The organism is Novimethylophilus kurashikiensis (assembly GCF_003112435.1).
GTDB classification, from domain to species: Bacteria; Pseudomonadota; Gammaproteobacteria; order Burkholderiales; family Methylophilaceae; genus Novimethylophilus; species Novimethylophilus kurashikiensis.
Genome location: NZ_BDOQ01000009.1, coordinates 1 through 57,671 on the forward strand (window position 1 = coordinate 1; position 57,671 = coordinate 57,671).

The window sequence follows — 57,671 nt, forward strand, 5'->3', positions numbered from 1 at the left end:
AGCTGGCCGCCGTCTGTGCCAGTTTGGGTCGTATTCCCGCACCGGATGAATATTTGGCGATGGTGGGCGACAAATTGAGCAAGGATGCTTCCAGCATCTACCGCTACCTTAGCTTCGACCAGATGCCGGGGTATGCGCCCAAGAAGGTGATTCCTATCGTCGAGGCGGTGTAGCGCGCTGCTGTTTTCTGATTGGACTTTAGTGTCCCCGCGTGAATAGCCACGCCGAGTTCATGCGGCGTGGCTACTTTTTTATGGCATGAGAGTTGGGGGGGGTGTTGCTTTTGGTGCTATTCAGGCGGCCTGAACCGGAATTTGGCGGCGGCGATTCTTGATCCTGTTACCGTCGTCCACATACACCAATTCTGGTGCGTATTGCCCGAGTTCCTTTTCTGCGTACATCGCATAGGTGGCGATGATGAGAATATCGCCCGCCTGTGCCTTGCGCGCGGCGGCACCGTTGACGGAAATCACGCCGGAATTGCGTTCCGCCCGAATGGCGTAGGTGGTGAATCGTTCGCCGTTGTTGACGTTGTAGATATCGATTTGCTGATACTCACAGATATCAGCAGCTTCGAGCAGGGCTTCGTCGATGGCACAGGAGCCCTCATATCCGAGTTCGGAGTGCGTTACATGAACGCGGTGCAGCTTGGACTTTAGCATGGTTCTATGCATGGCAGCTCCTGATATGAAAGCTAATGCGCTCGTTTGAAACCCTTGAAAGATGAGGTTGCGATCGTGTGTCGACATTATCCTAGTATATGTTTCATGTCAATTTAATCATATGTCTTATATAAGATATAAAACCGTAGACTTATCGAAATTGGCATGATATAAATACTCATCCTTGTGAATTTGCATTCAACGATACGGACACTACATATGAACAACGCACCCGCATCCCCCAGCTTTCGACCCCTCTACGAGCAAATCAAGGTGCTCATCACCCAGAGTCTCATCGCAGGTGAATGGCGCCCCGGCGAGGCGATTCCCAGCGAAATGGAGTTGGCGGCGCGCTTTAAGGTGAGCCAAGGCACAGTGCGCAAGGCTGTGGACGAACTCGCTGCCGAAAATATCTTGGTGCGCCGGCAGGGCAAGGGTACTTACGTTGCGACGCATAACGAGGAGCACACCAAGCTGCGTTTTTTGCGCCTCACCGCTGCGGATGGCAAGAAGGAGCTGCTCGAAAATCAATTGCTGGAATGCAACCGGGGCAAGGCCACTGCCGAAATGGCTCGGCAGCTGGGGCTTAAAACCGGTGCATCCATCATCGAGGTCAAGCGTCTGCTGTCGTTTTCGGGAAAGCCAGTGATACTTGATCACATCATTATTCCTGCAGCACCGTTCAAAGGCTTGAACGGCAGCAAGATTCAAGACAACAACGGTTCGATGTACAGCATGTACGAAACCCAATACGGCATTCGCATGGTGCGTGCCGAAGAGCGCCTGAAAGCCATAGCCGCAGATGAAGCATCGGCCCAATTGCTTGGGGTCGCTGTCGGGACGCCGTTGCTGCGCATCGAGCGTGTCTCCTGCACTTATGGCGATAAACCCATGGAGTGGAGACTCGGGCTGTGCGTGACGGAAGAACATCATTACCGCAACGAGCTCGAGTAGCGACGGATTTCAATTGTCCAGGATGGCAGCCATGAACGACCTCAAACAGCAGGCCCTGCATTACCACGAGTTTCCGCGACCCGGAAAAATTTCGGTGGAATCCTCCAAGCCCTGTGAAACGGCAGCGGAGCTCTCCCTGGCCTATACGCCGGGCGTTGCGGCGCCGGTCATGGAAATTCATTCCGATCCTGCAAACGCATATCGCTACACCAACAAGGGCAATCTGGTGGCTGTGATTACCGACGGCACCGCGGTGCTGGGACTGGGAAACGTGGGCGCGCTTGCGGGCAAGCCGGTGATGGAAGGCAAGGGCGTACTGTTCAAGCGCTTCGCTGGCATCGACGTGTTCGATATCGAGATCAATGCACCGTCGATCGAAAGTTTCATCGAAACCGTGGTCAATATTTCGCCCACGTTCGGTGGCATCAACCTTGAGGACATTGCCGCGCCGCATTGCTTCCGCATCGAGAAAGAGCTGCGCGAGCGTCTCGATATTCCCGTGTTTCACGATGATCAGCACGGCACCGCAGTCATCACGACAGCCGCGCTATTAAATGCGCTGGAACTGCAAGGGAAATCACTGGCTACTGCCAAGATCGTGTTTCTAGGCGCAGGTGCGGCGGGGACGGCGACGGCGCGACTGCTCAAGACCATGGGGGCCACGGATATCACCTTGGTGGATAAAAGCGGCGTTCTGCACAGCGGTCGCAAAGATATCTGCGAACACAGTCGCGAACTTGTACGCGATACTGATTTATACACACTGGCCGATATGATGCCGGGTGCAGACGTATTCATCGGTGTGTCCGCCGCCAACGCTCTGCCTCCGGAATTGCTGAAGCTGATGGCGCCTAGGCCCGTGGTGTTCGCATTGGCCAATCCCGACCCCGAAATATTGCCCGCCACGGCCCACAGCATACGAGACGACTTAATTATGGCGACTGGGCGCTCGGATTTCCCCAATCAGGTCAATAACGCCCTGTGCTTTCCTTTCCTGTTCCGTGGTGCATTGGATGCACGTGCCAGGCAGATTACCCAGGGCATGCAGATCGCCGCAGCCAAGGCGCTCGCCGGACTTGCGCGCGAGCCAGTACCGCAGCAGGTGCTCGATGCCTATAACCTGAAAGAACTCAAGTTCGGCAAGGATTACATCATTCCCAAACCTTTCGACCCGCGTCTGATGGAGCGCGTGGCGCCGGCTGTCGCCAAGGCAGTGGAGCAAAACGCATGAATCAGGCAAGAAATTTGAACAGAAAAGATAAACAACGTCCGAAAAATCTCGATCTCAGGACCGTGCGCCTCCCGGTGCCGGCGCTGGTATCGATCCTTCATCGCGCGAGCGGGGCGGTGTTGTTCCTGCTGTTGCCAGTGCTGCTGCTGGGACTGCAATGCTCGCTCAATTCCGCCGAGCATTTCGCGCATATCAAGGAAGTGGCCGCGCAGCCGTTCGTCAAGCTGCTGTTGCTGGGTGTCGTATGGGCATTCTCGCACCACTTTTTTGCAGGCTTGCGCCATATCGCGATGGATTTTCAGTGGGGCATGGAACTCACTACGGCACGCTTGACCGCCAAGCTCGTTTTGGCACTAGGTTTGTTGGTGACACTTTTGATTGGAACCGCATTATGGTGAAAAGCCACGCCTTACGTCTTTGGCTTGCCCAGCGTATCACCGGCGCCCTGATGGCAATTTATGCCTTAATGGTTGGGAGTGTCCTTTATGTGCAGCACCCCACTGAATACGGCACATGGAAAGCCCTGTTCAGCACAGGCTGGATGCGTGCGGCAACACTAGTCTTTGTGCTAAGCCTGGTTTGGCACGCTTGGTTGGGGATGCACGACATTCTCATCGATTACGTCAAACCGGCACTGGCGCACCGAATTCTCAAAAACCTGGTCGTGTTGTCACTCGCAGTCTATGCAGTATGGTCGATGCGGATTTTGTGGAGCATATAGATGGCTATTGCGGTTAAACAATTCGATGCCGTGGTGGTAGGCGGCGGCGGTGCGGGGCTGCGTGCAGCACTGCAGCTTTCTGCAGCCGGACTCAATGTGGCGGTGATCTCCAAGGTGTTCCCCACCCGTTCGCACACGGTAGCGGCGCAGGGTGGTATCGCGGCGGCTCTCGGCAACGTGGGCGAGGATAAGTGGCTGTGGCACATGTACGACACCATCAAGGGCTCGGACTACCTAGGTGACCAGGATGCGATTGAATTCATGTGCCGTACTGCGGCCGAATCGGTGTACGAGCTCGAGCATTTCGGCATGCCGTTCGACCGTATGGATAACGGCCGCATCTATCAGCGCCCATTCGGCGGCATGACCCAGAATTTCGGCGAATCGCCGGTGTCGCGTACCTGTGCTGCGGCGGATAGAACCGGGCATGCGATGCTGCACACGCTTTATCAGCGCAACGTGCAGGCCAATACGCAATTCTTCATCGAATGGCTCGCACTGGATCTGGTGTGCGACGCCGACGGCGATGTGCTCGGCGTGACCGCCATGGATATGGAAACGGGCGAGGTTACGCTTCTGCACTCCAAGACCACGCTGTTCGCCACAGGCGGCGGCGGTCGCATCTTCCAGGCCAGCACGAATGCTTATATCAATACCGGCGACGGCCTCGGTATGGCAGCGCGTGCAGGACTTCCGTTGCAGGACATGGAGTTCTGGCAGTTCCATCCCACCGGCGTGGCCGGGGTAGGCGTGCTGATTTCCGAAGGCGTGCGCGGCGAGGGTGGTTATCTACTCAACTCAGAGGGCGAGCGTTTCATGGAGCGCTATGCGCCTAAGGCGCGCGACCTGGCGAGCCGCGATGTGGTGTCGCGCGCTGTGGCGACTGAGATTAAGGAAGGCCGCGGCGTGGGGCCGGACAAGGATGCGATCCTCCTCAAGCTCGATCATCTCGATCCGGAAACGATCAAGACCAAGCTCCCGGGCATTCGTGAGATTGCGCTCAACTTTGCTAACGTCGACCCCATCCACGAGCCGATCCCCATCGTGCCGACTGCGCACTACATGATGGGCGGTATTCCCACCAACCTGGATGGCCAGGTGTGCCGCAACGCCAATAACGACGTGGTGCAAGGTTTCTATGCCGTGGGCGAATGCGCTTGCGTATCGGTGCACGGCGCCAATCGTTTGGGCTCGAACTCGCTGCTCGACCTCATGGTATTCGGCCGGGCCGCAGGCAACCACATGGTGGATTACGTGCGCAAGAATCCGACGCATAAACCGCTGCCGGCAGATGCAGGTGAACAAACATTGGCACGCCTGGCGCGTCTCGATGCACAGAAGGGCGGCGAGAGCGTGGCCGAGGTCGGCACGGCGATGCGCAAGACCATGTCTGCTCATTGTGGCGTGTTCCGTTTCCCGGATCTGTTGAAAGATGGCGTCACGCGTATCCAGGAAGTGGCTGAGCGTGTGAAGTCCACGGAAATCAAGGATAAGAGCAAGACCTTCAATACGGCACGCGTCGAGGCGCTGGAACTCGATAACCTGATCGAGCTCGCAATGGCCACCATGGTGGCCGCCGAAGCGCGCCAGGAAAGCCGCGGCGCACATTGCCGCGAGGATTTTCCTGCACGCGACGACGCGCAATGGCTCAAGCACTCGCTGTATTTCCGCGAGGGCCAGCAGCTGGATTACAAACCGGTACGCTTGAAGCCGCTGTCGGTCGAACCGTTCCCGCTCAAGCCAAGAATCTACTAGGAGTTTTGCCGTGCGTCTGTCTATTTATCGCTTCAATCCAGAAACCGATGCCGAGCCCTACATGCAGGATTATGACGTGGCGCTCGAACCCGGCGACAAAATGCTGCTCGACGTGCTGTTGCGCATCAAGGATCTCGACGACACCCTGAGTATGCGCAAATCCTGCCGCGAGGGCGTGTGCGGCTCGGATGCCATGAACATTAACGGCAAGAACGGTCTTGCTTGCATTACCAAGCTCACCGACCTCAAGGAGCCCGTCGTGGTGCGGCCGCTGCCGGGACTGCCGGTGGTGCGCGACCTGGTTGTCGATATGACCCAGTTTTTCAAGCAATACCACTCGGTCAAGCCTTATCTCGTCAACGACGAGCCGCCGCCGGCAACCGAACGCCTGCAATCGCCTGAGGACCGGGAAAAGCTCGACGGCTTGTACGAATGCGTGCTGTGCGGCGCCTGTACAACATCGTGCCCTTCGTTCTGGTGGAACCCGGATAAGTTCGTCGGACCGGCGGGGCTGTTGCAGGCTTATCGTTTCATTGCGGATAGTCGCGATCAAGCTACTGACGAGCGCCTGGACAATCTCGAGGATCCGTACAGGCTATATAAGTGCCACAACATCATGAATTGCGTGGACGTGTGCCCCAAGGGCCTGAGCCCATCCAAGGCGATCGGCAAGATCAAGGAGCTCAAGCTGAAGAGGCTGACCAAATGAGCGCCGAATCCAGGCGCATTCTATGGCGCTGCCGGCGAGGCTTGCTGGAGATGGATCTCGTGCTCGAGCTCTTCATCGAAAAGCATTTCGAGGCTTTGACGGCGGCACAGCTCAAAACCCTGGACACCATGCTGGGCTATACCGATAACGAGCTGTGGGATCTGGTGACCTACAGGGCTGAAACCGACGATACCGACATGCAGGCGTTGCTTGGAATGATGCGAGGCGCGGCGAGTTTGAGGATTGATGAAAGGGAGACGGCAGGGCATGAACACTAGCTTATCCACCACCGAAGATTATTCCAACGGAGAATTCTGCCGCGTTTTCAATTCCAGCATGCTGGGCGATCATTGGCCGGGCATTCAGTTGTATTACCCGCCGGTGAAGTATTCGCCGTCTCTGGGAGTATACGAAGACCTGGAAACCGCCTCGCTGCGTATGAAGAAGCATGCGCACGACACTCACGCGCATACGTTGATTTTCGACCTTGAAGACGGTTGCCGGCAGAAAGAGTTGAGCCGCGAGTTACTGCGGAAAGAGCTGCCGCATTTCCAACGTAACAAGAGGAAGGTCACGATCGCCATCCGCGTCAATCCGTTCCGTACCGAGGAGTACGAGAAGGATATGCAGCTCGTGCGTGACTGTGCAGATTACATCGACGCCATCATGCTGGCCAAGGCAGGGGAGGCTTACGGTGCCGCCGAGGTGCGCGACTTGTCCAACCTGCTAGTGGGTCTCAATAGCCGTATCACCATCCAGCCCATTATCGAGCATCCCAAGTCGCTCAAGATCGCGCCGGACCTTATGCAATATTCCACGGTCAAGCACGTGGTATTCGGCATTCATGACTTTTCCAAGGCGATGGGAATTCACATTACACCAGAGCATTGGACTGAAGAGTTAAAGTATTACCTTAATATGCTGATGTTCGAAGCACGTATCGCCGGTAAGGGCGTTATCGGCGGCGTGGAAACGTTGATCGGTTCCAGCAGCATGCCAGAGAAGTTCGTCGAGCCCAACGATGTGAGAAGGTGGCTGGACCTGCACGGCGAGAACGAATCGCGCATCGTCTACAAGCACGCCTGCCAGGAGGCTGCAATGGGCCTCACCGGCAAGCAGGTGATCCATCCCGGGCACATTCACCTGTGCAAGGTGGCCTATACGCCTTCGCCCACCGAAATCGCTCAGAAGATCAAGATCCTCAAGGCGGCGATTGAAGCCGATGCCTTGCTTGGCGGTGCGATCCGCTTCGAGGGCGAAATGCTCGATCCGCCGATGTTCGGCAAAGCGCTGCAAACCTTGCTGCGCGCCAACGCCTTGCGCGCCCTGAGCGTCGACGACGCTCAGTTTGCGATGACCGTGCTGCAGCTTATGCCGGCGCAGGTCATCCGCGAAAATTGGCCTTACGGCGTCATTCTGTAAATATCTGGAGACGAGTCATGCAAATCGCAGCCGAACCCATCAAACTTGGACTGACGCCTTTCGAGCCTTGGGTGTGGCAAGTGCCCGAACATTTCAACATAGGCACTGCCTGTGCCGATGCTCACCTGGGAACTCCGGCCGCAAGCCGAATCGCGATGATCGTCGAAGACGACAAGCTGGGGACGTCAGAGATCACGTTCGCAGAGCTGGCCGCACGTACCAGTCGTTTTGCCCAGTTGTTGCGCGACCTGGGCGTGGCAGTGCAAGACCGCGTATTGATCCGCCTGCCTAATAGCCTCGATTATCCCACGGCGTTCCTCGGAGCGATGAAGCGAGGAGCCATTTCGGTGCCGACCTCCACGTTACTGACTGCGGAAGAGGTGCTTTACCTGGCGCAGGACTCCGGCGCTACCGTTCTGGTGACCGACAAGGCGATGTGGGCGGTGCTAAAGGACCAAATCCATGGCGTACCCAACCTGCGCCACATCCTGCTTTCAGGGCCGGGTGAAGTGCTGTCGGCGGAAGACTTTGACGTACTCGACCTCGATACCGCGCTGGCCGTGATCGAACACTGCGAAGCACCGCATCAGACACGCGCCGACGATCCGGCCTACCTGGTCTATACCTCAGGCACGACCGGTTATCCCAAGGGTGTACTGCACGCTCACCGCGCCCTCATCGGCCGCCGTCCCGCCTCGCGTTACTGGTTCGATTTTGCCCCCGAAGGCGACCGCATCATGCACTCGGGCAAGTTCAACTGGACTTACGTGCTGGGTTCCGGCCTTATGGACCCTCTCTACCTCGGCAAGACCGTGATCGTGCATGAGGGCAAGAACGACGCGACGACTTGGCCCAAGCTGATTGCCAAGCACAACGCTACCATTTTCGTGGGTGTGCCGACGATCTACCGCCAGATCGTGCAGAAGACAGAATTCACCAAGCAGGACGTACCCAGCCTGCGCCACTGCATGAGTGCAGGCGAACATTTGTCCGACGAGGTGCTCCAACAATGGCGGGAACGTTTCGGCATGGATATCTACGAAGCAGTAGGAATGTCGGAGTTTTCGTATTACCTGTGCGAGACCAAGTCGCGGCCGATCCGTCCGGGCTCGGCGGGTTTTCCGCAGCCTGGACACGACATTCGCCTGCTCGATCCTGTCACGCTTGAAACCGTGCCGCCGGGCGAAGAGGGCATGATCTGTGTGCCAGAAAACGATCCCGGCTTGTTCCTCGAATATTGGAACCTACCCGAGGAAACCGCCAAGTTGCGACATGACGGGTGGTTCTTTACGGGCGACTACGCCAAATACGATGAGGACGGCTACATTTGGTTTCTCGGACGCAAGGACGACATCATCAAGAGTTTCGGCTATCGCGTGTCGCCTTACGAGATTGAACGCGTGTTCAAGTCGCATCCGGACGTTGCTGATTGTGCAGCAGTAGGTGAGGAAATCGAACGCGATAAGGTGCTCGTGGTTGCTTATGTCATCGCCAAGCCTGAGAGCAAGATCACACCTGACGAATTGGCCGCCTACGGCAAGCAACACCTTGCAGCTTACAAGTCGCCTAAGGTGGTATATCTGGCGAAGGATTTTCCACGAACAAAAAACGGTAAGATCCTGCGCAGGGACGTGAATCCGTCTATCGCTATTTCCAGGTCTTCATGATGTCAGTGATCAAGCAACAGGATTTTATCGACAGTATCGCCGATTCGTTGCAGTTTATTTCTTACTATCACCCGGGCGATTACATCAAGGCGCTGGGAGATGCTTATGAGCGCGAAGCATCGCCTGCTGCTAAGGATGCGATTGCGCAGATCCTGACCAACTCGCGGATGTGTGCCGAGGGCAAGCGACCGATTTGCCAAGATACTGGCATCGTCGTGGCTTTCCTCAAGATTGGCATGAATGTGCAGTGGGATGCACAGATGAGCGTTGAAGAGATGGTGAACGAGGGCGTACGCCGCGCATACAACCATCCGGACAACAAACTCCGGGCTTCTATCGTCAATGACCCAGCGGGTAGCCGCAAGAATACAGGCGACAATACACCAGCTATCGTGCACATGACGGTTGTGCCTGGAGATACGGTGGAAGTGAGCGTCGCGGCCAAGGGCGGCGGTTCGGAGAACAAGGCCAAGTTCACGATGCTCAACCCTTCGGACAGCATCGTCGACTGGATACTTAAAGTCGTACCCACCATGGGCGCAGGATGGTGTCCGCCGGGTATGCTCGGCATCGGCATCGGCGGCAGCGCGGAGAAGGCAATGCTGATGGCCAAGGAGTCGCTCATGGGGCCGATCGATATCCATGAACTAAAGGCGCGCGGCCCCCGAAATCGTATCGAAGAACTGCGGCTGGAACTTTACGATAAGGTCAACGCGCTCGGCATCGGTGCGCAGGGCCTCGGCGGATTGACGACGGTGCTTGATGTGAAAATCCTCGACTACCCGACACACGCGGCCTCATTACCTGTAGCCGTTATTCCCAATTGCGCTGCGACGCGCCACGTGCATTTCGAACTCGACGGTAGCGGTCCGGCCAAACTGGAACCCCCCAACCTGAAGGATTGGCCCGACGTGATGTGGACGCCAAGCGCAGATGCGCGGCGGGTCGATCTCAATACCGTCACTCGTGAGGACGTGGCCTCATGGAAGCCAGGAGAGACGCTGCTGCTCAACGGGAAACTGCTCACCGGTCGCGACGCAGCACACAAACGTATCGCCGATTTGTTCGCTCGCGGAGACAAGCTGCCAGAAGGCGTCGATTTTACCAATCGGTTCATCTACTACGTCGGCCCAGTTGATCCGGTACGCGACGAAGTCGTCGGCCCCGCAGGTCCGACGACGGCGACGCGTATGGATAAGTACACCGACATGATGCTCGACAAAACGGGCCTGCTCGGCATGATTGGCAAGGCGGAACGCGGCCCGGCGACGGTGGAATCGATCCGTCAGCATCGTTCTGTTTACCTCATGGCCGTGGGCGGCGCTGCCTATCTGGTCGCCAAGGCGATCAAGTCAGCGCGGGTGATTGCGTTTAAAGATCTTGGCATGGAAGCAATCTACGAATTCGAGGTCAAGGATATGCCGGTTACTGTGGCTGTAAATGCCCAGGGCACTTCAGTGCATGAGACGGGTCCGGCAGTATGGAAGGCGCAAATACGTCAAGTCGGAATGGCTGCGATTTCCTAAACATGTCCGCTGTTTTGTGAGTTTAAAAATGTAAGAGGCGGACGTGCAGCGACTCAAAGCTCACATTGAGTCTTTCGTGCAAGCCAAAATTGTTAAATTCCCTGATAAATTCATTAGATTTCGCTGTTTTTAGTTATTGAAAATGTGGGCGATGGTGTTGAAACCATTAGTTTTCATAAGTCTCCGTTAATCTTTTTTTACGACAGCTATAAACGAAGGCGATAAATTCCCTGTAAACCAGCCTGTTGTAAGGAATTGAACCTGAGATAAGTTGGCGAGAGACTCCGTCCACCGCCAGATACAAAAGCCGCATTATTCCTAGCTAAAGTTAAATAGTTAGTGGATGTGCGGCTTTTCTCATGTACCAGGCGCATTAGCTCCTAATTCCAAAACTAAATACCCCTTCTGCTGTGCTCGACCTAGGGTTCGCACGGATATTCCTGTTCTTCTCTGCCCTCTACACTTCAACCTTGGCACTTTTGCGCATGATGTAGCGATGCTTCTGGTGAATAATATTAATGTCCTTCGATGCTAATAAAGTTGTGCCCGGGAATGGAGGCTTACGGTGAACGATAAGGGAAAGATACTAGCGGTAGACGATACGCCGGCCTCGCTCAAGTTGTTGACGGACATCCTCAGGAGCGAGGGGTATGTGGTTCGTTCGGCAATCAATGGGGAGTTGGCTATCAACTCAGCCGTCAATGACCCGCCCGAGCTTGTGCTGCTGGATATACGCATGCCGGAGATGGATGGGTTTGAAGTCTGTCGTCGTTTCAAGTCACATCCGAATACTTGCGGAGTTCCCGTGATTTTCGTCAGTGCAGCTTCTGAGACAGAGGAAAAGGTACGCGGGCTGGAGCTCGGCGCGGTGGACTTTGTGACCAAGCCTTACCAGCGTGAAGAGTTGCTCGCACGCGTCAGGACGCATTTGGAAGTAGATCGTCTCCGCAATCATCTGGAAGAGTTGGTCGACGAGCGTACGCGTGAACTGCGAGAAAGTGAACGTAAATTGCGCGCAAGTTTGCTGGATTCTATCTCTGCCATCGCGGCTACCATTGAAATTCGCGACCCTTATACTGCCGGCCATCAGCGTCGGGTGGCACATCTGGCGGAGGCGATCGCGCAGACCATGCAACTTCCGCAAGATCAGATCGAGGGGCTCAAGCTCGCTAGCGTTGTGCACGACATCGGAAAAATCCGCGTGCCAGCGGAAATCCTGAGCAAGCCCGGCCGTCTCAGCGATACTGAATTCAGCCTAATCAAACTGCATCCTGAAACCGGCTTTGAAATTCTCAAGGCCATCGATTTTCCTTGGCCAATCGCACAGGTCGTGTTGCAGCATCACGAGCGCATCGACGGCAGTGGTTATCCGCATGGGTTGAAAAGCAACCAGATATTGTTGGAAGCAAAAATTCTTTCCGTGGCGGATGTGGTTGAGGCCATGGTTTCGCATCGCCCCTACCGGCCGGGATTGGGTGTGGATGCGGCCCTAGATGAAATCTCTCTTCACCGCGGCACTTTGTACGACGTTTCGGTCGTCGATACTTGTCTCATGTTATTCCGTGAACAGCAGTACGCTTTCCCTGCTAGAGGTGAATAGCTATTTGCCTGGTTGCCACTTCATTTTTTGTGATTATAAAATCAACAAAATCAATTACTTATTATTTATTAATGCGAGGCGTTGGACACTGGGAAATGTGATCTCTCGGCTTGACAGTAGGGTAGGGCGTCCATACAATCTTGCCCCGCGATGTTGGGTATGTTTTTTCGGTTGACGGAATGTGGTTAACCAAAAAAATCAATGAATTAATCCATCAATATTTCCATATCGCCCAGTCGATTGAATTCCTGGTTACTCGTTTCTAAATTTTCTATGGGGTCGGCCGCAGCTGCCCCAGGAGCACTCTCATGATCATTCAAAGCCATATTGCAGATTTGCCGACCCCCACCGGAACCATGCGTACCTATGTGCATCGCCCCGCCGGCGAAGGCCGCTTCCCCGCAATTCTTTTTTATTCCGAGATTTTTCAGCAAACCGGTCCCATTGAACGTGCTGCACGCATCATGGCCGGGCATGGTTATGTCGTCCTGGTGCCAGAAGTTTTCCACGAGCTGAATCCGATCGGCACTGTGCTGGGCTACGACGACGCCGGACGCGACAAGGGCAACGCCGACAAGTCGGCTAAGCCGGTGGAAAGCTACGACAGCGATAACCGTGCGTTGATCGAGTGGGTGAGGCAGCAGCCGTGGAGTACGGGCGACGTTGGCGCGATGGGCTTCTGCATCGGCGGACACTTGGCTTTCCGCGCGGCTTTGCAGCCTGAGATCAAGGCAACGGCATGCTTCTACGCTACCGACCTGCACACCAATACCATCCCCAACAAGCCTGGCCAGCACAGCATGGAGCGCCGCAACGAGATCAAGGGCGAATTGCTGATGATCTGGGGTAAGCAGGACCCGCATATTCCCGGCGAAAAACGTGCTGAAGTCTATGCAGCCCTTAATGCCACGCCCGGCTTGGTGTTCACCTGGCATGAATTCAACGGCCAACACGCATTCATGCGCGACGAGGGAGAGCGTTATGACCCGCAACTCGCCATGACGGGCTACCAATTGGCACTGGCATTGTTCGGCCGCACTCTGCGTTAATTTTCATCTTCCCCGATGTTGCGATGGGGAAGATGGCAGGAGTAAACTGCTACTCATCGTAACATCGCGCTGATAAAGGCAAACCCGGCGAAAGCCGGGGACGCAAAGCCACCGGCCTAAAAGAAATCATGGCAGCGGGGCTCCCGGCAAAGTATTCCGGCGTAAGCGCAGCAAGGATTCATCATGTTTGCCCGGAAACTCATCTATTGTCTCGTTGCATTCCATTCAGCAGCTTTCGCTGCTGAGTCCGACGATCCTCTTGTGCAAACCTTGGCGCTTCCCGCCACCGCAACCGAACTCCATTACTCCACTGGAGCGCTTCAAATAGGCGCAAATTACGCTTGGTCCAAAGGCGCGACGGGGAAGGGCGTTGTCGTGGGTGTGCTCGATACCGGCGTATGGGGAAAGCATCCCGAATTCGGTAGTCGCGTACTGGCGGGCTACGATTTTGTGCATAACCAGGCGCTTTCGGCCATGGCCAACAGTGACGACAATCTGCATGGGACGCACGTGGCTGGTATCATCGCAGCAGGAAGCGGGTCTGGGTACATGACCGGTGTAGCACCGGATGCCTACATCCTGCCGGTAAAAGTGATGGACGCGCAGGGAAGCGGAAATCTCAACGTTTTGGCGAGCGGTCTGGATTATGCGCGTAGCAAGGGCGCCAAAGTGGTCAATCTCAGCCTCGGCTGGAATGCAAGCTCTGGCTATTTGCCTGTCGAGCAGGCCTTGCGTCGCAGTGTTGCCGCAAATCAGGTAGTGGTCGCCGCAGCGGGCAATGACGGCGCCGCCAATCCTTCCTGGCCGGCGCGCTATGCCTCGCAAACCTGGGCTAACGGGCAAATCATCGCCGTGGGGGCGGTGGATGCTAATAACAAGATCGCCAGCTTTTCCAATCGCGCCGGGGATACCAAGAATTACTTTCTCGTTGCACCGGGCGTCAGCATCCTGTCTACCATTCCCCCCAATATCGCAGGCCTGAGCGGAAACCAGCCCTGGTATGCCTACCTCTCGGGCACCTCCATGGCCACACCTTATGTCTCCGGAGCCGTAGCCTTGCTGGAAGGCTATTGGCCGCAGCTCAAGGCTAACCAGGTGACCAACATCCTGTTCACGACGGCAACCGACTTGGGTGATCCAGGGGTGGACGCAGTTTATGGCCGCGGGCTGATCAATCTCAATAAAGCCATGCAACCCATCGGTACCACCAGCGTTCCTACGACAAGCGGTACATCTACAACTACTTCGACCAAGCTTGTCACCAGCAGTACCTTGCAAGGTGCAATTAAGTCCGCTGCTGCTGCCGGGGCCTTCCGCACCATCATGGTAGATAGCTACAACCGTGATTACCGTATTGATCTGGGGGCTGCTATTGCCAGTGCGCCCAGTCTCACGCTCTCGCAATTGTTTTCCGGCATGGATGCGAAATTACGTTACGGCGTAGTGGAAAGTCGCGATGGCACACGCTTTGCCGCTACTTATTCGGACGAGCCGGGTAAGCCCACGGTGAATTCATTCAGCTTCACCCAGCGTTTTGCAGGTGGAGACGAGTTTTCCATGGGCACGGCTAACTTCGCCAGCCAATTCATGGGGCTGGCCGATACGCCTTTTGCCGGTCTTGGCCTCAGTGGTCAAAACCTCCTCGATACACCCTTTATCCATTTATCCCAGGCCCAGACCTTCGCAGGCTACGGAATGGCTTTGCAAGAGGGCTGGAACATGAAGGCAGCATTGTTTTCCGGCAGCGCTCTTGGGTTGAACGAGGTGGCTAGGGATGGCCTAGGCATGCCGTTGGTCGAACAACAGGGCGGTTCAACGGTGGCGATGGCCGAGCTCTCCAGAAAATTCGACGGAGGCAAGATCGCCGTGTCCGTCGGCCAAATGGCTGAGTCCGACCGCATTCTGGGGAGTCTTTCCTCGGGCGCATTTGCAATGAACGGTACCGTTAGCACCAGTTATTTCACCACCAGCGGCGCTTATCGCCTGGGTGGCAATACCTGGGCTGCAGGCAGCATCAGCGTTGGCAATACTTCGGCTTCTGGATTATCGGGCGGCATGATTTCCGGTTTGAGCGGTGCGACAAGCTATGCCTGGACGGCGAGCCTACTGCGCGAGAATGCCTGGCGCAAGGACGATAAGGTTGGCTTCAGCATCAGCCAGCCGCTCGGCGCCGTATCCGGGACGATGTTGGTGACCAAGGCAACAGGCGTAAATGTCGATGGCAGCTACCAATATTCCGCCTCCAGCGTTCGATTGAACGGCGGTACTAAGGAAACTGATTACGAGCTGGATTACACCAGCCCTCTCAATACTTATACGAACATTTCGGCAGCGCTAATGTATCGCGCCAATCCAGGCAACGATGCTACTGCAAGCGATGAAGCCATCTTAGGCTTGCGTTGGCAGCACCTCATGCATTAATCTCAAGTGCTAGTTGAGTCCTAGCGGGGGCTGCTGCCAGTCCCCGTTCCCATTCGCCCCGTGCAGTTAAAAGAATTATAATAATCAAATGGTTCTACTCATTTCCCTTATCGCGGGACATCTCTCTTGAACGATACGTCCATTCAAGCTGTACAGGATGTATGCCTGCTTGCCGTTCGTCCCAGCTCCGCATTGATCGAAGCGCTTGATGAACTTGCCATGCCTGGATTGACGGTACAGATTGAAGGCCGTATCGAAGCAGGATGCGAACGTATTCTTGCCCGCCGACCGCATCTGATCCTTCTGGAATCGCAGGAAGCAAATGATGATCTCGCCGCTGCCTGCCGCATGCTGAAAAATGAGCCGCTAGCGGTTGCTATACCGGTATTGGCGATCGCATCCGTCGATGATATCGACAAGTTGGATGTATGGCTGGCGGCAGGCATCGACGATGTCGTATTCAAGCCGGTGCGGGAGAAGGAGCTTGCGTGGCGCATTCGCCAATATTTACCTCGTGGTCAACAACCCGCTACCAGTTCAGCCGCCCCCTCTGAAACGATCAAGGTAACAGGGGAAGCCGCATATTCCGGCTGCTTTTATACTTTTGTGCAGACCCCGGAGGGGCGGGAGTTTCTAGCCTCGCTGAGCCAGGGCTGGCAGGATTTGACTGGGTTATCACCCGATGTCGTTTGTCGTGACATAGCTGCCTTTCATGCACTGATTGCGACGGAAGATGCAGAAAAAATTAGCGCAGCCAAAATAGAGTCTCAGCAGCGGTTGTCGCCGTACGATACGGAATTTCGCATTCGGCATCCGTTAAAAGGCGAGCGCTGGATGGCCGCATATTCGCTGCCGCAAAAAATGGAGGACGGAAGCACCGAATGGCACGGTTTCATGCATGACGTGACCAAGCGCAAAATCACCGAGGAAAAGCTCTGGTCGAGCGAGCAGAGTTTTCGGGCGATCGTCGATCACTCTCCAGATACCATTGTGCGCTACGACCAAGCATGCCGAAGGCTTTTCGTAAGCGGCTCCTATCTCAAAACACATGGCTTGCTGCCGGAGGATGTCGTCGGCACCAAGCCTTCCGAAACTCCATGGCGTTCCGGCACCATGACTTCCGAGATGTACGAGGCAGCTATTCTCGACGTGTTCCGAACGGGTAAAACTACCGATATCGAATTCGACTGGAACACTCCGAATGGGGAGGTCTCCTACCATTGGGTACGGGCCGTGCCCGAATACGACCGACAAGGAAAGGTTGTCTGCGTCCTGGCGATGGTGCGCGATACGACCGACATGAAACGGACGGAGTCGCTGCTGCGGCGCCGCGAATTCGAATTCCGGACGCTGGCGCACAATTCGCCCGACATGATCATCCGATACGACCGGGAATGTCGTCAGGCCTATCTCAACCCTGCGTTCGAGCGGTTTACCGGCATTTCCCTGGCGAAGGCCTGGAATAAAACGCCTGCTGCCAACTGGAGTGCGCTGACGGCTTGCGATGACTATCTAAGCCGACTAAAACGGGTCATGGATACCGGCAAGCCTGATCGGATTTTGCTCGAATGGCGGATGCCCGACCAAAGTTTGAGCACGCATCTGTTGCATGCCGTCGCCGAGCACGACGAAGAGGGGAATACCACCGGCGCGCTGGTGATCGGGCACAACATTACCGATCTCAAGGCGACTGAGCGTAGTCTTGAAGAGTCGCGCGCCCAGCTCCAGATGTTGACCTACCATCGTGAAGAAGCGCGGGAAGGTGAGCGTAAGCGTATTGCCCGCGAAATCCACGACGAACTTGGGCAACTGCTGAGTGTGCTGCGCTTAGGAATCTCGACGCTGGATTACGGCTACGGTGATACCAACCCGGATTTGCGCAACAAAACCGCCAAGATGGGTGCCGTGGTCGATCAGGCGATCGACATGGTGCACACCCTGGCGACGCGTTTGCGTCCAGCCGTGCTGGAGTCCGGCATCGCCCTGGCGCTGGAGTGGTTAGTGCAGGAGTTCTCCAAGAGCACCGGCATCGATTGCGAGTTATTCGTACCCGAGGAAGAAATTGATTTCGACAAGGACAGGGCATTGCCGGTCTTCCGTATCGTGCAGGAGTCACTGACCAATATCCTTCGGCACTCCGAGGCCGATCATGTCGAGATTACCCTGACGCAGGATCAGGAAAACCTCAAGCTATCCATCCGCGACAACGGCAAGGGATTCGAAGTGCGCAAGGCGACGAAGAAAGGCTCGTTCGGTATCATAGGCATGCATGAGCGTATCCTGATGCTTGGAGGCAGTCTGGATATCAAGAGTGCACCCGGCAGCGGTACTGAAATCAGGCTGGAAGTGCCTCTAAAAACAAAGGAAGAAAATCATGATTAGAGTGTTGCTGGTTGACGATCATGTGCTGATGCGCGAAGGCCTCAAGCAGCTGTTCGAATTCGCGGACGACATCCAGGTAGTAGGGGAGGCCGATAACGGCGAGGATGCCTTGCGCATTTTGGCGAAGGGCGGCATCGACCTCATCGTGCTGGACGTGTCGATGCCTGGCCTGCATGGGGCAGAACTGATCGAGCGCATTAAGCAAGACCCCAAGGCGCCGCCGATCCTCATGTTGAGCATGCATAACGAATTGCAAATCGCCAAGCGCAATCTCAAGGCAGGCGCGTTGGGCTATGTCACCAAAAACACGCCTCCGGCCGAGCTGATGGCTGCCGTGCGCAAGGTCGCGTCGGGTAATCGTTATGTGGTGTCGGCTGTCGCGCAGCAAGCCGTATTCGATCTTTCGGCGGTTTCGGATAATGCCTTGCATGAATTGTTGACGCCTCGCGAACGCGACATCCTGAACCTTCTGGTGAAGGGCAAGAAAGTCACCGAGATCGCACAGGAATACGGTCTGAGCGTGAAAACCGTTAGTACCCATAAGATCAATATCAAGCAAAAAATGCGCATCGGCAGTGATGCTGAATTGATGCGCTACGCAATCGCCCACGGGCTATAGATCGTATTTCAATTTGTGGCCGTAACGGCGTAAATGGCGCGCTCCTCAGCGCCTGGATTTGCGCCGGGACGACCTGCCTCAGTCAATCCCTACATTACGTTAAGCAATTTCCGTCTCTGACATCGGATGTAACCGATTGCGGGATATTTCCTTGCACAGCATAGTGCTAGTTCACTCGAAATCGTCTCGCTGACTCTTCACCGCAGGTCGCTCTGCTGAAAGAGCCTTGTGTAGCCGATTTTTGTTCAGCCTTGATATGTAGAGCGCTTTAAAAGCAGGTGAGGTGGCCTGTTCAAACATGCCTCCTTGATGATCGATCGAGCCAATAACAGGTTGCTAATATGGATGATCTCGATTTCTCCCAAATTTCGGCGAGTCCGGTTTCCGGTGACTTGTCCGAATTGGTTTGCCGCTATCTATTCGAAGACGAAGCCGGCGTGGCGCCTGCGATTTTCTGGGTCGATCCTGATGCTGATTTTCAGCTGATAGTGGCAAGCTCCGCCTGCCGACACTGGGGTGTTTATACAGAAGCCGAATCATCCAAAGCTCTGCACGACTGTATTCCCACGCTAAGCCGAGAAAAATTGCTGCAACTCTGGGAGCAAATCGACACCTACGGCAAAACCTTTCTAGAAACCGAATACTCGCTTTCCTCAGGGCGCCGCATTGCCATCGAAATCCTCTTCAGCCGCGCTCGTCACGAACATCCCCTCATGGCAGGGATCATACGCGACATCACCGAACGCCGAGTGCTTGAGGCCGAGCGTCAGCGACTTGCAATCGAAGTGGCGCAAAAAGAGGCGGAGCTGCGTTTCCGCGAGATTTTCGATAATGTCACTGACGGTGTTTTCCTGCTTGATGTCGTCGGTACAGAGCGATTCCGCTTTAGCGCAATCAATCCCGCCATGGCGCGTATTACCGGCATCGTACCTTCGGATGTTGCTGGCCGTTTTGTTGAAGATGTCCTGCCGCAGCACTCTGCTGCGATCATGATCGAAAATTATCGGCGCTGCGTGGAAAACGAGTCCCCGACGCAGTATGAAGCCGCCCTGGATTTTCCCGCTGGCCGCCGCATTCTCGATTCCATGCTCGTGCCGGTACGCAACGACAAGGGCAACATCTATCGCATCATCGGCCTGACATCCGATATCACCGCTCGCAAGCATGCCGAGCGAGAAATCGGGTTCATGAATTTTTCCCTAGACCAGATGCAGGATGCCGTATTCCTGGTCGATGCCCAACAGCGCTTCCGCTACGTTAACCAGTGCGCCTGCGACACCCTGGGCTATACCAGGCAAGAACTGCTCGGGCTATCGGTGGCCGATGTCGATGCCATGAATGTGGCCGATGACACAGCCATCGATTACAGGAGCAAGCAATCCCACCACCGATTCGAAACGCAGCACCGTACCAAGTTCGGCAAAGTCTTTCCTGTCGAAATCAGCAGCTCGCTGATCGAATACGGCGACGAAGTCATGCATCTTGCCGTGGCCCGTGACATCAGCCGTCGCAAGGCGATGGAAGACGAACTGCGCTGGCAAGCAGAATTTCAAAAATCCTTGCTCGATGCCATTTACGACGTTGGCATGCAGGTGCTGGTGGTCGAGGATGAGCGGGTAGTGCATGTAGGAAACCGGTCTCTGGCAAGGCAGTACGGATTCTCGGATAGCGAGCTCGATGCCCCCATTGAATTGGCTCGATTCATCCACCCCGACGATCTCGCAAAGGTGTACGAATATCAGCGTCGCCGCCGTGTCGGGCTTTTTGCGCCGCCACGTTACGAAGTCGGCATTATCACCAAGAGCGGCCGCAGGCTTGAATACGATGTCGCCGTGGCCGTCGTTCCGGGGACTTCGCCAGTCCGGATGATTACAGTCGGTCAGGATATTAGCCGTCGCAAGCAGGCCGAAGAGCAATTACGTACCAGCGAAGAACAGATGCGGTTGTTTTTCGAGCATCAGGCCATGGGTATGGCGATCACAACGCCGGATAAGCGATGGATCAAGGTCAACGACAAAGTTTGCGAGATGCTGGGGTATCAGCGGGAAGAACTTCTGGGGTTGACCTGGGAAGACATCACGCATCCGGATGACATGGCCACGGATACAGTTCAGTTCAATCGCATGTTGAGCGGCGAAATCGACAGCTATCAGGTCGAAAAACGCCATAGGCGTAAGGATGGACAATACCTTCACGCCAATCTGGCGATCAGTTGCGTCAGACGTGTCGACGGCGCATTGGATTACGTACTCGCCGTCATGGAAGACATGTCGGGATACAAGCTGACGCAACATCGCCTGGAATTATTCCGGACGCGCTTGCTGACCGTACTTAATACCATGCCGGACTATGTCTGGCTGAAGGATGTCGAAGGGACTTATCTCGCTTGCAATCATGCGTTCGAGCGGTTCTTCGGCGCGCCAGAGGCGGAGATCATCGGCAAGACCGATCACGACTTCGTGGATGCCGAATTGGCAGATTTCTTCCGCGATAAAGACCGCGTTGCCATGGATGCCGGCCGTGTGTGCGTCAATGAGGAATGGATCACGCTTGCCGACGACGGGCGTGAGGTTTTGTTGGAAACGCGAAAAGTGCCTGTCTACGACGAGTCTGGGCGTATCAACGGGGTATTGGGGCTTGCCCGCGATATTACCGAACTGAGGCAGCGCGATGAGCAATTGGCACTACTGGATTACGCGCTCGATCATGTCTCGGACGCCTTATATCTGATCGATATACATGCCCGTTTCATACGGGTGAACGACGCCGCTTGCAGAATGCTGGGATATTCGCGAGAAGAGCTTCTTAAGCTTTCTGTCTACGATATCGATCCAGATTTCGGTCCGGAACAATGGGCAGAAACCATACAAATGTTCGATAGCGGTCAACAATATTTTTTCATCAATACCCGCCATCGCCGCCAGAATGGCGCAATCATCGACGTGGAAGTCCATGCCAATTACATCGTCTACCAGGGGAAGCAATACAACCTGGCCCTGGTACGCGACGTCACTGCACGCAAAGAGGCTGAAGCCTTGCTCGTGCGTCGGGAGTCAGAGCTACGCAGGTTGGTAGAAAACGTATCTCAATCCATGGTCAGGCTTGACCGCAACTTCCGACGTACTTTCGTCAACTCTGCTTACATGTCTTTTTCGGGAGTTGAACAATCTCGCATCCTTGGTTCACATGTGAGCGAATTTTGGCGCGCCCACAATATAACTCCAGACCAATATATCGAAGCGTTGAGTCGCGTCATGAATACCGGGCAGGCGGAAGACGTTATCCTCGAGCGAGATCCGTTATCCGAGGGCTTTTACAGCCATCTTGTCCGGTTGGCTCCGGAGTTCACCTCCGAAGGCACCGTGCAGGGCGTCATCGCACTGGGTTTCGATATGACCGAGCGCCGGCGGCAGGAGTTTGTTGAGCGCCAGCGCTTGAATGTCATGGAACTGGTCGCTGAAAACGTCAGCCTGGATACCGTGCTGAAAGCCGTCGAGCAATTCATCGAGACATGTCGCCCCGGCTCCGCCTGCTGTATCCAGCTGCCGGAACGAGTGCCTGCCGACGAGATCGGGGCCATCCGCCATGCTGGACAACAAGAGCACATCAAACCTGTTGTATTGTCTCCTGACAGGTATGCGTCGCCTGCCACGGCTGAGATGCGTTGTTCTGATGACTGTAATAGGGAACCTTGCTCCACAGCCGGGCAATATGCATCTACCGAACTGGTGAAATCTATGTCCGGGGAACTCGTGGCAGCCATCACGCTTTACCACGACAGGCAGGAAGGCTTGAGCGAAATGGATTTCTCCTTGCTGAAGCAGGCTTCCAATCTGGTCGCTATCGCCATAGAGCGCAAACGCCTTGAAGAGCGCATGGAGCAGCAAGCCAGTTTCGATCCCTTGACGGGCTTGCCTAACCGCCGCTTGTTTGGAATTCGCCTGCATGAAGAAGTCCGCAAGGCCGAGCGCAACAATACCAGCGTCGCTTTGCTGTTCATCGATCTCGACCATTTCAAGGAGGTCAACGATACGCTCGGGCACGATATCGGCGACCGCCTGCTCATCGAGGCTGCAGCGCGTATCCGTCAATGTGTGCGTGCCTCTGATGCCGTGGCTCGCCTGGGGGGAGACGAGTTTGTGGTAACGATTGTGGATGCTGCTGAGACGGACCAGATTGCTCGCTTAAGCCAGCAGATTGTCGATGCCGTTTCACGTCCGTTCAGCATCGATAATAATCTGGCTTACGTTTCCGCCAGCGTCGGCATCGCCTGCTATCCAGACGATGGTGAAGACCTCAAAGTGCTGGTCAGCCGAGCCGACCAGGCGATGTATGCAGCCAAGGCTCAGGGGCGCAACGGTTATTGCTTCTTTACCACATCGATGCAGGAACAAGCCCAGTACCGCACGCGTATTGCCAACGACCTTCGCAATGCCCTGCATGAAGGCCAACTCGAGGTTCATTACCAGCCTATCGTCGATGCTGGCACCGGCCGCGTGATCAAGGCAGAAGCCTTGCTGCGCTGGCATCACCCTACGTTGGGATATATCCGACCAGACGTCTTCATTCCGCTCGCCGAGGAGAACGGCAGCATCCACGACATCGGCGACTGGGTGTTCCGCCAAGCGGCTATGCTTGCCCGACGCTGGAGGCAGCAAGTCGATGATGCGGGCAATTCACTGCGTTGCCAGGTGAGTGTTAATATCTCGCCCCGGCAATTTTCCCGCGGCAAGGTCGAATCGGCCTGGATTGCGTATTTGCAATATCTGGAATTGGACCCGGCAAGCATCGCGGTTGAAATTACGGAAGGACTCTTGCTCGATGATCGGGCGGATATCATCCAGCGATTGAAGGAAATTCGCGATACAGGCATGGAAGTCTCGCTGGACGATTTCGGCACGGGCTACTCGGCCATGAGCTACCTGAAGAAGTTCAGCCTGGACTATCTCAAGATCGACCGTTCGTTCGTGCGTGATCTAGTGCAAAACCCCAACGATCGAGCCATTGCGGAAGCTATCATCGTCATGGCGCACAAACTGGGGTTGAAGACCATCGCAGAAGGTGTAGAAACGACCGAACAGCGCGAACTGCTCAAATCAGCCGGGTGCGAATACATCCAAGGCTACTTGTACGCAAAACCGGTTCCCGAGCATGAATTCCTGGGCTTGGTCGAATCGATGAACATGACAGCAATGGCCTAACAGGCAATATCAAGAACAATAAACAGGCTTGTAGCATCGGATTGCCGGTCGCTGCCTGGAGGGGATCGGTTTTCAATGCGGAAGTGGAGGGTCATGGTGACTGCCGACAGCGGGTTCATGCAACAGACCCGGCTTGAGGCGATCTCGTTCCAGCGTCTGGTCTTGACCGGTCACTACACGCTTCCCATTGAGGCGCCATGCCGCCTGGAAATTCTCATCCCTCCGCTCAAAGTAGAACATGGGCTCAGCGTCGGGGAGATGCAAGGTAAGGTCGAATCGGTTATTTTCGCCGGAGAAGTTATTCGCTTGATGTTCAAGCTGGATGAATTGTCGCCGGAAGTCAGGAAACAGATCGACCTTTACCACATGGATGCTGAATTTCGCCGCGATGCCGCGCGGTTCTCGATCGTTTAAGGAGGGGCAAAGCGTCGCCCTCAGTCGCTTAACCGATAGCTTTGCTCGCCATCACCGGCGTAATCGGCCCTACAGGTTCAGGCGTTGTCAGTAATGCTCCCGTTTCATCCACCATCCTTACACGAGAGGTACTGCTGCTCAGCAGCAAGGCCGTGAGCGAATTGGCGTAACTCGGATCGCTGGAGATCGTCGTCAAGGCTTGATTGGTGGCTTGTACCAGCAAGTTCTGCAAGAGATTCTCTGTCGTTACTGATGTCGGGATCGTGGCGAAAGCCTGCTGTGCCGTCGTGGCTGTCGTAGTAGTTGTCGCCTCTACTGCCGCATTCAACGCTAACTGGGCTGCTGTCGCTGTCGTCGGCGCAGGTGTGACGTTTACCGTAGGCGGGGCGGGTATCTGGGTGTTTTCTGCAAGTAATGTCGCTGTATCGGGCAGGGCGATGAAACCTTCATTCAATGGGCTTATGGACTGGCTCAAGGCCTCTGCAAAATCCTGATTGGCGGCTTGCAAGACGGTCAGCGACAAATCATTCACCGTTTCACCCACGACACCGGGAAGCACAAAGGGCGAATTCGTCGTCGTATTAACCACATTGTTGGAAGTCACGGGCGTTTCATTCGCGGCAGTGGCTTGTGTGGTGAGCGTAGCGAGGACGGCGCCGATGTTAGCTGGCGTCAGCGTTGGCGTCTCGGTGGTCGTAGAAACAGGATTAATTGCTGCAGCCTGTGCTGCGAGGTCTTGTCCTGCACTAGCGATAGCCGCAGCCGTGGGCGCAAGGTCGAATAGCACCTGTTGGATGACGCCGTTGGCGTTATAGATCAAGGTGGCGGGTTCGCCTGTACCCAGCGTGACAACAACACTGGTATCGGGCGCTGCTACCAGGTCGGTTTGTGCCAGTTGAGCGATCAGGTCAGGGGCGGGCGTCACCGGCGTGGTTGGAGCCGTCGCGGCCGGGTTTGCGACGGGCTGGATGACGATGGCCATGAGAAATTCCTTGAATCGGATTCAAGGAAACACGATAGGCCTGGAGGCGGCAGGGCACTGTGCGCAAGGTCACATTACAGCCCGATAGAGCGGAGTAATCTTTAATCTGCCGAGCTTAAATCTGGATAGACTTAGACTTGGGACAGACTTAAATTTGATCCAGAATCAGTTGTCCGCGCCAACCACCGGGAACCGCCAGCGATTGAGCGAATGAAACCATGGCGTGCGTCGGCAACTGCCGGATGACTTCGTTGGTTTGCACATCCATGATCTTGAATACCGGAATACCGGTGAGCTTGTCTTTTTCTACTGCCGCGACGAGGTTCTTCTGTCTTTCCAGGAAAGCATCGTTGACCTGCTTGACCGCTTGTTCGCCGGTCAAACTGGAACCGACTACGGCTGGTGCCGCAGCGGCTGTCGCAGGTTTCTCGGGAGGGGAATAGCGTGGTTGAGGGGCGGCAGCTTGCTGGGGCAAGGTCGCATCGAAGGCTGAATATGTCGCAGCGCTGATATTCACGTTAACCTCCTAACAAGCAGTGCGTAGGTGAAAACCTAGATAAGATAAGAATAATCCTATCACTACTTTCAATTTCAATAAAGCGGTTGCGGTTTATCGAGGGCTAATATCAGCTATATTGCTGCGTAAAATACAGTTTCATCTGCAAAATCATCGAGGAGCACGTCATGAACGACAAGGAACTGGTTGCCCATTATGCGGCGCAACAAGTGCTGGATGGCATGCTGGTCGGGCTTGGAACGGGCTCGACGGCCAATTACTTCATCGCCGAGCTTGCCCGGCGTGTCAAGGATGACGCCCTCAACATCCAAGTCGCCTCCAGCTCGGTTATCAGCACTTTAAAGGCGCAGGAACAAGGATTGTCCATCGTCTCCATCGAACATCTCGAACGCCTGGATTTATACGTGGATGGTGCCGATGAAATCACGCCCGACCTTGTTCTGCTCAAGGGACGCGGGTCCGATCTGGTGCGAGAAAAACTTATGGCGCGGGCGGCGGAGCGTTTTCTCGTCATCGCCGACCAGAGCAAGCTGGTGAGCCGTATCGGCGAAAAATTTTCTATTCCCATCGAAGTGCCGCCGTTTGCCTGGCGGCTCGTCAAACGTAGCCTGGAAGCCTTGGGCGGACACGGGGATTTACGTCCCAATGCTAACAAGGATGGTTTCTGGATTACCTCGCACGGCAGCCTCGTGCTGGATATGACGTTCCCCGAGAGCATGGGCAACGAGCGTCTCAACGAGGCGCTCAACAGCACGCCGGGCGTGGTGGAGCACGGCATTTTCCATGGGTTGGCTAGCGTGGTTTATGTGGCCGACAACGGCCAGGTCGTAGAAAAGCGCCGTTAGGCGGCTGAAATATTCGCCAGATCGGCCTTGCGCAGAGCTGGGGCTACCTTCAGTTCCATCACGCATCGGTTGCGGCCGCGGCTCTTGGCTTGGTACAGGGCTTGATCGGCGGCCTCCAGCAAGGTGCGGCTATCGCTTGAGCCGCGTTCGCGTTCCCATACGCTGATCCCGACACTAATTGTAAGAGCAAGGCTGGTTTCCTGGAGATGAACGCGTGTCATGGCGACTTCGACACGCAGTTTTTCTGCGAGTGCCATCGCACCTGCCGCGTCGGTCCCGGGCAGTAGGGCGCAGAATTCCTCGCCGCCGTAGCGCCCCAACGTATCCTGCTTGCGCAAATTGGCCGACAAGACATCCGCAATACCCACCAGCGCCGCGTCGCCCGCTGCATGACCGTATTGGTCGTTCACCTGCTTGAAATGGTCGATGTCGATCATTAAAAAACTAAGCGGCAAGCCGCTGCGTTCGGCCGCCGCAAGTTCTTTCTCGGCCTGGATCATGAAGGCGCGCCGATTGAATATCTTGGTCAGCATATCGGTCATCGCGAGGGTCCTGATTTCACGGTCAGAACGTTCCTTGATCATCAGCACGAACCCCAGCGAACCCATCAAGGCGAAACTCATGATGCAAATAAACACGCCCAGCTGGATAGGATTAGGTGCGATGGAGGTCGGCGTGCTGGCGAATTCGATATGGGTAAATGCCGCAACCGTACCGCGTGCGAGCAGCATGGCCATCATCGCCCAGAACGAATAGAAAATAAGTCCCCAAGCGTGACCGGTATGAGATTCTCGGTCTGAATGCAATACGCGAAGCATGAGGCTCAACTGAAAGCAGTAAAACAGGCTGCCCAGTACTAGGCGCTCTGTGACCGCGTTGTAGGGCAATCCGCCGAACAGGACTACAGCGAGTGTCACCGGCACTAAGTATTGCCAGCGTGGGCAGTGCAGACGACGGTACTCGTAAATCGCCGCCAGTTTGAGACCTTGAGCCGAGGCCATGATGATATTGGCTACGGTAATCGAGAGGACGTCTGTGATCGAGCCGCGTAGCGCGATCAGCAACCATGCCAGCGTTTCGAGCGAGATTGCGGCGGACCACTTGCTTAATCCATCTCGTTCATCCTTGCGCACAACCACCGCCATGCTGAGCGCCATCAGCCCGCTGATCAGCATCAGGGAGAATAGCAGGGTGCGGTTATCAAGCAGCATGGAGAGGGGTTGTAGTCGTTATCTCAACATTGTAAGGAAAAGCCTATGCTAAAACCACTTTTGTTTCTGTACCTTAAAAAATGGAATCAAAAGTGGCCTCTAAGCTGCAAATAACTTCCATCAAAGCCGCGAGTGATACCATCCATGCGCACTTCGCCTAGTTTTAACCCACATGCCGAGTTTTAACCAACATAAAGAGAACGCCATGAAACTTGTCTATCCGGTGCTTGCCGCCCTGGCATTGTTGTTTACCGCACAGGCCTATGCCGACGATGCCGATACCATCCGTACCAACCTCACGCGCAATCATCCCGGCGCCAAGATCAAGAGCATCCAGCCGTCGCCTGTTCCCGGCATCTACGAAGTCTATGCCAACGGCCAACTGCTCTATGTCAGCAAAAACGCCGAGTTTGTGTTTGTCGGGGCCAACTTGTTCAACGACGAGACCAAGCAAAACCTCACGGCCCAACGTATGCAACAACTGACCACCATCGATTTCGACAAACTGCCCTTGAACAACGCCATCGCGGTCAAGAAGGGCGACGGCTCGCATAAGTTCGCCGTATTCACCGACCCGGACTGCCCCTATTGCAAAAGCCTGGAGCAAACGCTAGAAAATCGCGGGCTGACCGATTACACGGCGTATATCTTCCTGCTGCCGCTTGAGCAAATCCATCCCGATGCCCGAGCCAAGGCAGAAGCCATCTGGTGCGCCAAAGATCGCGCCGCCGCCTGGCACGGCTGGATGATCGAGCAAAAGCTGCCGGAAAAAGCGACTTGCGAAACGCCCATCGACGCCAACCGCCAATTGGCCGAAGACCTGAGCGTGAACGGCACCCCGACCATTTATCTCTCCGACGGCACCGTGGCACCGCCCGAAGCCCTGCTGCAAAGCCTCAGCGAAAAATAAGGCCGCTTAACCGTTGTAAGGCAGCTCTGTCTTTTCCGACTAAGCAAGGGAAAGGAGCGCTGCCATGTTTCGATCTTTCATCCCCTTGCTGTTAGCCGCTTATGCGGCTCCCTTGTCCGCCGCATGTACCGTCCAAAGCGGTCCCACGCGAGCGGCCTTGCTCGAACTCTATACCTCGGAAGGATGCAGCAGTTGCCCACCGGCCGATCGCTGGCTCGGCGCATTGCCACACGATTCGCAGCATCTCGTCCCGCTGGCGCTACATGTCGATTACTGGGATTACATCGGCTGGCACGACCAGTTTGCCAATCCCTTGTTCTCCCAACGCCAACGCATGCTGTCGGGGTCGGGTTTCGTCTATACGCCTCAGGTCGTGCTCAACGGGCAGGATTACCGCAACTGGCGCAACGGGCTCGATAAAGCCGTTGCCATCATCAATCGCAGTCCGCCCAAGGCCGATATCAAGCTCACACTCAACGCCGGTGCAACCGGGCTCGATCTTGCCGCGACATCCACGACGGCCGAAGCTGGCGCCTCGCTTTACCTGGCCGTGTATGAAAACGGCCTCGTCAGTAACGTAACGGCCGGCGAGAACGGCGGCGCCACCTTGCATCACGATTACGTCGTACGCCAATGGCTGGGGCCGTATCAGCCGGGGCAACCCGTTCAGGCCAATCTCGTTCTCAAGCCCGAATGGAAAAAGCAAAACCTCGGTGTGGCCGCGTTTGTGCAAGCTCATGGTGGAGACGTGCTTCAAGCAGTAGCGGGGAAAATCTGCGATTGATGGACGAACCGCGGGGCTTGCGGGTGCTTTATCCCGGTGGTTTATGGGAGTGCAGTAGAGCTGCGTGAATAGCTCGGTTGTCGGAGCCGCTGACATGCCGGTAATACCCGATTATCATGCTCAACTTTACAGCACCAACAAAAAAGGGAATCCCATGAACGACCAGCCCAAACTCCGCTGGGGTATCCTCGGCGCGGCGCGCGTCAACGAACGCCTGTTGCCCGCCATCGTCGAAGCCCGCAATTCGCAACTCGTCGCCATTGCCAGCCGCCGCCCCGGCGCCGCTCTGGAAACCCTCAAGAAGCACGCCCCCCAGCTAGAAGGCCAGGTCGCTACCTACGACAACCTGCAAGCCCTGCTGGACGACGACAACGTGCAAGCCGTCTACATCCCTCTTTCCAACCATGAACACGCCGAATGGGCGCCCAAGGCCATGGCCCGCGGCAAGCACGTCCTCATCGAAAAACCCATGGCGATCCGCGTGCAGGATATCGACGCCATCGAAGCCGCCGCCAAGCAATACAACGTGAAGGCGATGGAAGGTTTCATGTACCGCTTTCACCCGCAACATGCTCGCGTCAAGGAACTGCTCGATTCCGGCCTCATCGGCGAAGTACGGGCGGTGAGGGCGAGCTACTCCTTCATGATGCGTCCGGCCCGCATGTACCGGCTGGAAAACGACTGTCAGCACGGCGGGGGCGCCATGTGGGATATCGGGCCCTATGCTGTGCACTCCGCCCGCTGGTGCTTCGACCGCGATCCTATCGCCGTCACCGCCATCAGCAAATACACGGAGAGCGGGGCGGATATCGCCACTAGCGGCGTGATCGACTTCGGCGACGGCAAACACGCCCGTTTCGACGTCAGCTTTGAATGCTCGCGCCAATCCACCTACGAAATGATTGGGACAAAAGGCATCTTGACCTGCCAAGCCGTCTGGCAACTCCCCGGCGATGTCCCCGTCATCTCATGGAGCACCGAAGACGGCCGCAGCAGCATCGAACGCCTGCCGGCGGCGAATCACTTTAATCTGGAAATCGAACACTTCAGCGACTGCGTGCTGAACGACAAGCAGCCGCTGCTGACGTTTGAAGATGCGAGGATGAATTGCCGTGTGATCGAGGCGGTGAATGAGGCGGCGAAGACGGGGAGGGTGGTGAAGTTTTAGTTTTGGCGGTCATTCCGGGGCTGCGTAGGCAGAACCCGGAATCTAACCTGTAGGTTTATAGAGTCGAGTCTGTATTTATGAAGTTAAATCAGACTGATAAATTTTTGTCTATTTTTTCAACAAGCGGGCAAAAAGATCGATAGCGCTTTTTGTTGATGCCCCCTCTATCTTTAGTCGTTCTAATTCTTGAGTTGTTTGGTCATTTTTTAAAATTCCGTTTCTATCAGTCGAGGCTAGTTCAGTTGAAATTGATTCAGTTGAACTGGAGCGCACAGCCAATAACGTTGCGACTTTTTTCATTTCAGTGTTCGTGATTTCATTCTGGTAATACCTAATCTCAGATAGATTTGAGCGATACATTGCGAGGAAAAAATAGGCAAAGACTTCAATAAGAACTACGACTGATAGTCTAGGAAACATGTGTAGCGCTAGGGCACTTAAATCAGAAAACTTACTTTCAGAGAAAAAAAGAACTATAGCGAGAATTGCGGCTCCAAATAATGCAATAAAGCACCCAATAATTAAGTTTGTATTTGCTCGAGCACGAAGCATTTCAACCTCATTGGAAAGGCGGTCTACAGACTCATTGAAGGTGGTATTCACGGATATCCTAAAGCGCCTAGACTGTTCATCCGAATCAATTCTTTGCTTCAGTTCTACTACAAGGTCATTAGCAGCCCCCTCTACTAGTGACGCTCGTAATTGATCAGAGATTTCTTTCAGTTCATTCTTGCCTATACTTGAGATTAACCCTTTTATCTCATCTAATTGACCTTTCAAATCCCCAACTTCGATATTTTCAAAATCAGTCGCTATTGTTTCGTCACGTCGTCTTTGGGCATTGTCATCCCTCTCCTTAATCAATATAGAACGAGACTTGAGATAATCCGCTACGGTTTTTGATCCAAATGCAGCAAATAGCCCTGCAACTGTTGAAAAAGCCAGAGCTCTATTTCCATAATCAAGAGAGGCAGGTTCCATAACTATAAAGGTAATAGCGAAGAGAATCAGAAATGCAAGGATGAGCTGAGCTTTTTCGGAATTTTTTTTATTCATGACAAAACTTTTGAATATCTAGATTAAGCAGCAATATGATTACATATTGGTTTAATGGATAGATTTTCATTTGGGGCCATCAAGTAAGAATTTTTTTGCGGTTTCGAGTGCAAATTGACGTCCTTCAGCACTGCCCATTACCTTCTTTACAGCACTGACCAACTTGCTACCAGCAACTTGATACCAGACACCTTTAGGAAAAATGGCAATATCGTTCTTTATTCTTTCTATTTCCTGTTCGGCCTCCTTGAGCTTCTGCGCAGTTATCTCGCTTTTCTCCCAAATTTGCTTAAGTTTTTCATTAAGCTCGTCAAGACGAGTACGTAATGCTTCAGCTTCATTTTCTGTAAAGTGAGAGTCTTTGTCATGAATATGCTCATTAATTTGTTCACATAGGGCTTTGCGAAATGCCTCGAATTCATCTATGACAGGATTTTTTGAACGGTAATCCTCAAGGATACGCTCTATCCAAGGGCCAATAGCTTTGAGTGCGGCGGAAAGATTTTCATGTTTGTATCTTTCCCCAGTCTCAATGTGCACGCCTGGCGCTTCATCCGATATGTATCCATTTGAGTTATATCCTGCAGGTTCACTAATAGAATAGCTAAATTTCTTTTCTGGAATAAACGCAATGGTCAGAAAAGGGTTGGAATCTTCCACAAACTGAAGAGAAAAGCTACTTGAAGTAAAGTATGACTTTTCAAGCATCTCAAAAATTTTCTTTTTGGTAGATTCGCGCAGCGCAGTCATTGAGGCTCCAATAGTTATAAATATATGAGTTAAGAAAGGCAATTCAATTTTTCATCAAGCAAAAGGTAATGGGGGCTGATGACTAAATTAAGGGGACAGTTCAATACAAGCTGTACCCATTGGTAAAGTCAATGAAAAAGAGTCGTTAAATTTTATAAAGGAAAAGTGCAAGGGAACTGCCCTTTGATTTTGATTTACTGCTGTTTCAGCCGCTCAGTACATTTTAATTCCTTCATGAATTTATTATGCTGTGTCCTATTTTTCAATAGGGGTTTTTATGGAAAATGAAGATTCTCATGCAATACGCATAAAAGCGGCACGAAAAACAGTCTATTAGGCCTATTTTTCATGCAGGGCCGGTGTTACTTAAATTGCGGCACTATTTCACTAACACTTTCACTGATCCTTTTTCGCTATCAATAAGCAGATAAAACGTCACAACCTTGGCAGGTATGCCGTTGTCCTTGTTGAACTTCACTACTCGATCATTGGCGGGCTCGAAGCAATGATGGCTTGTAATAGTTCTTTTCGCATGACAGGTGAATTACGATTTTATTCACCTCTTGACCATTGGAAATGTTGCAACTGCATATAGTTGCGGCAATCAGAAGATTGCCGATTTTGATATTGCGGCGATTGAGCCAGCGAGAGTGGCTGGCGTGGAAGGTTTATGAAATGTTCACTTTAGTTATTGATTTTTTGATGCGCTGCCGATTTTAACTGCTTGCTGCATTATGGGTGCTCCCTGATGTATGTCGGCGCGTGTGAATTATCAGCCTGACTCCAGGTCGAACTGATGATTCCTAGGCGGTCGTTGGGTCAATATGTATTTCTTCAAATAAACAACTTAACAAGAGGAGATTTTTTATGAACGCAGCGAAAGGTGTTGCCCTGGTGTTAATCCTGTGCGGTGTGCTGGGCTTGGTGTACGGAAGCTTTACCTATACCAAGGAAACGCACGACGCGAAGATCGGCCCGATTGAGCTTTCGATCAAGGACAAGGAAACCGTCAACGAGCCGCTGTGGGCTAGCGTGGCGGCGATTGTGGCTGGAGTGGGGTTGTTGGTGGTGCGGAAGTAAAGCCTTTGGGATAAACAAAAAGCGATGCCGTGCGGCATCGCTTTTTTATTGTGAGAGTGGCTTAGCCCCGCTGCGTGATGAGTTCTTGCAGCTCTCTCGGCAAGCATTTCCGCAAACTGGCGCTGATCGCGGCTTCGTGCTTTTGCCAGACGATCCCCAAATAAATCACGCCCAGGCCAATCGCCGTGAGCGCAAAGGGGAAGAGCATGCTGTCCTTGAAAATGGTGTTGGCGAGGTGGCCCAGGTAGCCTGCCGTGCCCAGTCCGCCGCACACCGCGAAGATGCGGCGGCTCAGGATGGCGCCGATGGCGATGAGGCCGAGGTTGATCAAGAGGTAGATGAATTTGTTCAGCTCGCTGTTGGAATCCATCATGCTGAGGCCGCCCCAGAAGGTGAGGCAGCCGAACAGGTAGAGCCAGAAGGCGAAATCGCGGTCGCGGCGGCTGCGGATATCGACCCAGAAGGCGACGAGCAGCATGAGGATACCGAACCAGACGGAAACCAGCTTGCGCAGCTCCCAACTTAGGTAAGTTTCCCCGCCCGCCAGGAAAGGCGTGAGGTCCATGCTCATGTACCACAGGGTGACGGCAACGGGCATGACGCCGAACGGCAGTCTGTAGCGCCAAAGCGCGATGTTGGCTGCGATGAGCGTGCCGAATTCCATCATGATCCAGTTCCACTCGATATAGCGGTGGTAATCGCGGTAGGCGAGGTGGTTGTCGCTCCATAGGCCCATGGCGCGTTGCAAGCCGTAGATGGCGAGCGGCGTCATGGCGATGCCCAGCGCAAGCAGGATACCGGCGGGGATGGCGAGGTGTTTGCGGTACAGCAGCCAGTGGGCGAGGCTGACGGCGATGAGGCCGTAAACCACGGAGACATTGAAAATCCACCAACCGCCGTAGTGCTCCCAGCCCAGGGTCATGAACAGCGTCATGGCGCCGATGGCGATGAGGCCGCCAAGGTAATACAAAATGTGTCCGGCGCTAAAGCTCGGCGTATCGGCGCGGGCTTCGGCCAAAAAGCGCCAAAGGGCGTCGGCTTGCTGGGTGCTGATGATGCCTTGCGTGGCGGCGTTCTGGAGATCGTCCGGTTTGATCTGCATGTTGTTCCCCTGAGGGTTCTAGTCGTTTGCCGGGAACTCTAAGCCGTAAACGTCGATAGGGCAATCCACGTATTGATGAAATCCGGGGGAGCTTCTAGGATGGTCGATAGTTGAGTATCAAGATCAGGTTTATTTGTTCCGCAAGCACTTTTTTGTGAAGGAGAACCATGATGGCTTCGATTCGATTGAAATCTGCAGTGGTAGCGGCCTTGGCGATGCTGGCAATAGCCGGCCCAGCCTTCGCCGATCGCGACAAATGGGATGATGGCCCGGGACACGGCGACAAGCGCGATAGGGGGCATGAAGACCGTCGCGACGATCGGCATGACGACCGCCGTTATGAAGAACGCCGCGAATATCGCGGCGAGCGCCATGAAGACCGGCATTTTCACGACCACGACCGTGTGGTGATCCATGATTATTACGAGCATGAATATAGCCGTGGATTCTGCCCGCCGGGATTGGCGAAGAAGCATAACGGCTGCATGCCGCCGGGGCAGGCTCGACGCTGGGAAATCGGCCGTCCGCTGCCGCGCGATGTCGTTTATTACGATCTACCGCCGTCCGTCGTGATCGAGCTTGGACCGCCACCGCCGCGGCATCGCTATGTGCGCGTGGCGAGCGATATTCTTCTCATCGCAATCGGTACCGGAATGGTGGTCGATGCGATTGACGATTTAGGCCGATAGTTTCAGCCAGCATTCGGCAAAAAAATGCCTCGGCCTGTAAGCAGACCGAGGCGAGGGGATCAGAGTTTTAAAGCTCTGACAGGGGTACTAGTGTTGGCTGGATAGGAAAGCGATGATGTCTTGCCTTGCCCCGTCGTCCGCGAGCCCTTCGTATTTCATCTTGCCGCCCGGCACGGCTTTTTTCGGCGCCTTGATGTAGGCGTCGATGGCCTGCGCCGTCCATGCCTGGTTATAGGCACGCATGGCGTCGCTGTAGTTGAAATCGGCGATGCTGGCCGATTTGCGGCCGAGGATGGCGTTGAGCGACGGGCCTTTCTTGTTCTTGCCTTCTTTCAGGCTGTGGCACTCGGCGCATTCTTCGTCGAAGGCCTTGGCGCCGCGTACCGCATCGCCGGCTGCGTGGGCTGTGGGTAGGGCTGCCAGCATCCAGCCGGCCAGCAGGGCGGATATCTTCAAATTTTTCATTCAAATACTCCCGTTAGATAGCAAACCATGCAAAAGCGAACAGCGTGTTGTTGTCGCTAGCATTGCGGCCGAAGCCGTCATAGTTGTTCTTTGCGCCGTTGAACTTGGTGTAGCCGGTGTACTGCAGCCCCAGGCGTAGATTTGCCCAGCCGTTACCCCAGGAGTCTTCCTTGCCGAAGGGCGTCCAATCGCCTTGCACGGTGTAGCCGCGGGTGTTGGGCGATGCCTTGACGCTGCCCACGTCTTGTTCGCCGCTGTTGTAAAGACCGTTATCGCGGCTGCCGCGGATATCGAACAGGGCCAGGGTTGCGCCGTAGGTCTTGTCAAAGTGGTAAGAACCGCTGACGTCCAAACGGTTAATCGAGCCGTGACGTTTTTCCGCATCGCCCGCGCCAAAGCTGGCGTCCAGGTTGCGTCGTTCGTTGATGTAGCTGCCGTTCAGCGCAAACACGTGCTCGCGCGTGCCGAGGAACTGATACGAACCGTCGATCCCGATATCGCGGTACTTGTCGGTTTGTCCCGGTGTCCAGCCTGGCAGCAAGTGCGCATCCATGCCGAAAATGCCGAAGGAATACGCTTGCTTGCGCTGGTCTTCAAAGTAAGCCAGGCGCCAGTAAGGCGACGTTCCCTTGATCTTGTCACCCGGAGCAATATTGATGTCGTCCAGAATGCGCTTGGAAAGCGAGTTGTAGCCGCCCAGCTCTGCATACCAATGGTTGTCGTAGAAACCATAGGCAGAAACGCCGATGACTTGCTGGGCGAGCGCGCCGTCGATGAGCGGCGAAGCTGCAGAGCCGACAGCCAGTTCCGACGACATATACGGGAAACGCCAAGCCGGGACGGTATTGAAGGCGTCCTGCACGGTCGGGTTGTTGTTGATGGAGATACCCAGCACCGTGTCCTTGTCGGCGATTTGCATGTTCTTCACGATGCGCAGGTCGGCGTTGTCGAGGGTGGTCTTGCGATCCGGTTCGGCATGCGTGACCTGGACGAAAGCGCCGATGTTGTCGCTAAAGCGGCCTGCGACGAACATCGAGATTTCTTGCAGGGACAGATTGTCGTTCTTGCTGAAGCCCTTGGCCGGATCGGCAGATTGGTCCTTGCTGGTCTGCGTGTAGCTTTGCACCAGCATGGCGGACAGGGGGATGTGGCCAGCTTTGCCGTCTGAATCGGTATAGCCGCCCAGCTTGAACTTGATGCCGTAAGGCGTGAGCTGCGGACCGAAGCCGCCGACGTGGCAGGCGACGCAGTCTTGCCCGGTCTGACGGGCGAAGCTGGGTACGGCGTGGGCCGGTAGCGCAGAGGCCAGCAGCCCCAGCGTAACCAGCGCCATGCGAAAACGGTGCATGGCACGAGGTGTCGATGTTCCGAACATGTCGTTTACTTCCTTCTTGTGGTTGATTAAATCAGTGATGTTTAGATCGAATTGCTGCGCAGCCAGCGCTTGAGCGGCAGCATGGAATACAGCACGCCGTCGCGCAGGAAATAGTGATGCCAAAGGGCCGCCACTGCATGCATGCCGACCATGGCGAGCAAGCCCCAGGCCGACCACTCATGCCAGTCGTGCAGGGTATCGGCCAGGTCGCGGTCGCGGCTCAGGATGGCGGGAATCTGGAACATCCAGAAAAAGCTCATCGGCTTGCCGCTGGCGCTGGACATCGCCCAACCCACCAGTGGAATCGCGATCAGCAGCAGGTAGATACCGGCATGGACTAGCTTGGCAACCAGGTTTTGCAAGGCTTGCATTTTGGGTGTGGGGGCAGAGTGGTTGATCGGCTCGCGCACGAAGATGCGGAAAGCGACCATCACCATGACCAGCAATCCCAAGGAGCGGTGGAGTGTGACGAGTGCGTGGGTGATTTCGTCGCTGTCGATGTAATCCTGAACCAGTACCGCACCGACTGCGGTAAGGATGGCGATCAGCGTCAGCCAGTGCAGCGTGATAGTGGCACCGTTGTGACGGTACCTGGGCATGGATGGAGAGAAATTTGTGCTCATTGTTGTGTCTCCTTAAAAAGTGCCGTCTGTAGTGCGGCAAACATGGTTGGGTAATCAGTGAAAACCATAGGCTTCCTAATGTGAATTGCTCGGAGCCGGAATTCGCAATACCTGTGCCAGATCGTTAAAACACGCGGAATATTTGAATAAGCTAATGAAAAGAAAACAGAACTTTTGGCTGGTTATGTGGCTTGACGCGCGAACTGCAGACTTTATAGGTCTGCAAAAAACGTAGGGATGAAAATTAGTGCTGCGAAATTTTGCAGGGTAGGGATGATAAATACGACGCGAAAAATGGCTGGAGGTGTGGGCCGTCAATGGTAGAATTGCGCGCCTTGAGCGAATCCGGCAATTGCCGAAGCGTTCATCTCAAAACAGAATCAAACTAGGAAATAGCATGAGCCAAATCATCATCGAACATAATCCCAGCGAAGAGCGTCTGAAGGAACTGGGTGTTTCCAGCTGGAACATCTGGGAAAAGGAAATCTCCAAGTTCCCGCTTGACTTCGGTATCAAGGAAACCGCCTACGTGCTCGAAGGCGAAATCCTCGTGACCCCCAAGGGTGGCGAACCGGTCCGTATCGTTCCGGGCGACCTGGTTGTTTTCCCCGTCGGCCTCAAGTCCAACTGGGAAGTGGTCAAGCCCCTGCGCAAGCACTACAAGCACGGTTAATTCCGACTTCTGGCAGGCAACAAAAAAGGCATCTTCGGATGCCTTTTTTGTTTTCAGGGTTTGATTCCTGGCAAACCGGCATCGACGCCGGTTTGCACAGTAGCGCTGGATCAATGGCGATCGCTGGACTTTCCTTTGTGCTTGCCCTGATTGCTGTGATCGATAGCCTTGCGCTCCGTTGCGCGGTCCTGGCCCTTTTCCTGACCGACGGCTGGACTGTTAGCGTTAATCGTCGCCTCGTTGCTCATGCGCTCGCTGGCCTGGCCTTTATCGGTGTCGGTCTGCACGCCGCTTTTCACATCGGTTTGTATATCAGCGTCTGCTCCGGCGGCATGCACGGGATTCATCAATGCGATTTGCGCGGCAGCGGCAAGCAGCATCATCGTCAGGGTTGGTTTCATGTTCTTCATGGTTAAGCCTTTCTTGGACTAATAGATCGAAAGCTGTTCGCACTCAAAGTCGTGCTTTGGAGTAGGCGGGACGATATTCTTTCCGACATGCGTGGCATGGCAGTCCCAAACATGCCTGGGAAGAATATTCGTCCCGCCGATTCTCCTGGCTGAACAGCCGTGGACTTGGGTAGTTAAACGTCGTCCGAGTCTGAATAACGCAATGCTTGTGCCAAGATATTAAAAACATTATAAAACATATAGATGTATTGATTAATTAAAGTTAATTAATAATACTGTTCCTGCTTGATGTGTCGCCATATCTAGACGTTTTATAATTTGTGGTTATGTGAATACACTTTATAAGTGTCTGAATTAAAATAATTACTTGATGGAATTGCCTATTGGCGCGATATCGCGACACTTTCTCGACCCTTTCCCCTTTGAATCCTAATCGCGAACCTATCAGTTCTGATAGGTCGGGTATGTAACCTTATCTTTTTCGCTTGATTCATCGTTATCCTGAGTAGGGGTAAACCCTGATAGTCGTGTAGTCATAACCTTAATAAAATTGTGACTAATGCTGGTGAAATGGGAGATCATCATGAGCATTCGTATTAAGTTACAAACACTGACGGCAATCACTGTGCTGGGGTTGGGCGCAGTCTCGGCCATGACGATGTACGGGCTTAACGCCATCCGCGACGCGGAATCCACGGCGCATCGACGCGAGGGCTATGTGATGGATTTGCTGGAGATCAAGGCTAGCGCGATCTCCACCATCATGCTCGACCCGACCCAACAGGAGACGCGTGAAGTGTTTTCCGCCGCGGAGAAAAGCATTCTTCAGCACGGTAAATCAGCGCTCGAGTCGATCAAGCGGCCCGAGATTCGTGAGGATTTGAAACATATCCTGAGCCAGTGGGATGTTTACAACCGCGACTCGCTAAAATTGATCCAGCTGGCTGCTAGCGACGCCAAAGCAGCCAACGACCAATTGATCCCCTTGTACAACCGTGAGTTCAAGCCATTGCAGGGCGACCTGGAGAAGTTCGTCGCCAAGCGGCAAATGGAAGCCCGACAGTCCAGCGAGACGGCTTCTCAAGTAGGTAAACGTACCTATTGGCAAGTCATGCCGTTGCTGGCCTTGGTCATGCTGGTCAATGTTGGCGTGGTGGTATGGATTTCGCGATCGCTTCGGGCGGCGCTCGAACGCATACACAAGAAGCTTGTCCCGCTTAAAGCCGGCGATTTGACGCAGCGCTTCCCGGAAGACACCGAAGCCGAGTTGAATGAGATCGGCGCAGGCGTTAACACCTTCATCCAGGAACTCCAGAAAATCGTGCGCGAAACCCGCAAGGACGCGGAGTTGGTGGCCAATGCCGCGATTCAGCTTGCTGCCGCCTCGGAACAGGTATTGGCGAGTTCTACTCAGCAAAGCCAAGCGACTTCGACGGTGGCTGCCGCGGTTGAACAATTTTCGGTCAGCATCGACCAGGTTTCCGAGAACGCCGCAGAGGCCGAGCGCAAGGCCGCGCTGTCGGGTGAATTGTCGCGTAACGGCGAGGTGGAGGTGCAAGGCGCTGTGGAAGAAATCCAGCGCATCGAACACTCGGTCAACGATGCTGCGTCCAAGATGGACGTGCTGGGGCAGCAGGCGCAGGAAATCGGCACCGTGGTAAACGTGATCAAGGACGTGGCCGAGCAGACCAATCTGCTCGCGCTCAATGCCGCGATTGAAGCGGCTCGTGCAGGCGAATCAGGACGCGGCTTCGCCGTCGTGGCAGACGAGGTACGCAAGCTGGCCGAGCGCACTGGAAAATCGGCGCAAGAAATCACCAATATGATCGTTTCCATACAGGCACACACACAAACGGCAACTACCGTTATGCAAGAGAGCAATGCTCGGGTCAGCCAGGGCGTCAAGCAGGCCGAGCACGCCGGAAACTCGATGCAGCAGATCAATACCAGCTCGGCGGAAGTCGTGCAGGCGGTCAGCGATATTTCGACAGCCCTGAGCGAGCAGCGTGCAGCCAGCAGCGAAATTGCTCGCAACGTAGAACAAATCGCCCAGATGACGGAGGAGAACGGGGCAGCGGTCTTGCAGGTATCCAGCGCGGCGGAAAAGCTCAAGGAGCTCGCTTCCGAATTGCAGGCCGGTGTGGCGAAGTTCAAGGTGGCTTGAAGTCAGTCAGTCGATAGGGAGGCGCATCATGCAAACATCCCGACATAATTTCGATTTCGATGCTTGGCGACAACTGGCGGAGCATTCACCGGAGGATTTCGAACGTCAACGTCGCTCTGCGGTGGAGAAGGTCATCAATGGGCAGGGCTGCAATACGCGGCGACTTTTGGCGTTGCAAACCCGTATCGACCTCGAAATATTGCGCGCTAAGACACCCCTGAACGCCTGCCTGCGGCTTTCCGTCCTGATGTGGGATTATTTCGACCGCCTGCGGGAAACGTTCGATAAAAATCTCATGCGGCAAGAGCCTAGGCAGCTCCCGGCTAGCAAAAAGACAGCGCAAATCATTGCCTTCCCTGCGCGAAAATGAGCCAGGGCTTGGAGTATAATGCGCGCCTTTTACCCATAACTAGAATCATGTCTAATATCCCAGCCTGCCCGCAATGCACCCTCGAAAACACTTATCCCGACGGCGATAACTACGTCTGCGCCGACTGCGGCTACGAATGGCCCATGGCTGGTGCAGCCGCCACCGCGGATGAGTCCGATGCGGTCGTCAAGGACGCCAACGGCAACGTCCTGAGCGATGGTGATGCTGTCGTTCTGATCAAGGATCTCAAGGTCAAAGGCTCGTCGATTACGCTCAAGCAAGGCACCAAGGTCAAAAGCATTCGGTTGGTGGGCGGCGACCATGAAGTGGACTGCAAGATGGATGCAGGTAACTTCATGCTCAAGGCCTGCTTCCTCAAGAAGGTATAAGCATCCTACTGCGGCAGTATGCCGCACCTTTCATGCGACCCCAGGCTCGCCATTTGCATAGCATGCCTTTAGAATGCCAATAATACAGAAGGGGATAATGAGCGCCGTGCGATTCGACAAGGGGGTTGGAATCCTGGTCCTGGTTGCAGGTTTGACGCCTGCGGCTTGGGCCGACGATTATCATTTGGGGCAGGGCTACAACGTCGGCAATTTCAATATTGCCGGCTACGCCAGTGTGGTGGCCGATGCGCCGACCCACGGTACGTCCAAGCTCATGATCGACGATCTGAGCCTCTTCATCACCGGGCGATTCAATCGCTATTTCAATCCATTTTTTGAAGGCGAGCTTACCGAGGATGCGCTGTGGCAGGAGGGCGGTTCGCTGTTCTCAGATTCCAAGCCAAGGCTGGTCCTGGAACGGCTCTATAACGACAGCTATCTGACGGATTACCTATCGGTGCGGCTCGGCAAGATGCTGACGCCCATCGGCGAGTGGAATACCATCCATGCTGCACCGCTGGTCTGGACGACGACCCGTCCCATGACGACTTACCGCGGCTTCAATGAATATACCTCCGGTATTGCCGTCAATTACGACGCACAGGACGCCAAGTTGCCTGAAGTGCAACTCTACTGGCAACCCGACGGCGAGATGATCCCCAAGCCGCAGCGATTGATCGTGCGTGAATACGTTCATGCCTATGGCGTTCATGCAAACTGGAGTCTCGGCCTGACGGACAAGATAGGCTTGTCGATCGAGCATGCTGACGTGAACGCCAGCGACGAATCGCAGACGCTCTACGGTTTAAACGCCCGCAAGACCTGGGGCAAGTTCCAGCTGGAAACCGAGGCGCATTACACCGACTTGAGCGGTGGCAATCCCAGCCGAGCTCGCAGCAACGAACGAGGCGCTTATGTGCTGGCTGCCTATTCGCCCACCGCGCAATGGAGCGTGATGGGGCGCTACGAATATTTTGCCGACCGCGAGGCTGCATCAAGCTCGCGCAATGCGCTCGTTGGCGTGGCGTACCGACCTGACCCTGCCATGGTGTGGAAGCTTGAGTGCGTCAAGAACTACGGCGCCGTGCTGGATATCGAGACCGGCGTGTTTGCTTCTTTCTCGGTGCTCTTCTGATGCGTGCGTTCCTGACATTCCTGACGCTCGCCATCCTCTCGGGTATGCCGCTTGCCCAAGCAGACGAGCTTTTGGTCATTGCCAATCCCAATGTGCCGGTAGCTGCGCTTTCCCCCGACGAACTTGCAAGCATTTATCTGCTCAAGACGACCAGTTGGCCGAGTGGGCCGGGCATCGTTCCCGTAAATCGCGAGGCCTCCAGCCACGTACGCAATACCTTTACCGAACTGGTCTTGCGACAGCCGCTCAACGCGCTTAACGCCTATTGGAACCAGATGCACTTCAAGGGCAAGGTGCCGCCGCTGATCCAGGAGTCGGACCAGGCCGTGCTGGCGTTTGTGCAAAAAGTCCCCGGCGCCATCGGCTACATCAGTGCCGGTACGACACCGCAGAACGTGAAGATCCTCGCACGCGTGCCATGATCGCCTGGGCGTCAAAATCGATCGGCCGCAAGCTGATCGTTTCTTTCATCGCGATTTTCGTGCTGACTTATGCGCTGACCGCATCCTTCGTCTATACCAGCGTGCGTGCCTCCATGGCGCATTCCGAAACGCAATCGCTGGTTCATCTCGCCAATCAGAAACTCGAACTCGTCTCAAGCCATCTTTCCGCACTAGGGACAAATTTGCGCGCCTGGTCGCAGCTTGAGGTGATGAACGACCTCATTAACGGCGACGTGGACAAGCGTATCGCGCGTACGCTCGCTAGCCTCAAGGAACAGTATTCGCTGCCCGGCGACATTTATGCCTTCGATACCATGGGTAAGCTCGTCGCAGCGTCCAATCCAGGGCAAATGGCGATTGGCGGCGCGCTGCCACCGCTGTGGAAAAACGACCAGCAGCAGCTACGCCTCATTGATAAACATCAAGACCCTTACCTGCCGCACGACATCATCGCGTTGAGCCTGCCCTTGCACGCCAGTTTTTCTGCGGATTTCAGGATGGGGACCCTCGTGGTGACGGTGCCCTGGAGCACAATCGTTGAACAGTTTCATGAAAAAAATCACCGCATCGTGCTCTATGCGGACGAGCGCCGCAGCATCCTCTTCAACGGCGGGGAAGCAGGCAATGTAACCGCGGATGAGATGGTCGAGCTCACCCGACGCAAGGACGACTTGATGCTGGGCGGTAAGCGCTATATCGCGGGCTATTCCGAGAGCTATCACACCTTGCTCAACGACTGGCATATCGCTGCCTTGCAAGATGAAGACGTGGCTTACCGACCGATTCGGCTGGTCGCATTTAAGCTGATCGGCTTGGGATTGCTGCTCGCAATCCCGTTCGCCATGGCTATCCGCTGGCTGTCCCAACGTCTTACCGCGCCAGTGACCTCGCTGACCAGGGTGGTATCCAGGATTACGACATCGAGCGATTTGTCGATCCGCGCGGAAATCGTTTCCCAGGACGAGTTGGGGACGCTGGCGGAGACATTCAACAACATGGCGGAAAACCTCCAGCATTCATTGCACGAGCGCGAGTTGTTCGTCGGAGAGCTGGAGCGACTCAACAAAACCCTGGAGCAGCGCGTCCAGGAACGCACGCAAGCGCTGGAGCAGGCGAATACCGAGTTAACAGGCGCCATCGACAACCTTAAATCGGCGCAGAGCCAGTTGGTGCACTCGGAAAAAATGGCTTCGCTCGGTCAACTGGTGGCAGGTGTCGCGCACGAGCTCAACAACCCCATCGGTTTCATCTACGCCAATTTTCCTCACCTTGAGGAATACACCAACGACCTGATCCAACTGGTGGAGGAAATCCGCCAACTGCCTCTGGAAGAGGCGCAGAAGGACGAGATTGAAAAACGCCTCAAGGCCATCGATATCGACTTCATCAAGGAAGATATCCTCAAGATCATCCGCAGCGGCAAATCCGGTGCGTCGCGCATCAAGGAAATTGTTTCCTCGTTGCGGAGTTTTTCTCGTCTCGACGAAGCCGAGCTCAAGAGCGTGTTGCTGGAAGACGGCATCAACGACACCCTCGCAATCCTGCATCACTACCTCAAGAACCGCATCGAGGTGACCAAGGATTACCGCCTTAATCAGCCTGTGCTGTGCCGCGCAGGGCAGATCAACCAAGTGTTCATGAATATCATCTACAACGCCATCCAGGCCATGGATGGGCCGGGGCGCTTGCGCATTGCCACCTGGCAGGACGGCGAGTTTGCAGCGGTGAGCGTCGTGGATACCGGCGGGGGTATTCCACCCGATATCATGGGCAAGATTTTCGACCCTTTCTTCACTACCAAGAAAATCGGCGAGGGCACGGGGCTGGGCCTTTCCATTTCCTACGGCATCGTGGAAAAACACGGCGGCCGCATCGACGTCAAAAGCGAAATCGGCAAGGGGACGGAATTCATCATCCGGATTCGCATGAAGCCGGAAACGTTGATTGAGGAGGCCGGGCAATAGCCATGTCGACCGACCAGTTCCGCCTGCTGATTGTCGACGATGAAGTCGATGTGCTTGAGAGCTTGCAGCGAACTTTTCGCGGTAAATACGAGATCGTGACGGCGCGGGGCGGCGATGCAGCCATTCGAGTGCTCGGTACCAAACACATCGACCTGATCCTGTGCGACCAGCGCATGCCCGATGTTCCCGGACATGAAGTACTGAAATTTGCGATGCAGCATCAACCTGAGGCGATCCGTATTTTGCTGACCGGCTATGCCGATCTCGAATCCCTGGTGAAATGCGTCAATGAGGGCGGGCTCTACAAGTACATGACCAAGCCATGGGAGCCGGAGAACTTGCAACTTACGGTTGAGTTCGCGCTGGAAGGACTGTCGTTACAGCGGCACTTGGACGTCGCCACAGGCATTATTCGCAAAAACCATTACTTCCCGAAAGAGATGCTGGATCGTCTGAAACAAGCGGCCGTGACGCGAGGCGAGCCGATGATCAATATCATTCATCGGGCGATCAACAAAGAACTGGCTGTGGTGCCGAAATGACGGTCAAGGGGATTTCACAGGAGCACTGTATGTCGACAGAAGAAGAAAAATTCCGGCTACTGTTCGTGGACGACGAGGCCGACATTCTCGATAGCTTGCGGCGCTCTTTCCGCCGAGATTACGAGGTCTTCACCGCCAACTCAGGTACTCAAGGTATTGAACTGTTGAAGTCGGAGCAGTTCGATCTCATCATTTCCGACCAGCGCATGCCCGATGTCATGGGTGATGCCGTACTGAAATTTGCCATGGAGCATCAGCCCAAGGCGATCCGTATCCTGCTGACCGGTTATTCGGACATGGAGTCGTTGGTGCGCTGCGTCAACGAGGCAGGGTTGTACAAATACATCACCAAGCCGTGGGAGCCGGAAAACCTGCGTTTGACGGTGATGCGCGCGCTGGAAAGTCTAAGCCTTGAACGCAAGCTGGACACGGCTTCACGTCAGCTCAAGCAAGCTTATCTGGATGCTGTGACCATGCTGTCGGTGGCGTGCGAGGGGAAAGACGAAGATACCGGTTTTCATGTCCGTCGCGTTCAGCACTATACCGAAGCGCTGGCGCTGGAATTGGGGGTGCCGGCTCAAGAAGCCGAGCACATGGGGGTGATGAGCATCCTGCACGATATCGGCAAGCTCTACATCCCGGACAGTATCCTCAAAAAGCCCGCCAAGCTGGACGACGAAGAATTCAAGATCATGCGTCGCCATCCCGAGTTCGGCGTGCGTATTCTCGGCGACAATCCCTTCTATGAAATGGCGCGTGAAATCGCTGCCTGCCACCACGAAAACGTCGATGGCAGCGGGTATCCCAAGGGCCTCGCCGGAGAACAAATCCCTCTTTCAGCCCGCATTGCCAAGGCGGCTGACGTGTTCGATGCCTTGACGTCAAAGCGGCCCTACAAGGAACCCTGGAGCATCGAACAAGCGCTCGCCATGATGGACGAGCAAAGCGGGCGTCAGTTCGACGGGGTGGTAGTGCAGGGGCTACATCGCCTGCATGCAAATGGCACCATCCTCCGCATCATGCAGGAATATCATGCCCATGAGGTTCCCCAAGCCGGAGTTCCCGTTTTTGCCGCCTGAGGCAGTACTGCTTTAATCGTTACCAGCCGATTTCGGTGCCGTCATAGCTGATAAACCGTCCTGAATCGTTCGGGGTCACGCGCGACAGCACCTTGCGCATCCCTGAAATACTGGTGGTCGTGTCGATCATGGCATTCGGCCCGCCCATGTCGGTGAGCACCCAACCCGGATGGAGCACGATCGCCTTGATGCCGCGAGGTGCGAGGTCGATCGCCAGGCTTTTCACCACCATGTTGACCGCAGACTTGCTCGAACGGTAGAGGTAATGCCCGCCGCTCGTGTTGTCTTCCAGGCTGCCCATCTTGCTGCTCACTGCGGCAAATACCTTGCCTTCTCCGCGCTCCAGATGGCCGATAAACGCCTCAGCTAGTTTGAGCGTGGCCATGGTGTTGACGCGGAAGGCGAGGTCCCACGCTGCATAGTCTGTATGACCGAAGCCACCGCTACGGTCCGGATAAATGCCGGCGTTGCTGATGATCAAGTCCAACGGTTGGCTGATTTCGCCAGCCAGGCGATCTATTGCCGTCAAGTCGCTGACATCGAGCGCGTGCAGAGAGACTAGTCCTGCAGATGAGGTGGCAATCGCGTTCAACTCCACTGCGTCGACCGGAGCACGGCAGCAAGCCAGTACATTCCAGCCGTCGGCGGCATATTGTTTGACGAACTCGAGGCCCAGGCCACGGTTGGCGCCGGTAATCAGTAGGGTAGGCATGTTGTTCTCCTGTTGCTGTTATAGGTTGGGGATCAGCGTGATCAGGTCCGTCACGCCGACGTCCTGGCCCGCCTGAGCCAGCAGGGTGGTTGCCTGTCCCCGGTGGTGCGTCTGATGGTTGAAAAAGTGCATCAGCACGCCGTTCAAGGGTTTATGCGCGGCAATACCCTGCATGTTGGTGTAATGCAGGCTATGACTCAAATCGGTATCCGTCAGTTCGGCAGCCCATTGTTGGATGATCTGGTCCAACGACTGGCGATAACGTCTTAGGTTGGGGAAGTCGTGAAACAGCCAGTTATCTAGGGCTTGCGGCATGGGTAGCGTTTGAGCGGATGCAAGAGTTGAATGGGGCAGGGCATCGGCAAAGCGCTTGAGCCAAACCGTATCGGCGACGGCGATGTGGTTGAGCGTGCCGAACAGCGAGCCGAAAAACGCCTGCCGGTCGAGCATGAGCGCTTCTTCAGTCAATTGGGATGCCGCCTCAAACAGTTTGTAGTTCATCCAAGCGTTATACCTCGCCATCTGCACGACGTAACCGTGGTCGATCATGGCAGTACCTTGGCAAAGTGGTGGGAGGTGATGTTGAGCTTTTTATTCAGATAAAGGCGATGCGCGTCATGGCGTTGCATGCCTGAATCCAGATGGAATTGCCGGCAACCGAGTTCACCAGCCTTTTCCAGGAGCCAATCCAGCAAGCGGCCGCCGTATCCGTGCTGGCGCGTTGTGCTCGCTGTGATGAGGTCGTCGAGATAGAACGTCTTACCCCAAGCCAGATACTCCCCGACGCGAAAACCTGCTGCGGCCACCACTTGTCCTTGTTCGACAACATAAACCAACTGGTAGCCATGGTTGTGATGCTGGCGTTGCACTTGGGCCACGAATGACGCTTCCTCAAGATGAGGACGCAATTCGTGCATGACTGGAAAACAGGCGTGAATTTCAGCTTCTGTTTGAGCAATGCGTATATCCAAAGATGGCTCCTTGCTGTGGTTTTTGTTCGTTTATTCCAAGTGGTCAGTTTATCAGGGGCCAGAAGACAGGTATGGCTTCCATCGGGATTGCAAAGTGCCTTGGCCTTGGACTCGTTATATACTTACATATATTTCGATATTGGATGGCTTAAAGAATGAGCGAGAGCGAATTAAAAGTGATGGGCAGCCTGGCCCTTGGCAAGGATGAACAGCACGTGCTGAGCGATAAGCGTATCGCCTTGCTGGAGCACATCGCCCAGTGTGGCTCAATCACGCAGGCAGCCAAGGCGGCGGGCTTGAGCTACAAAGGCGCGTGGGATGCCGTGGACGCCATGAACAGCATGTTCGACGAACCACTTGTTGCCACTGCGACCGGCGGTAAAGGCGGTGGCGGCACGCAATTGACCGGCTTGGGCGTTCGGATGGTGGATGCCTATCGAGCCCTGCGCCGCGAGCAGAAAAGATTTCTCGAAGCGGCAAGCAGCGGAATTGCGGACTTCGACAATGTGTACCAGTTGATCAGGAGGCTCTCGGTGAAGACCAGTGCGCGCAATCAGTTTTTCGGCAAGGTGACCGCCATCAAGAAAGGGCCGGTCAATATCGAGGTGGAGCTGACCTTGACGGGTGGGGATCGGATTTATTCAGTAATCACTCATGATGGCTTGGAAACATTAAATGGTGAGGTAGGCAGCGACGCATGGGCTCTGGTCAATGCCGCCTGGATCATCCTGACTTTGCCGGACGTTATGGGAAAAACGAGTGCGCGGAATAGCTTGCTAGGGCGAGTTGTAAGGATTAATACGGGCATCGTGAATTCTGAAGTGGTTTTGCAATTGGATGGAGGGAATACGGTCAGTGCTGTTGTCACTAACGAAAGTGTCGAAGCCCTTGGACTAGAGCCTGATGTAAAAATCTGTGCGGTTTTTAAGGCAAGCAGTGTAATCCTCGGCGTCACCGACTAATCGTTTTTTTAACTACCGTTATATATCTTCGTATATATCGTTAATAGGGGGAAAAGGAAATGAAGAAGGGATTGTTCTCCAAGGTGGATTCGAAAGCAGCAAACACCAGCCCTAAGGGGATCGCGAGCGCATCGCTCGCACTCGTGGCCGGATTGTGTATTGGACAGGCACATGCGGAAGAATCTTTTTTTGATAATTGGCTGGAAAATGTAAGCAAGACTCAAGAGAACCAGCCGCATTGGATGACGCCATTGGTCACAGTGACGCCAAGGCTTGAGCAGGAGTACAGATTCGATTACAACCACTTGGATAAACCACATGGTGTGATGGTCGATAACTATGGTGCGGGCAAGGGGCTAGAGATCATTCCCAGCGAAAATACGGAAATTATTTTCGGAGTTCCAGCCTATATCGACCAGAGCACGTCTAAAGCCGCGACAACAGGAACTGGCTGGGGCGACGCAAGTTTGTTGTTCAAGTACAGGCTTGCAGCTGCAAACGAAGAAAATGGAAACTATATTGTGAGCGCATTCTTGGGAGCCAGTTTACCTACTGGGAGCGACAAATATACAAATCACCATACGATAATTACGCCGACTATTGCCGCTGGAAAAGGCTGGGGAGACCGTAATTCAGGCGTAGATGTGCAGAGCACTCTGGGTATCGCGCTGCCAACGGGTAATGTGGCCGAACTCGGACGCCTAGTGGTGTGGAATACTGCCTTGCAGGGGCATGTAGGTAAGTTCTGGCCGGAAGTCGAGGCTAGCTATACCCATTGGTATGACGGTCCGCATGCCGGAAAAAATCAACTGGTGGTCACCTATGGAGCGACGGTCGGGCGATTTGAAATTGAAAAGCGTATGAAAGCGATCGTCGGTATTGGTTATCAAACGGTTCAAGGCACGGAAGATGTGACTTTGAACCATGGCGTCGTAGCGACGGTGCGCGTTACTTTCTAGGCGAGGTCGCAGCAGGTTTTCAACATGAAAGATGCGTGAATCTAAAATATTTGAGGCCTTGCTGCGGTAACTGCTGGCAGAGTACGTGTAACAACGACCGCAGGATGAAGTAAAACGCCAAATATGAAAAATTGTTGGGTAAGTATCTTGTCTGCGCTGATACTACAGCTGGTTTGTATCCAAGCGCATGCAGAAATATTGACGGTGGCTATTGCCGCCAATCTCAAATACGTGTTCGACGATCTTGCGGCCGAGTTCAAGAAAGAAACCGGCATTGAGGCACAGAGCGTGCTGGGCGCTTCGGGCAAGATTGCGACGCAAGTGAGAAACGGCGCGCCGTTCGACGTCTTTCTCTCTGCCGACATGGAGTTCCCCAAGGCGCTGTACGAGGACGGATATGCCGTCACGCCGCCCCGGCCTTACGCCTACGGCGTGCTGGTGCTATGGACACAGAAGGATATCGATCTTGCACAAGGCGTCGCGGGTTTGGTTGCGCCCAGTGTAGGCAAGGTGGCGATTGCCAATCCCAAGGTGGCTCCATTCGGTCGGCAGGCGCTGAAGGCGCTGGGGTATTACCAGGTGCGCGCTGCGGTCGAGCCCAAGCTGGTCTACGGCGAAAGCATTACCCAGGTGAGCCAGTACGTGGACAGCAAGGCCGCCGATGTCGGCTTTAGCGCAAAATCCATCGTCATCGCGCCGGAAACGGCAGGCAAGGGCAAGTGGATTGAAGTGCCGACGGAGAGCTACGAGCCGATTGCGCAAGGCATGGTGCTGCTCAAGCATGGCGTACAAAGCAATCCGGAAGCCGCGCGCAAGTTCTACGGCTTCGTGCTGTCGCCCAAGGCGCGGGAAATTTTCGCCAGGTACGGCTACAAGCTGCCTTGATGTGAGGAAAAGGCCCGGTGCAAGCCGGGCCGCATAACTGCATGAACAAATTGCCAGGAAAAATCGTCGCCCTCGAATGCAACAGTCACATGTCGCTGGTCGATGTGGCGGTGGAGGGCGATACCTTTACCGCCACGCTGCTGGAAACGCCGGAACAGTCGCCGTACTTGAAGATAGATCAGCCCGTGACGCTGATGTTCAAGGAGACGGAAGTGTCGCTCGCCAAGAACCTCTCCGGGCTCATCAGCCTGCGCAACCGCTTCCCCGTGGTGGTCCAGGGTATCGAGCGCGGCGCCATCATGAGCGCTATCGGGCTTGATTACCGCGGGCACTCGCTGGCTTGCGTGATTACGACACGTGCGGTGGACCGTCTGCAACTAGCGATCGGCGACCAGGTGGAAGCACTGGTCAAAGCCAACGAAATGGTACTGTCTTATGAGCATTGATCTCGCGCCACTGGTGCTGACCTTCAAGCTTGCCGCGGTCACCACGGCGATCCTGTTTTGCATCGGTGTGCCGTTCGCCTGGTGGCTTGCCAACACGCGTTTTCGGCTCAAGCCCATCGTCGAGGCGCTGGTGGCCATGCCGCTGGTGCTGCCGCCTTCGGTCCTTGGTTTTTACTTGCTGCTGGCGTTCAGCCCGGAGCATTGGTTCGGGCACTGGCTGGATCAGGCCATCGGCCTAAGGTTGGCATTCAGCTTCGAAGGGCTGGTGCTGGCTTCGGTGATTTTCAGTTTTCCGTTCCTGGTGCATCCCATTCAGGCGGCGTTCCAGAACCTGCCGCCATCATTGGCCGAGGCCGCAGCTGTGCTGGGCAAAAGCCGTTGGCAGACGTTTCTCCGCGTGCTGCTGCCCAACATCAAGCCAGCGCTGCTCTCAGGCGCAGTGCTCGGCTTTGCTCATACCGTTGGCGAGTTCGGCGTGGTGCTGATGATCGGCGGCAACTTGCCTAACCAGACGCGAGTAGCCTCCATTGCTATCTACGACGAGGTGGAGTCGCTCAATTACGCGGCTGCCAATGTCTATGCTGGGACGCTGTTCGTGATCTCGTTCGTCATCCTGCTCGTGGTCTACCTCGTCAATCGCCGGGCGCTCAAATGATCCAGGTCAACATTCAACGTACTCTCCATGGTGTGCAAGGGGATTTTGATCTCAACGTGGATCTCGACATTGTCGAGGGAGAATTCGTCGCCTTGTTTGGGCCATCAGGCGTGGGCAAGACGACATTACTGCGTTGCCTTGCCGGACTGGAAAAACCGGACCGAGGACGCATTGCATTTAACGGCAGCGTCTGGTTCGACGCGCAGGAGCATACCCATGTGCCGCCCCAGGAGCGCCATGTCGGCTACATGTTCCAGGACTATGCGCTGTTCCCCAACATGACGGTGCGCGGCAATCTCGAATTCGCCCGGCGCAAGGGATCAAGCCGGCAGCGCGTGGATGAGTTGCTGGAGTTGATGGATATCGCCGAATTGCAGCACCGCAAGCCGAATGCGCTTTCCGGCGGGCAGAAACAGCGGGTAGCCCTGGCGCGTGCCTTGGCTGCGGAGCCGCAACTGTTGCTACTGGACGAGCCGCTGTCGTCGTTAGACCCCACCATTCGTAGCCGTTTGCAGGACGAAATCCTCCAACTTCATCAACGCATGGGCATCAGCACGATCATGGTGAGCCACGACGTCGGTGAGGTCTACAAGCTGGCCGGGCGCGTACTGGTCATGGAGGCGGGGCACATCGTGCGGCAGGGGAGCCCCGCCGAGGTGTTCAGCAGCGGACAAACGACCGGCAAATTCCGCTTTACCGGCGAGGTACTGGGGATCGAGCCCATGGACGTCATGGAGGCATTGACGGTTCTGGTCGGCAATCAGATCGTGCGCGTCGCGGCCATGCCGGACGAGGCTTCCAACCTGCATGTCGGCGCCAGGGTGATGCTGGTGTCCAAGGCGTTCAACCCCATGATTATTGCGTTGGAGTAGCAGGACGCCTGAAAGTGAATAGCTACGTGAAACAAATGTTCAGTTCAGTAACACCTGTTCATTTTTGCCACAGGGAAAATAGGCTCGAATGACCGCGCATAAACAGAGGGATATTGCTCTAGTCTATTGAAATTAAAGTAATATTTTTTCATTTTTGCAGCTTGGCACGCCGGTTGCTGATAGATGGACGTGAGAGGTAGGCCGTGTGCCTTCTTACGACAACATCAATACAGAACTAGGAGAGCTATTTTGCAATTACGGAAATTGAATATCGCGCTCGGCATGTCGGTGCTGGGCATGTTTTCCGCCACGGCATTTGCCGGCGAAGACTTGCAGAAGCTGATGAAGGACGACAATCAGTGGGTTGCACCGCGCAAGGATTTCGCCAATACCGGCTATAGCAGCCTCGCCCAGATCAACAAGGGCAACGTGCGTAACCTCAAGCTGGCCTGGACTTTCGCTACCGGCGTCAACCGCGGTCACGAAGGCGCACCGCTGGTCGTCGGCAACATCATGTACGTCCATACCGCGTTCCCTAACAATGTGTACGCACTGGACCTCGACGACAACCAGAAGATCAAGTGGGCGTATTTCCCCAAGCAGGATCCTTCCGTGCAGGCCGTGCTGTGCTGCGATAACGTGAACCGCGGCCTGGGCTACGGCGACGGCAAGATCTTCCTGCAACAGAACGACGGCATCCTGGTCGCGCTCGACGCCAAGACCGGCGAGAAAGTCTGGGACGTGAAGGTGAACGATCCCAAGATCGGCGCTGCCAACACCAACGCCCCGCATGTCATCAAGGACAAGATCATCACCGGCTGTTCCGGCGGCGAGTACGGCGTGCGTTGCCATATCTCTGCCTACAACATCAAGGACGGTTCGCTGGCATGGCGCGCCTACAGCACCGGTTCTGATGCCGAAGTGCTGATCGGCAAGGATTTCAATAAGGCCAACCCGCACTACAACGCACTTTCCGTCTACCAGGACGTCGATGGCGGCAACAAGCAGGGCGGTTCGTTCAAGGCCATGGCCAAGGATCAGATCAAGTTCCCGGAAAGCGACCTGGGCATCAAGACCTGGCTCAAGCCGCAAGCCATGAAGGACGGCTGGCAGAACGGCGGCGGCGCGACCTGGGGTTGGTATTCCTACGATCCGAAGCTGAACTTGATGTACTACGGTAGCGGCAACCCCGGCACCTGGAACCCGGACGTACGTCCCGGCGACAACAAGTGGTCTATGACTATCTTCGCTCGCGACGTCGACACCGGCGAAGCCAAGTGGGGCTACCAGATGACGCCGCACGATGAGTGGGACTACGACGGCATGAACGAAATCATCCTGTGGGAAGCCAAGGGCAAGCAGTTGGCCACGCACTTCGACCGCAACGGTTTCGGCTACACGTTCGATCGTACCAATGGTTCGTTGCTGGTCGCCGAGAAGATGCATCCCTTCGTCAACTGGGCGACTAGCATCGACCTCAAGTCCGGCGTACCGCAAAAGGATCCGAAGTTCTCGACGCACCAGGACTACAACGCCAAGGGTATTTGCCCCTCCGCGCTGGGCGTGAAGGACGAGCAGCCGGCTGCCTTTTCTCCGCGAACCAAGATGTTCTACGTACCGCTCAACCACGTCTGCATGACGTATGAGCCGACCGAATCCAAGTACATCGCAGGCCAGCCATGGGTGGGTTCTACCCTGACCATGTTCCCCGGTCCTGACGGCGTGATGGGCGGTTTCATGGCCTGGGACGGCCTGAAGGGCAAGGCCAAGTGGTACAACAAGGAGAAGTTCTCTGCCTGGGGCGGCGCTCTGGTCACCGGTTCCGATCTGGTGTTCTACGGCACGCTGGACCGCTGGTTCAAGGCACTCGATGCCAACACCGGCAAGGAACTCTGGCGTTTCCAAGTGGGTTCTGGCGTGGTTGGTAATGCGATCACCTACGGCCACAAGGGCAAGCAGTACGTAGGCGTGTTGTCCGGTATCGGCGGTTGGGCTGGCGTGGCGATGAACCTCGGCATGACCAACGAAACCGACGGCCTGGGTGCTGCCGGCGGCTACAAGGAGCTGGTCAAGTACAACGCAGCGCCTGGCGGCGGTGCAATGAACGTGTTCAGCCTGTAATCGATGATGTGAGTTTGCAGTAAACGTTCGTCGGGGCGGATCGGATGTAGCGACCGTTCGGCCCTAACCCCGGCGTTCGTCTCCATGTTAAATCTTCCCAGCGAGGTGGATTTGACCCTGACCCCCTCAACGCAAGGCGAGGGGGTTTTTTTATGCAGTATTCCAGTGAATGAATGACTTGCGACTCATGGCTGCTATCCGACCAGCAGAGGCCGAAAAATTAGGTTAGACGTGCGCTGCAGGATTGTTTAGAATGCGCGTCCTTCGCTGCCCAGATGGCGGAATTGGTAGACGCGCTAGGTTCAGGTCCTAGTGGTGGTAACACTGTGGAGGTTCGAGTCCTCTTCTGGGCACCAAATAAAAAAACGCACCGTACTGACTACAGACGGTGCGTTTTTGTTTTTGTCGCTTCGTGAACTGAAACTGCGACTGGAGCTACAAGAATCAGCTTGCGGAAGCACCTTGTGATGCGGCTGAGAATTCTGTTGCTGCGGGTAATTGGCTGGTCGGGATCGGCTCGTAATCCGGTCCGAAGCCCACATCGCCCGGACGCCAACCGGCGGGTCGCTTGAAGGCACCCCAGAAGCGCTTCAAGGTGTACCACTGCATTTCGATCAGGCCGCGGTCGTTGTCGGCGTCTACCACAGGGTCGGTCACGCCGGTGGGACGAGGCGGTTCGCCGTAGAGCGCGGTGCCGAAGAGTACATCCCAGATCGAGAACACCTGGCCGAAGTTGCAGTTGTGCAGGTTGGGGCGTTCGGCATCCACCGTCATGTGGTGCAGGCGGTGGAATTTGGGATCGACGAAAACTTTTTCCAGCCAGCGACCGAAGCCGAAGCGCACGTTGGTGTGCGAGAAGTTCTGCACCAGTTCGCTGATCAAGGTCAGTAGCGCGAACTCGGACAGGTCGATGCCCATCACGATCCCGACCGAGGCGAGAATGAAGGATTGGACTACGCCGTCGAGATAGCAACCGCGGTCGTTGGTCCAGCAACTCATCTGGCGTTGGCTGTGATGCATGCTGTGCATCGCCCACCACCATGGAATCAGATGCTGGGCGCGGTGCATCCAGTAGTAAGTCATGTCGTACATCAGGTAATACACCAGCAGCAGCACCCAAGTGTGGTGCTCGAACCAGGGAATCATGTGCTTGACGGTAAAGCTGGGCTCAGCCGTGGCAGAAGACGTCGCGCCGATGCCGAACAAGTGGCCCAGAGGTGCCAGTACGGTGTAGCTGAAAATGGGGAAGAGCCCCAGCAGCATGATAAGGGTGTACAGCCTATCAATCTTGGTCAGGCTGCGATCGGTCCAGCGTTCGGCAGGCGCCAGGCTTTCCAGCGGGCGGAAAATGCAGGCGATGATAAAAATCTGGATGAAGGTATACACGCCGGCTTCCGCGATCTCGAGGGGCGGCGGGGCGCTTTCACGCAGATGCAGGAAATCCAGGGCGGGCGTGACGATGTTGAGACTGACAGCTTCGAGCAGGTGCGACCAAAGTAGCGATAATTCGGACATTGTCGTGTGATTTTTGACGAAAGCCGTATTTCACCACTCTCGGCGAGCAGGTTCAAGCGGTTGATGCTGAAAAAATGCGCGTGAAGGGCAGCCGGAAAAGTAGCGTTCCGGCCTCTCAATGATTCAGGACTTGGCTTCGATACTGCCCCACAGGACGCTTAGATCGCCGAAATTCCACTTCTTTGGGTCTTCGATTCCCGCTACTTTGTCCTGGACGGACGGTATTGAAGTATCGATGACTTCAGGCAGGATGCGCATGTTGGATTTGGATGAGAAAAACGCCTTGACCTTGGGCGTCAGCAGCGATTGCTCGCCCTGATCCACGACCACGCCGAGCTTGCCGGATTTCAGCTTGACCAGGGTGCCGATGGGGTAGATGCCGACGCTTTTGACGAATGCCTGGAACACGCGGCCGTCGAAGTGTCCCTTGCTCCATTCCGTCATGCGGCGCAGGGATTCGGCAGGACACCAGCCTGCCTTGTAAGGCCGGTTGGAGGTGATGGCGTCGTAGACG

General features: G+C 55.1%; 55 protein-coding genes, 1 tRNA gene and 1 riboswitch (1 of these 57 running past the window's edge). Of the genes, 40 read left to right on the forward strand and 16 right to left on the reverse strand.

From position 1 onward, the window contains the following. Positions 1–293: 293 nt before the first annotated feature. The gene (gene panD / locus NMK_RS10980) at positions 294–674 is read right to left on the reverse strand and encodes an aspartate 1-decarboxylase (RefSeq protein ID WP_109015809.1); all 381 of its coding nucleotides are present in this window, start codon (positions 672–674) and stop codon (positions 294–296) included. 207 nt (positions 675–881) lie between these two features. Here panD and NMK_RS10985 point away from each other — a divergent pair, with 207 nt between their 5' ends. From NMK_RS10985 to NMK_RS11065, 17 genes are all read left to right on the forward strand, one after another. Continuing rightward, positions 882–1,616, forward strand: coding sequence for a GntR family transcriptional regulator (locus tag NMK_RS10985; RefSeq protein ID WP_109015810.1), 735 nt, complete (start codon positions 882–884; stop codon positions 1,614–1,616). A 31-nt stretch (positions 1,617–1,647) separates the two neighbouring features. Next, complete coding sequence (locus NMK_RS10990) at positions 1,648–2,847, forward strand: malic enzyme-like NAD(P)-binding protein (protein WP_109015811.1); 1,200 nt, start codon at positions 1,648–1,650, stop codon at positions 2,845–2,847. Positions 2,848–2,861: 14 nt separating this feature from the next. Beyond that, positions 2,862–3,245, forward strand: a complete 384-nt coding sequence (gene sdhC, locus NMK_RS10995; RefSeq protein ID WP_227871451.1) for a succinate dehydrogenase, cytochrome b556 subunit — start codon at positions 2,862–2,864, stop codon at positions 3,243–3,245. Beyond that, positions 3,239–3,568 carry a succinate dehydrogenase, hydrophobic membrane anchor protein gene (sdhD, locus tag NMK_RS11000; RefSeq protein WP_109015813.1) on the forward strand — a complete coding sequence of 110 codons (330 nt, stop codon included), beginning with the start codon at positions 3,239–3,241 and terminating at the stop codon, positions 3,566–3,568. Before sdhC ends, sdhD begins: the two co-directional genes overlap by 7 nt. After that, positions 3,569–5,323: a succinate dehydrogenase flavoprotein subunit gene (sdhA, locus tag NMK_RS11005; RefSeq protein ID WP_109015814.1), complete on the forward strand. Its 1,755-nt coding sequence runs from the start codon at positions 3,569–3,571 to the stop codon at positions 5,321–5,323. It begins immediately after the preceding gene. A gap of 10 nt (positions 5,324–5,333) precedes the next feature. Continuing rightward, positions 5,334–6,032: a succinate dehydrogenase iron-sulfur subunit gene (locus NMK_RS11010; RefSeq protein ID WP_109015815.1), complete on the forward strand. Its 699-nt coding sequence runs from the start codon at positions 5,334–5,336 to the stop codon at positions 6,030–6,032. Then, positions 6,029–6,310 (forward strand): FAD assembly factor SdhE, encoded by a 282-nt coding sequence (locus NMK_RS11015; protein WP_109015816.1) that lies wholly within the window; start codon positions 6,029–6,031, stop codon positions 6,308–6,310. The genes NMK_RS11010 and NMK_RS11015 overlap by 4 nt, the downstream gene beginning before the upstream one ends. A gap of 58 nt (positions 6,311–6,368) precedes the next feature. Further along, entirely contained in the window at positions 6,369–7,454 is a 1,086-nt protein-coding gene (locus NMK_RS11020; protein WP_109015964.1) for an HpcH/HpaI aldolase/citrate lyase family protein, read from the forward strand. A gap of 17 nt (positions 7,455–7,471) precedes the next feature. Next, entirely contained in the window at positions 7,472–9,121 is a 1,650-nt protein-coding gene (locus NMK_RS11025; RefSeq protein WP_109015817.1) for an acetate--CoA ligase, read from the forward strand. Continuing rightward, complete coding sequence (locus tag NMK_RS11030; protein WP_109015965.1) at positions 9,121–10,647, forward strand: fumarate hydratase; 1,527 nt, start codon at positions 9,121–9,123, stop codon at positions 10,645–10,647. The genes NMK_RS11025 and NMK_RS11030 overlap by 1 nt, the downstream gene beginning before the upstream one ends. Positions 10,648–11,212: 565 nt before the next feature. Then, positions 11,213–12,247 (forward strand): HD domain-containing phosphohydrolase, encoded by a 1,035-nt coding sequence (locus NMK_RS11035; RefSeq protein WP_109015818.1) that lies wholly within the window; start codon positions 11,213–11,215, stop codon positions 12,245–12,247. A 308-nt stretch (positions 12,248–12,555) separates the two neighbouring features. After that, a complete protein-coding gene (locus NMK_RS11040) occupies positions 12,556–13,296 on the forward strand; it encodes a dienelactone hydrolase family protein (protein ID WP_109015819.1) in 741 nt (246 codons plus the stop codon). A gap of 67 nt (positions 13,297–13,363) precedes the next feature. Next, positions 13,364–13,444: riboswitch (cyclic di-GMP riboswitch) on the forward strand. Positions 13,445–13,479: 35 nt separating this feature from the next. Continuing rightward, entirely contained in the window at positions 13,480–15,717 is a 2,238-nt protein-coding gene (locus NMK_RS11045; protein ID WP_109015820.1) for a S8 family peptidase, read from the forward strand. A gap of 126 nt (positions 15,718–15,843) precedes the next feature. Beyond that, complete coding sequence (locus NMK_RS11050) at positions 15,844–18,099, forward strand: PAS domain S-box protein (protein ID WP_109015821.1); 2,256 nt, start codon at positions 15,844–15,846, stop codon at positions 18,097–18,099. After that, complete coding sequence (locus NMK_RS11055) at positions 18,092–18,718, forward strand: response regulator (protein ID WP_109015822.1); 627 nt, start codon at positions 18,092–18,094, stop codon at positions 18,716–18,718. The genes NMK_RS11050 and NMK_RS11055 overlap by 8 nt, the downstream gene beginning before the upstream one ends. Positions 18,719–19,059: 341 nt before the next feature. Next, positions 19,060–23,919, forward strand: a complete 4,860-nt coding sequence (locus tag NMK_RS11060) for a PAS domain S-box protein (protein ID WP_109015823.1) — start codon at positions 19,060–19,062, stop codon at positions 23,917–23,919. 75 nt (positions 23,920–23,994) lie between these two features. After that, the gene (locus NMK_RS11065) at positions 23,995–24,333 is read left to right on the forward strand and encodes a hypothetical protein (protein ID WP_146187183.1); all 339 of its coding nucleotides are present in this window, start codon (positions 23,995–23,997) and stop codon (positions 24,331–24,333) included. A 28-nt stretch (positions 24,334–24,361) separates the two neighbouring features. Here the strand turns inward: NMK_RS11065 and NMK_RS11070 are convergent, their stop codons facing one another. After that, complete coding sequence (locus tag NMK_RS11070; protein ID WP_109015825.1) at positions 24,362–25,315, reverse strand: hypothetical protein; 954 nt, start codon at positions 25,313–25,315, stop codon at positions 24,362–24,364. A gap of 148 nt (positions 25,316–25,463) precedes the next feature. Continuing rightward, positions 25,464–25,832 carry a flagellar protein FlaG gene (locus NMK_RS11075; protein ID WP_109015826.1) on the reverse strand — a complete coding sequence of 123 codons (369 nt, stop codon included), beginning with the start codon at positions 25,830–25,832 and terminating at the stop codon, positions 25,464–25,466. Between the two features lie 167 nt (positions 25,833–25,999). On the opposite strand from NMK_RS11075, the gene rpiA reads away from it, so the two are divergent. Then, positions 26,000–26,677, forward strand: a complete 678-nt coding sequence (gene rpiA / locus NMK_RS11080) for a ribose 5-phosphate isomerase A (RefSeq protein ID WP_109015827.1) — start codon at positions 26,000–26,002, stop codon at positions 26,675–26,677. Here rpiA and NMK_RS11085 read toward each other — a convergent pair. Beyond that, the gene (locus NMK_RS11085; RefSeq protein WP_109015828.1) at positions 26,674–27,888 is read right to left on the reverse strand and encodes a GGDEF domain-containing protein; all 1,215 of its coding nucleotides are present in this window, start codon (positions 27,886–27,888) and stop codon (positions 26,674–26,676) included. The genes rpiA and NMK_RS11085 overlap by 4 nt on opposite strands. A gap of 205 nt (positions 27,889–28,093) precedes the next feature. Here NMK_RS11085 and NMK_RS11090 point away from each other — a divergent pair, with 205 nt between their 5' ends. The 3 genes from NMK_RS11090 (at position 28,094) to NMK_RS11100 (ending at position 30,750) form a co-directional block, all read left to right on the forward strand. Next, positions 28,094–28,798, forward strand: a complete 705-nt coding sequence (locus NMK_RS11090) for a DsbC family protein (RefSeq protein ID WP_181376254.1) — start codon at positions 28,094–28,096, stop codon at positions 28,796–28,798. Between the two features lie 64 nt (positions 28,799–28,862). After that, a complete protein-coding gene (locus NMK_RS11095) occupies positions 28,863–29,582 on the forward strand; it encodes a DUF1223 domain-containing protein (RefSeq protein ID WP_109015830.1) in 720 nt (239 codons plus the stop codon). 154 nt (positions 29,583–29,736) lie between these two features. Continuing rightward, a complete protein-coding gene (locus NMK_RS11100; RefSeq protein WP_109015831.1) occupies positions 29,737–30,750 on the forward strand; it encodes a Gfo/Idh/MocA family protein in 1,014 nt (337 codons plus the stop codon). 108 nt (positions 30,751–30,858) lie between these two features. Here NMK_RS11100 and NMK_RS11105 read toward each other — a convergent pair whose 3' ends face one another. Together NMK_RS11105 and NMK_RS11110 are read right to left on the reverse strand one after the other, a co-directional pair. Beyond that, positions 30,859–31,806, reverse strand: a complete 948-nt coding sequence (locus NMK_RS11105; RefSeq protein ID WP_109015832.1) for a hypothetical protein — start codon at positions 31,804–31,806, stop codon at positions 30,859–30,861. A gap of 66 nt (positions 31,807–31,872) precedes the next feature. Continuing rightward, positions 31,873–32,556, reverse strand: coding sequence for a hypothetical protein (locus tag NMK_RS11110; RefSeq protein ID WP_109015833.1), 684 nt, complete (start codon positions 32,554–32,556; stop codon positions 31,873–31,875). A gap of 867 nt (positions 32,557–33,423) precedes the next feature. Between NMK_RS11110 and NMK_RS11115 the strand changes: the two genes are divergently transcribed. Next, positions 33,424–33,636 (forward strand): hypothetical protein, encoded by a 213-nt coding sequence (locus NMK_RS11115; protein ID WP_109015834.1) that lies wholly within the window; start codon positions 33,424–33,426, stop codon positions 33,634–33,636. Between the two features lie 61 nt (positions 33,637–33,697). Here the strand turns inward: NMK_RS11115 and NMK_RS11120 are convergent, their stop codons facing one another. Beyond that, complete coding sequence (locus NMK_RS11120) at positions 33,698–34,738, reverse strand: DUF2157 domain-containing protein (RefSeq protein ID WP_109015835.1); 1,041 nt, start codon at positions 34,736–34,738, stop codon at positions 33,698–33,700. 167 nt (positions 34,739–34,905) lie between these two features. Here NMK_RS11120 and NMK_RS11125 point away from each other — a divergent pair, with 167 nt between their 5' ends. Continuing rightward, complete coding sequence (locus tag NMK_RS11125; protein WP_227871453.1) at positions 34,906–35,427, forward strand: RcnB family protein; 522 nt, start codon at positions 34,906–34,908, stop codon at positions 35,425–35,427. 87 nt (positions 35,428–35,514) lie between these two features. Here the strand turns inward: NMK_RS11125 and NMK_RS11130 are convergent, their stop codons facing one another. Genes NMK_RS11130 through NMK_RS11140 form a run of 3 tightly spaced genes read right to left on the reverse strand, consistent with a single transcriptional unit; the run spans position 35,515 to position 37,890 of the window. After that, a complete protein-coding gene (locus tag NMK_RS11130; RefSeq protein WP_109015837.1) occupies positions 35,515–35,892 on the reverse strand; it encodes a c-type cytochrome in 378 nt (125 codons plus the stop codon). A gap of 13 nt (positions 35,893–35,905) precedes the next feature. Beyond that, a complete protein-coding gene (locus tag NMK_RS11135; protein ID WP_227871454.1) occupies positions 35,906–37,390 on the reverse strand; it encodes a cytochrome C in 1,485 nt (494 codons plus the stop codon). Next, positions 37,309–37,890 carry a cytochrome b gene (locus tag NMK_RS11140; protein WP_109015838.1) on the reverse strand — a complete coding sequence of 194 codons (582 nt, stop codon included), beginning with the start codon at positions 37,888–37,890 and terminating at the stop codon, positions 37,309–37,311. The genes NMK_RS11135 and NMK_RS11140 overlap by 82 nt, the downstream gene beginning before the upstream one ends. 397 nt (positions 37,891–38,287) lie before the next feature. Here NMK_RS11140 and NMK_RS11145 point away from each other — a divergent pair, with 397 nt between their 5' ends. Beyond that, on the forward strand, positions 38,288–38,563 hold the full coding sequence (locus NMK_RS11145) for a cupin domain-containing protein (protein ID WP_109015839.1): 276 nt from the start codon (positions 38,288–38,290) through the stop codon (positions 38,561–38,563). A gap of 110 nt (positions 38,564–38,673) precedes the next feature. Here the strand turns inward: NMK_RS11145 and NMK_RS11150 are convergent, their stop codons facing one another. Continuing rightward, positions 38,674–38,973: a hypothetical protein gene (locus NMK_RS11150; RefSeq protein ID WP_109015840.1), complete on the reverse strand. Its 300-nt coding sequence runs from the start codon at positions 38,971–38,973 to the stop codon at positions 38,674–38,676. A gap of 583 nt (positions 38,974–39,556) precedes the next feature. On the opposite strand from NMK_RS11150, the gene NMK_RS11155 reads away from it, so the two are divergent. From NMK_RS11155 to NMK_RS11190, 8 genes are all read left to right on the forward strand, one after another. After that, positions 39,557–41,137 carry a methyl-accepting chemotaxis protein gene (locus tag NMK_RS11155; protein ID WP_181376255.1) on the forward strand — a complete coding sequence of 527 codons (1,581 nt, stop codon included), beginning with the start codon at positions 39,557–39,559 and terminating at the stop codon, positions 41,135–41,137. A 28-nt stretch (positions 41,138–41,165) separates the two neighbouring features. After that, positions 41,166–41,507, forward strand: a complete 342-nt coding sequence (locus tag NMK_RS11160; RefSeq protein ID WP_109015842.1) for a DUF3135 domain-containing protein — start codon at positions 41,166–41,168, stop codon at positions 41,505–41,507. A 47-nt stretch (positions 41,508–41,554) separates the two neighbouring features. After that, entirely contained in the window at positions 41,555–41,896 is a 342-nt protein-coding gene (locus tag NMK_RS11165; RefSeq protein ID WP_109015843.1) for a zinc ribbon domain-containing protein YjdM, read from the forward strand. A gap of 97 nt (positions 41,897–41,993) precedes the next feature. Beyond that, entirely contained in the window at positions 41,994–43,031 is a 1,038-nt protein-coding gene (locus tag NMK_RS11170) for an outer membrane beta-barrel protein (protein ID WP_181376256.1), read from the forward strand. Further along, the gene (locus tag NMK_RS11175; protein WP_109015845.1) at positions 43,031–43,453 is read left to right on the forward strand and encodes a substrate-binding domain-containing protein; all 423 of its coding nucleotides are present in this window, start codon (positions 43,031–43,033) and stop codon (positions 43,451–43,453) included. The genes NMK_RS11170 and NMK_RS11175 overlap by 1 nt, the downstream gene beginning before the upstream one ends. After that, on the forward strand, positions 43,450–45,438 hold the full coding sequence (locus tag NMK_RS11180) for a sensor histidine kinase (protein ID WP_109015846.1): 1,989 nt from the start codon (positions 43,450–43,452) through the stop codon (positions 45,436–45,438). Before NMK_RS11175 ends, NMK_RS11180 begins: the two co-directional genes overlap by 4 nt. A gap of 2 nt (positions 45,439–45,440) precedes the next feature. Then, positions 45,441–45,980, forward strand: a complete 540-nt coding sequence (locus tag NMK_RS11185) for a response regulator (protein WP_109015847.1) — start codon at positions 45,441–45,443, stop codon at positions 45,978–45,980. A gap of 29 nt (positions 45,981–46,009) precedes the next feature. Continuing rightward, positions 46,010–47,059, forward strand: coding sequence for an HD domain-containing phosphohydrolase (locus NMK_RS11190; protein WP_109015848.1), 1,050 nt, complete (start codon positions 46,010–46,012; stop codon positions 47,057–47,059). A 19-nt stretch (positions 47,060–47,078) separates the two neighbouring features. On the opposite strand, the gene NMK_RS11195 is transcribed toward NMK_RS11190, so the two are convergent. The 3 genes from NMK_RS11195 to NMK_RS11205 are packed head-to-tail and all read right to left on the reverse strand — an operon-like array spanning position 47,079 to position 48,742. After that, the gene (locus NMK_RS11195) at positions 47,079–47,771 is read right to left on the reverse strand and encodes an SDR family oxidoreductase (protein ID WP_109015849.1); all 693 of its coding nucleotides are present in this window, start codon (positions 47,769–47,771) and stop codon (positions 47,079–47,081) included. Between the two features lie 18 nt (positions 47,772–47,789). Then, complete coding sequence (locus NMK_RS11200) at positions 47,790–48,320, reverse strand: DinB family protein (RefSeq protein WP_109015850.1); 531 nt, start codon at positions 48,318–48,320, stop codon at positions 47,790–47,792. Continuing rightward, on the reverse strand, positions 48,317–48,742 hold the full coding sequence (locus NMK_RS11205) for a GNAT family N-acetyltransferase (protein ID WP_181376257.1): 426 nt from the start codon (positions 48,740–48,742) through the stop codon (positions 48,317–48,319). The genes NMK_RS11200 and NMK_RS11205 overlap by 4 nt, the downstream gene beginning before the upstream one ends. Before the next feature lie 155 nt (positions 48,743–48,897). Between NMK_RS11205 and NMK_RS11210 the strand changes: the two genes are divergently transcribed. The 8 genes from NMK_RS11210 to NMK_RS11245 all read left to right on the forward strand — a co-directional run bounded on the left by NMK_RS11210 (position 48,898) and on the right by NMK_RS11245 (position 55,998). Continuing rightward, positions 48,898–49,704, forward strand: a complete 807-nt coding sequence (locus NMK_RS11210; protein ID WP_109015851.1) for a TOBE domain-containing protein — start codon at positions 48,898–48,900, stop codon at positions 49,702–49,704. Between the two features lie 59 nt (positions 49,705–49,763). Beyond that, positions 49,764–50,663, forward strand: a complete 900-nt coding sequence (locus NMK_RS11215) for a transporter (RefSeq protein WP_109015852.1) — start codon at positions 49,764–49,766, stop codon at positions 50,661–50,663. Between the two features lie 147 nt (positions 50,664–50,810). Next, the gene (gene modA / locus NMK_RS11220) at positions 50,811–51,548 is read left to right on the forward strand and encodes a molybdate ABC transporter substrate-binding protein (protein WP_227871455.1); all 738 of its coding nucleotides are present in this window, start codon (positions 50,811–50,813) and stop codon (positions 51,546–51,548) included. Between the two features lie 41 nt (positions 51,549–51,589). Continuing rightward, on the forward strand, positions 51,590–51,994 hold the full coding sequence (locus NMK_RS11225) for a TOBE domain-containing protein (RefSeq protein WP_109015854.1): 405 nt from the start codon (positions 51,590–51,592) through the stop codon (positions 51,992–51,994). Further along, entirely contained in the window at positions 51,984–52,649 is a 666-nt protein-coding gene (gene modB, locus NMK_RS11230) for a molybdate ABC transporter permease subunit (protein WP_109015855.1), read from the forward strand. The genes NMK_RS11225 and modB overlap by 11 nt, the downstream gene beginning before the upstream one ends. Further along, the gene (locus NMK_RS11235; RefSeq protein WP_109015856.1) at positions 52,646–53,521 is read left to right on the forward strand and encodes a sulfate/molybdate ABC transporter ATP-binding protein; all 876 of its coding nucleotides are present in this window, start codon (positions 52,646–52,648) and stop codon (positions 53,519–53,521) included. Before modB ends, NMK_RS11235 begins: the two co-directional genes overlap by 4 nt. A 282-nt stretch (positions 53,522–53,803) precedes the next feature. Continuing rightward, positions 53,804–55,642, forward strand: a complete 1,839-nt coding sequence (locus tag NMK_RS11240; RefSeq protein WP_181376266.1) for a methanol/ethanol family PQQ-dependent dehydrogenase — start codon at positions 53,804–53,806, stop codon at positions 55,640–55,642. A gap of 269 nt (positions 55,643–55,911) precedes the next feature. Next, a tRNA-Leu gene (locus NMK_RS11245) sits at positions 55,912–55,998 on the forward strand. Between the two features lie 88 nt (positions 55,999–56,086). On the opposite strand, the gene NMK_RS11250 is transcribed toward NMK_RS11245, so the two are convergent. Together NMK_RS11250 and NMK_RS11255 are read right to left on the reverse strand one after the other, a co-directional pair. After that, positions 56,087–57,157: a sterol desaturase family protein gene (locus NMK_RS11250; RefSeq protein ID WP_109015858.1), complete on the reverse strand. Its 1,071-nt coding sequence runs from the start codon at positions 57,155–57,157 to the stop codon at positions 56,087–56,089. Between the two features lie 123 nt (positions 57,158–57,280). Next, positions 57,281–57,671, reverse strand: the end of a protein-coding gene (locus NMK_RS11255) for a cyclic di-GMP phosphodiesterase (RefSeq protein ID WP_109015859.1). 851 nt of this gene lie beyond the right edge of the window; only the last 391 of its 1,242 coding nucleotides appear in the window; its start codon lies off the right edge, out of view; the stop codon is at positions 57,281–57,283.

Bases quoted from the DNA above. Each gene is read 5' to 3' on its own strand.
- panD (WP_109015809.1), bottom strand. From the start codon at position 674: ATGCATAGAACCATGCTAAAGTCCAAGCTGCACCGCGTTCATGTAACG.
- NMK_RS10985 (WP_109015810.1), top strand. From the start codon at position 882: ATGAACAACGCACCCGCATCCCCCAGCTTTCGACCCCTCTACGAGCAA.
- NMK_RS10990 (WP_109015811.1), top strand. From the start codon at position 1,648: ATGAACGACCTCAAACAGCAGGCCCTGCATTACCACGAGTTTCCGCGA.
- sdhD (WP_109015813.1), top strand. From the start codon at position 3,239: ATGGTGAAAAGCCACGCCTTACGTCTTTGGCTTGCCCAGCGTATCACC.
- sdhA (WP_109015814.1), top strand. From the start codon at position 3,569: ATGGCTATTGCGGTTAAACAATTCGATGCCGTGGTGGTAGGCGGCGGC.
- NMK_RS11015 (WP_109015816.1), top strand. From the start codon at position 6,029: ATGAGCGCCGAATCCAGGCGCATTCTATGGCGCTGCCGGCGAGGCTTG.
- NMK_RS11020 (WP_109015964.1), top strand. From the start codon at position 6,369: ATGCTGGGCGATCATTGGCCGGGCATTCAGTTGTATTACCCGCCGGTG.
- NMK_RS11025 (WP_109015817.1), top strand. From the start codon at position 7,472: ATGCAAATCGCAGCCGAACCCATCAAACTTGGACTGACGCCTTTCGAG.
- NMK_RS11030 (WP_109015965.1), top strand. From the start codon at position 9,121: ATGTCAGTGATCAAGCAACAGGATTTTATCGACAGTATCGCCGATTCG.
- NMK_RS11040 (WP_109015819.1), top strand. From the start codon at position 12,556: ATGATCATTCAAAGCCATATTGCAGATTTGCCGACCCCCACCGGAACC.
- NMK_RS11045 (WP_109015820.1), top strand. From the start codon at position 13,480: ATGTTTGCCCGGAAACTCATCTATTGTCTCGTTGCATTCCATTCAGCA.
- NMK_RS11055 (WP_109015822.1), top strand. From the start codon at position 18,092: ATGATTAGAGTGTTGCTGGTTGACGATCATGTGCTGATGCGCGAAGGC.
- NMK_RS11060 (WP_109015823.1), top strand. From the start codon at position 19,060: ATGGATGATCTCGATTTCTCCCAAATTTCGGCGAGTCCGGTTTCCGGT.
- NMK_RS11065 (WP_146187183.1), top strand. From the start codon at position 23,995: ATGCGGAAGTGGAGGGTCATGGTGACTGCCGACAGCGGGTTCATGCAA.
- NMK_RS11070 (WP_109015825.1), bottom strand. From the start codon at position 25,315: ATGGCCATCGTCATCCAGCCCGTCGCAAACCCGGCCGCGACGGCTCCA.
- rpiA (WP_109015827.1), top strand. From the start codon at position 26,000: ATGAACGACAAGGAACTGGTTGCCCATTATGCGGCGCAACAAGTGCTG.
- NMK_RS11085 (WP_109015828.1), bottom strand. From the start codon at position 27,888: ATGCTGCTTGATAACCGCACCCTGCTATTCTCCCTGATGCTGATCAGC.
- NMK_RS11090 (WP_181376254.1), top strand. From the start codon at position 28,094: ATGAAACTTGTCTATCCGGTGCTTGCCGCCCTGGCATTGTTGTTTACC.
- NMK_RS11095 (WP_109015830.1), top strand. From the start codon at position 28,863: ATGTTTCGATCTTTCATCCCCTTGCTGTTAGCCGCTTATGCGGCTCCC.
- NMK_RS11100 (WP_109015831.1), top strand. From the start codon at position 29,737: ATGAACGACCAGCCCAAACTCCGCTGGGGTATCCTCGGCGCGGCGCGC.
- NMK_RS11105 (WP_109015832.1), bottom strand. From the start codon at position 31,806: ATGAATAAAAAAAATTCCGAAAAAGCTCAGCTCATCCTTGCATTTCTG.
- NMK_RS11110 (WP_109015833.1), bottom strand. From the start codon at position 32,556: ATGACTGCGCTGCGCGAATCTACCAAAAAGAAAATTTTTGAGATGCTT.
- NMK_RS11115 (WP_109015834.1), top strand. From the start codon at position 33,424: ATGAACGCAGCGAAAGGTGTTGCCCTGGTGTTAATCCTGTGCGGTGTG.
- NMK_RS11120 (WP_109015835.1), bottom strand. From the start codon at position 34,738: ATGCAGATCAAACCGGACGATCTCCAGAACGCCGCCACGCAAGGCATC.
- NMK_RS11125 (WP_227871453.1), top strand. From the start codon at position 34,906: ATGATGGCTTCGATTCGATTGAAATCTGCAGTGGTAGCGGCCTTGGCG.
- NMK_RS11130 (WP_109015837.1), bottom strand. From the start codon at position 35,892: ATGAAAAATTTGAAGATATCCGCCCTGCTGGCCGGCTGGATGCTGGCA.
- NMK_RS11140 (WP_109015838.1), bottom strand. From the start codon at position 37,890: ATGAGCACAAATTTCTCTCCATCCATGCCCAGGTACCGTCACAACGGT.
- NMK_RS11145 (WP_109015839.1), top strand. From the start codon at position 38,288: ATGAGCCAAATCATCATCGAACATAATCCCAGCGAAGAGCGTCTGAAG.
- NMK_RS11150 (WP_109015840.1), bottom strand. From the start codon at position 38,973: ATGAAGAACATGAAACCAACCCTGACGATGATGCTGCTTGCCGCTGCC.
- NMK_RS11155 (WP_181376255.1), top strand. From the start codon at position 39,557: ATGAGCATTCGTATTAAGTTACAAACACTGACGGCAATCACTGTGCTG.
- NMK_RS11160 (WP_109015842.1), top strand. From the start codon at position 41,166: ATGCAAACATCCCGACATAATTTCGATTTCGATGCTTGGCGACAACTG.
- NMK_RS11165 (WP_109015843.1), top strand. From the start codon at position 41,555: ATGTCTAATATCCCAGCCTGCCCGCAATGCACCCTCGAAAACACTTAT.
- NMK_RS11170 (WP_181376256.1), top strand. From the start codon at position 41,994: ATGAGCGCCGTGCGATTCGACAAGGGGGTTGGAATCCTGGTCCTGGTT.
- NMK_RS11175 (WP_109015845.1), top strand. From the start codon at position 43,031: ATGCGTGCGTTCCTGACATTCCTGACGCTCGCCATCCTCTCGGGTATG.
- NMK_RS11180 (WP_109015846.1), top strand. From the start codon at position 43,450: ATGATCGCCTGGGCGTCAAAATCGATCGGCCGCAAGCTGATCGTTTCT.
- NMK_RS11185 (WP_109015847.1), top strand. From the start codon at position 45,441: ATGTCGACCGACCAGTTCCGCCTGCTGATTGTCGACGATGAAGTCGAT.
- NMK_RS11190 (WP_109015848.1), top strand. From the start codon at position 46,010: ATGTCGACAGAAGAAGAAAAATTCCGGCTACTGTTCGTGGACGACGAG.
- NMK_RS11195 (WP_109015849.1), bottom strand. From the start codon at position 47,771: ATGCCTACCCTACTGATTACCGGCGCCAACCGTGGCCTGGGCCTCGAG.
- NMK_RS11200 (WP_109015850.1), bottom strand. From the start codon at position 48,320: ATGATCGACCACGGTTACGTCGTGCAGATGGCGAGGTATAACGCTTGG.
- NMK_RS11210 (WP_109015851.1), top strand. From the start codon at position 48,898: ATGAGCGAGAGCGAATTAAAAGTGATGGGCAGCCTGGCCCTTGGCAAG.
- NMK_RS11215 (WP_109015852.1), top strand. From the start codon at position 49,764: ATGAAGAAGGGATTGTTCTCCAAGGTGGATTCGAAAGCAGCAAACACC.
- NMK_RS11225 (WP_109015854.1), top strand. From the start codon at position 51,590: ATGAACAAATTGCCAGGAAAAATCGTCGCCCTCGAATGCAACAGTCAC.
- modB (WP_109015855.1), top strand. From the start codon at position 51,984: ATGAGCATTGATCTCGCGCCACTGGTGCTGACCTTCAAGCTTGCCGCG.
- NMK_RS11235 (WP_109015856.1), top strand. From the start codon at position 52,646: ATGATCCAGGTCAACATTCAACGTACTCTCCATGGTGTGCAAGGGGAT.
- NMK_RS11240 (WP_181376266.1), top strand. From the start codon at position 53,804: ATGTCGGTGCTGGGCATGTTTTCCGCCACGGCATTTGCCGGCGAAGAC.
- NMK_RS11250 (WP_109015858.1), bottom strand. From the start codon at position 57,157: ATGTCCGAATTATCGCTACTTTGGTCGCACCTGCTCGAAGCTGTCAGT.